Origin of the sequence: Streptomyces sp. NPDC048291 (assembly GCF_043201715.1) — a bacterium.
Classification (GTDB): Bacteria; Actinomycetota; Actinomycetes; order Streptomycetales; family Streptomycetaceae; genus Streptomyces.
In genome coordinates, this window is record NZ_JBICZC010000009.1 from 396,203 (window position 1) to 453,227 (window position 57,025).

A 57,025-nucleotide genomic window follows, 5' to 3' on the forward strand; every position below is an offset into this window, starting at 1 on the left:
CGACCGGCCGATCAAGAAGCTGCCGACCCTGCGCGGCCGCACCGTCGTCAACCTCTTCTTCGAGGACTCGACCCGGACCCGGATCTCCTTCGAGGCCGCCGAGAAGCGCCTCTCCGCCGACGTCATCAACTTCACCGCCAAGGGGTCCAGCGTCTCCAAGGGCGAGTCCCTGAAGGACACCGCCCAGACCCTGGAGGCGATGGGCGTCGACGCCGTCGTCATCCGGCACGGCGCCTCCGGCGCCCCGTACCGGCTCGCCAACTCCGGCTGGATCGACGCGGCCGTCATCAACGCGGGCGACGGCACCCACCAGCACCCCACCCAGGCACTGCTCGACGCCTTCACCATGCGCCGCCGGCTCGTCGGCCGGGACGCCGGGATAGGGCAGGACCTGGCCGGCAAGCGCATCACCCTCGTCGGCGACGTCCTGCACAGCCGGGTCGCCCGCTCCAACGTCGACCTGCTGCACACCCTCGGCGCCGAGGTCACCCTGGTCGCCCCGCCCACCCTGGTGCCGGTCGGCGTCGAGCGCTGGCCCTGCGAGGTGTCGTACGACCTCGACGCCGTCCTGCCCAAGTCCGACGCGGTGATGATGCTGCGCGTGCAGCGCGAGCGCATGAACGCGGCCTTCTTCCCGACCGAGCGCGAGTACTCGCGGCGCTACGGCCTCGACGGCGAGCGCATGGCGAGGATGCCCGAGCACGCCATCGTGATGCACCCCGGCCCGATGGTCCGCGGCATGGAGATCACCGCCGAGGTCGCCGACTCCGAGCGCTGCACCGTAGTCGAGCAGGTCGCAAACGGAGTCTCCATCCGGATGGCCGTTCTGTACCTCCTGCTCGGCGGCAACGAACCCGCCGTCAGCCACGCCCGCACCACCACCGAGGAGAAGTAAGACCCATGAGCAAGATCCTGATCCGTGGTGCGAAGGTGCTCGGCGGTGAGCCGCAGGACGTACTGATCGACGGCGAGACGATCGCCGAGGTGGGCTCCGGTCTGTCCGCCGAGGGCGCCGAGGTCGTCGAGGCGGCCGGCAAGGTGCTGCTGCCGGGCCTCGTCGACCTCCACACCCACCTGCGCGAGCCCGGGCGCGAGGACTCCGAGACCGTGCTGACCGGCACGCGCGCGGCGGCCTCCGGCGGCTACACGGCCGTCTTCGCCATGGCCAACACCTTCCCGGTCGCCGACACCGCCGGCGTCGTCGAGCAGGTCTACCGGCTCGGCCAGGAGCACGGCTACTGCGACGTGCAGCCGATCGGCGCCGTCACCGTCGGCCTGGAGGGCCGGAAGCTCGCCGAGCTGGGCGCCATGCACGAGTCGGCCGCCGGGGTCACCGTCTTCTCCGACGACGGCAAGTGCGTCGACGACGCCGTGATCATGCGCCGCGCCCTGGAGTACGTGAAGGCCTTCGGCGGGGTCGTCGCCCAGCACGCCCAGGAGCCCCGGCTGACCGAGGGCGCCCAGATGAACGAGGGCGTCGTCTCCGCCGAGCTGGGGCTGGGCGGCTGGCCGGCCGTCGCCGAGGAGTCGGTCATCGCGCGCGACGTGCTGCTCGCCGAGCACGTGGGGTCGCGGGTGCACATCTGCCACCTGTCGACCGCCGGGTCCGTCGAGATCGTGCGCTGGGCCAAGTCCCGGGGCATCGACGTCACCGCCGAGGTCACCCCGCACCACCTGCTCCTCACCGACGAGCTGGTGCGGTCGTACAACCCGGTCTACAAGGTCAACCCGCCGCTGCGCACCGAGCGCGACGTGCTGGCCCTGCGCGAGGCCCTCGCCGACGGCACGATCGACATCGTCGCCACCGACCACGCCCCGCACCCGCACGAGGACAAGGACTGCGAGTGGGCCGCCGCCGCCATGGGGATGGTGGGCCTGGAGACCGCGCTGTCGGTGGTCCAGGAGACCATGGTGGACACAGGCCTGCTGACCTGGGCCGGCGTCGCCGACCGCATGTCCTTCAAGCCCGCGCGGATCGGACAGGCCGCCGGTCACGGCCGTCCCGTCTCGGCAGGCGAGCCCGCCAACCTCGCCCTCGTCGACACGGAATACCGTGGCCTGGTGGACCCCGCGGGCTTCGCCTCGCGCAGCCGCAACACCCCGTACGAGGGACGCGAGCTGCCGGGCCGTGTCACCCACACGTGGCTGCGGGGCAAGGCGACGCTCGTGGACGGGAAGCTGACGTGACACCTCTGATCCTGCTGGCCGACGAGAAGAAGTCGGCCACGGTCACCGACTGGTCCGCCCGCATCGGCTGGCTGGTCGGCCTCGCCCTGTTCGTCGCGCTCGTCTACTGGCTGATGCGCGAGGGCTGGAAGTGGCGCGGCACCCTCCAGGGCGACCTCCCGGAGCTGCCCACCGCGCCGGACGACCCCGGCGAGGCGAAACTGACCATGAGAGGCCGCTACCACGGCTCCACCACCGCCGGGCAGTGGCTGGACCGCATCGTGGCCCGCGGCCTCGGCTCCCGCAGCCGGGCCGAGCTCACCCTGACCGACGCGGGCCTGGACGTCGTACGCCCGGGCGCGACCGACTTCTTCATCCCCGCCGCCGCGCTCCGCGAGGCCCTGCTCGGCAAGGGCATCGCGGGCAAGGTCCTCACCGAGGGCGGACTCCTCGTGGTGACCTGGGCGCACGGCGACAAGCTGATCGACTCCGGTTTCCGCTCCGACCACGCGGCCGAGCACACCGAGTGGGTCGACGCCATCAACTCCATGATCAAGACACCCAGCACGGAAGGCGCCGAACGATGACGACCTCCACAAGGGGAACCGGCAAGGTTCCCGCGGTACTCGTCCTGGAGGACGGCCGGATCTTCCGCGGCCGCGCCTACGGGGCCGTGGGGGAGACCTTCGGCGAAGCCGTGTTCTCCACCGGCATGACCGGCTACCAGGAGACCCTGACCGACCCGTCGTACGACCGCCAGATCGTGGTCGCCACCGCCCCGCAGATCGGCAACACGGGGTGGAACGACGAGGACGACGAGTCCAGCCGCATCTGGGTCTCCGGCTACGTCGTGCGCGACCCCGCGCGCGTGCCCTCCAACTGGCGCGCCAAGCGTTCGCTCGACGCGGAACTGGTGGCGCAGGGCGTGGTCGGCATCTCCGGGATCGACACCCGCGCCCTCACCCGCCACCTCCGCGAGCGCGGCTCGATGCGCGCCGGCGTCTTCTCCGGCGAGGCGATGGCCACCGACGCCGAGCTCCTCGCGCGCGTGCAGGACCAGCCGCACATGAAGGGCGCCTCGCTGTACGAGGAGGTCGCCACCAAGGAGGCGTACGTCGTCCCCGCGGTCGGCGAGAAGCGGTTCACCGTCGCCGCGATCGACCTCGGCATCAAGGGCATGACCCCGCAGCGGATGGCCGAGCGCGGCATCGAGGTGCACGTGCTGCCCGCGACCGCCACCGAGGACGACGTGTACGCCGTCTCCCCGGACGGCGTGTTCTTCTCCAACGGCCCCGGCGACCCGGCCACGGCCGACGGCCCGGTGGCCCTGATGTCCGCCGTCCTGGCGCGGAGGACCCCGCTCTTCGGCATCTGCTTCGGCAACCAGATCCTCGGCCGCGCGCTCGGCTTCGGCACCTACAAGCTGAAGTACGGCCACCGGGGCATCAACCAGCCGGTCCAGGACCGTACGACCGGCAAGGTCGAGGTCACCGCGCACAACCACGGCTTCGCCGTCGACGCGCCGCTCGACCAGGTCAGCGAGACGAAGTTCGGCCGCGCCGAGGTCTCGCACGTCTGCCTCAACGACGACGTCGTGGAGGGGCTGCAGCTGCTCGACCAGCCGGCCTTCTCCGTCCAGTACCACCCCGAAGCGGCAGCAGGCCCGCACGACGCCGCCTACCTGTTCGACCGCTTCGTTTCCCTGATGGAGGGCCAGCGTGCCTAAGCGCACCGATATCCAGTCCGTCCTGGTCATCGGCTCCGGCCCGATCGTCATCGGCCAGGCCGCCGAGTTCGACTACTCAGGCACCCAGGCCTGCCGCGTGCTGCGGGCCGAGGGCCTCCGGGTCATCCTGGTCAACTCCAACCCGGCGACGATCATGACCGACCCGGAGATCGCCGACGCCACCTACGTCGAGCCGATCACCCCCGAGTTCGTCGAGAAGATCATCGCCAAGGAGCGCCCGGACGCGCTGCTGCCGACCCTGGGCGGCCAGACGGCCCTCAACACGGCCATCTCGCTCGACGAGAACGGTGTCCTCGCCAAGTACGGCGTCGAACTGATCGGCGCCAACGTCGAGGCCATCAACAAGGGCGAGGACCGCGACCTCTTCAAGGAAGTCGTGGAGGAGGTCCGCCGCAAGATCGGGTACGGCGAGTCCGCCCGGTCCGTCATCTGCCACACCATGGACGAGGTCGTCGCCGGCGTCGAGACGCTCGGCGGCGGCTACCCGGTCGTCGTCCGCCCCTCCTTCACCATGGGCGGCGCCGGCTCCGGCTTCGCGCACGACGAGGAGGAACTGCGCCGCATCGCGGGCCAGGGCCTCACGCTCTCCCCGACCACCGAGGTGCTCCTGGAGGAGTCCATCCTCGGCTGGAAGGAGTACGAGCTGGAGCTGATGCGCGACAAGCACGACAACGTCGTGGTCGTCTGCTCCATCGAGAACTTCGACCCGATGGGCGTGCACACCGGCGACTCCATCACCGTGGCGCCCTCGATGACGCTGACCGACCGCGAGTACCAGATCCTCCGCGACATCGGCATCGCCGTCATCCGCGAGGTCGGCGTCGACACAGGCGGCTGCAACATCCAGTTCGCGGTCAACCCCGAGGACGGTCGCGTGATCGTCATCGAGATGAACCCGCGCGTGTCGCGGTCCTCCGCGCTCGCCTCCAAGGCGACCGGATTCCCGATCGCGAAGATCGCCGCCAAGCTGGCCGTCGGCTACACGCTCGACGAGATCCCCAACGACATCACGCAGGAGACCCCGGCCTCCTTCGAGCCCACGCTCGACTACGTGGTCGTCAAGGCTCCGCGATTCGCGTTCGAGAAGTTCCCGTCCGCCGACTCCACGCTGACCACCACCATGAAGTCGGTCGGCGAGGCGATGGCCATCGGCCGCAACTTCCCGGAGGCCTTCCAGAAGGCGCTGCGCTCGCTGGAGAAGAAGGGCAGCCAGTTCACCTTCGTCGGCGACCCCGGCGACAAGGAAGCGCTGCTGCACGAGGCGGTACGGCCCACCGACGGCCGGATCAACACCGTCATGCAGGCCATCCGCGCGGGCGCCACGCCCGAGGAGGTCTTCGAGTTCACGAAGATCGACCCCTGGTTCGTCGACCAGCTCTTCCTGATCAAGGAGATCGCCGACGAACTGGCCGAGGCGCCGGAGCTGAGCGCCGAGCTGATCGCCGACGCCAAGCGGCACGGCTTCTCCGACCAGCAGATCGCCGAGATCCGCGGCCTGCGCGAGGACGTCGTCCGCGAGGTCCGGCACGCGCTGGGGGTCCGCCCGATCTACAAGACGGTCGACACCTGCGCCGCCGAGTTCGCCGCGAAGACGCCGTACTTCTACTCCTCCTACGACGAGGAGACCGAGGTCGCGCCGCGCGAGAAGCCAGCCGTCATCATCCTGGGCTCCGGGCCCAACCGCATCGGCCAGGGCATCGAGTTCGACTACTCGTGCGTGCACGCGTCCTTCGCGCTGAGCGACGCGGGCTACGAGACGGTGATGGTCAACTGCAACCCGGAGACCGTCTCCACCGACTACGACACCTCCGACCGGCTGTACTTCGAGCCGCTCACGCTGGAGGACGTGCTGGAGATCGTGCACGCCGAGCAGCAGGCCGGTCCGGTCGCGGGCGTGGTCGTGCAGCTGGGCGGCCAGACCCCGCTGGGCCTGTCCCAGGCGCTCAAGGACAACGGCGTGCCGATCGTGGGTACGTCCCCCGAGGCGATCCACGCGGCCGAGGACCGGGGCGCCTTCGGGCGGGTCCTCGCCGAGGCGGGCCTGCCGGCCCCCAAGCACGGCACGGCCACCACCTTCGCCGAGGCCAAGGCCATCGCCGACGAGATCGGCTACCCGGTGCTCGTCCGGCCGTCGTACGTCCTCGGCGGGCGCGGCATGGAGATCGTCTACGACGAGACCCGCCTCGCCTCCTACATCGCCGAGTCGACCGAGATCAGCCCCACCCGGCCGGTCCTCGTCGACCGGTTCCTGGACGACGCGATCGAGATCGACGTCGACGCGCTCTACGACGGCCAGGAGCTCTACCTCGGCGGCGTCATGGAGCACATCGAGGAGGCCGGCATCCACTCCGGCGACTCGGCGTGCGCCCTGCCGCCGATCACCCTGGGCGGCTTCGACATCAAGCGGCTGCGGGCCTCGACCGAGGCCATCGCGCGCGGGGTCGGCGTACGCGGTCTGATCAACATCCAGTTCGCGATGGCCGGGGACATCCTCTACGTCCTCGAAGCCAACCCGCGCGCGTCCCGCACGGTTCCCTTCACCTCGAAGGCGACCGCGGTGCCGCTGGCGAAGGCCGCCGCCCGGATCTCGCTGGGCGCGACCGTCGCCGAACTGCGCGCCGAGGGCCTGCTCCCGGCCCGTGGCGACGGCGGTGAACTGCCGTTCGACGCGCCGATCTCCGTCAAGGAGGCCGTCATGCCGTGGTCGCGGTTCCGCGACATCCACGGGCGGGGCGTGGACACGGTCCTCGGCCCGGAGATGCGCTCCACGGGCGAGGTCATGGGCATCGACTCGGTCTTCGGCACGGCGTACGCCAAGTCGCAGGCCGGGGCGTACGGGCCGCTGCCCACCAAGGGCCGCGCGTTCATCTCCGTCGCCAACCGCGACAAGCGCTCCATGATCTTCCCGGCGCGCGAGCTGGTCGCCCACGGCTTCGAGCTGCTGGCCACCTCCGGCACGGCCGAGGTGCTCAAGCGCAACGGCATCAACGCGACCGTCGTCCGCAAGCAGTCGGAGGGGGTCGGCCCCAACGGCGAGAGGACGATCGTGCAGCTCGTCCACGACGGCGAGGTGGACCTCATCGTCAACACGCCGTACGGGACGGGGGGTCGCCTGGACGGGTACGAGATCCGGACGGCCGCGGTGGCCCGGTCGGTGCCGTGTCTGACGACCGTGCAGGCGCTGGCCGCGGCCGTGCAGGGTATTGACGCGCTGAACCACGGGGACGTGGGGGTGCGGTCGCTTCAGGAGCATGCGGAGCGATTGACTGCGGCGCGGGACTGAAAGGTCGTACTGAGGCTGCGGGCCGGTTGTGGCCGGTCGCGCAGTTCCCCGCGCCCCTGGAGGGGCGCTTGCCCAGCTGTCCGTGAGGGGGGCACCGGAGATCGGTGTCCCCCTTGGCATGAGGACGTCATGTACAAGATCTTTTTCCAGCTCGTCTTCCGGCGGATGGATCCCGAGGCCGCGCACCACCTAGCCTTCCGGTGGATCCGGCTCGCCGCCCGTATCCCCGTGCTGCGCACGTTCGTCGCTGCCGCGCTCGCGCCCCGCTACAAGGAGCTGCGCACCGAGGCCTTCGGGCTGCGGATGCACGGGCCGTTCGGGCTGGCCGCCGGGTTCGACAAGAACGCGGTCGCCGTCGACGGCATGTCGATGCTCGGGTTCGACCATGTCGAGATCGGGACCGTGACCGGGGAGGCGCAGCCGGGCAATCCTCGGAAGCGGCTGTTCCGGCTCGTCGGCGACCGGGCGCTGATCAACCGGATGGGGTTCAACAACGACGGCTCGCTGACCGTCGCCGCGCGGCTGGCGACCCGTGAGGCCGTGTTCAGGACCGTCGTGGGCGTCAACATCGGCAAGACCAAGGTGGTACCGGAGGCCGAGGCCGTCGGCGACTACGTGAAGTCCGCCGAGCGGCTCGCGCCGTACGCCGACTACCTGGTCGTGAACGTGTCGTCGCCGAACACACCGGGGCTGCGCAACCTTCAGGCCACCGAGGCGCTCAGGCCGCTGCTCAGCGCCGTGCGCGAGGCCGCCGACCGCGTGGCGGCCAACCGCCGGGTGCCGCTGCTGGTGAAGATCGCGCCGGACCTCGCCGACGAGGACGTCGACGCCGTCGCCGACCTGGCTGTGGAGCTGGGTCTGGACGGGATCATCGCGACCAACACCACCGTCGCGCGGGAGCGGCTGGGGCTGCGGTCCGACCCCGCCCTGGTGAAGGAGACCGGAGGACTCTCCGGGGCGCCGCTCAAGGCGCGCTCCCTGGAGGTGCTGCGGCGGCTGTACGCGCGCGTGGGCGACCGGATCACCCTGGTGGGCGTCGGCGGCATCGAGAACGCCGAGGACGCCTGGCAGCGGATCCTGGCCGGTGCCACGCTGGTGCAGGGCTACAGCGCCTTCATCTACGAGGGGCCCTTCTGGGCCCGCGCCGTCCACAAGGGCCTCGCGGCACGCCTGCGCACCAGCCCGTACGCCACCCTCGCCGACGCGGTCGGCGCCGACGTGAGGAAGACCGTATGAGCCCGTTGGAGCCCTTCGGCGCGCGGCTGCGCCGCGTCATGGACGAGCGCGGTCCGCTGTGCGTCGGTATCGACCCGCACGCCTCACTGCTCACCGAGTGGGGTCTGAACGACGACGTGGCGGGCCTGGAGCGGTTCAGCCGTACCGTCGTGGAGGCGGTGGCCGACCGGGTCGCCGTGATGAAGCCGCAGAGCGCGTTCTTCGAGCGGTTCGGCTCGCGAGGGATCGCCGTCCTGGAACGGGTGGTGGAGGAGGCGCGGGCGGCCGGGACGCTGGTCGTGATGGACGCCAAGCGCGGCGACATCGGCTCGACCATGGCCGGGTACGCGGAGGCCTTCCTGAGCAAGGACGCCCCGCTGTTCTCGGACGCCCTGACCGTCTCCCCGTACCTCGGCTACGGCTCGCTCAGCCCGGCCGTCGCGCTGGCCCGGGAGACCGGGGCCGGCCTGTTCGTGCTGGCGCTCACCTCCAACCCGGAGGGGCCCGAGGTGCAGCACGCGGTGCGTGCCGACGGGCGCACGGTCGGCGCCACCGTGCTGGCCCATCTGGCCGCCGAGAACGCGGGGGAGGAGCCGCTTGGTTCCTTCGGCGCCGTCGTCGGCGCCACGGTCGGCGACCTGTCGTCGTACGACCTCGACATCAACGGTCCGCTCCTCGCGCCGGGCGTCGGCGCGCAAGGGGCGACTGCGGCCGATCTTCCCGCGGTCTTCGGGGCTTCGGTGCGCAACGTGGTTCCAAACGTGAGCCGAGGTGTTTTGCGTCACGGTCCCGATGTCGGGGCCCTGCGGGCGGCCGCGGACCGGTTCGCGGGCGAGATCCGGGATGTCGTCGCAGGTCGGTGAGGGCTCCGACGGGACTCCGGAGACTGCTCCGGCGAGCACTTCGGCGACCGCCCGATCGTGAATACATCCTCAAATCCGGGGCAATATGTCTGAAATGTCTGGCCTGACGGAGGCTGACCAGGACTTTTCCGCTGTTCTCGCTGACTCCGGCGGACTTGCCCGCTAGTCTCCGAGCAGAGTCAACGGGCAAGCGTGTTGCTCGTAGCTCCCCAGGTGTGGGGCGACTAGGTTCCTCACCGGTCCGTATCCGACAGTTCGACATCCGAGGTGACGTAGGCGTGGCTCTTCCGCCCCTTACCCCTGAACAGCGCGCAGCCGCGCTCGAAAAGGCCGCCGCGGCTCGCCGGGAGCGGGCCGAGGTCAAGAATCGACTCAAGCACTCCGGCGCCTCTCTCCACGAGGTCATCAAGCAGGGCCAGGAAAACGACGTCATCGGCAAGATGAAGGTCTCCGCCCTGCTCGAGTCCCTGCCGGGCGTGGGCAAGGTCCGCGCCAAGCAGATCATGGAGCGACTCGGGATCTCCGAGAGCCGCCGCGTGCGTGGCCTCGGTTCCAACCAGATCGCATCCCTGGAGCGCGAGTTCGGCAGCACCGGCTCCTGATCACGGGGCCGTCCGGGAGGGCCGTCCCGGACGGCCTGCGATTGCTGGAATAATCGCTGCATGGCTGCAACATTCCGGGGGACGACCCCCGAGCCCCCGGACGAACGTCCGCGGCTGACCGTGCTCTCCGGCCCCTCCGGGGTCGGCAAGAGCACGGTCGTCGCCCATATGCGCAAGGAGCACCCCGAGGTCTGGCTCTCGGTGTCGGCTACCACGCGCAAGCCTCGCCCCGGCGAGAAGCACGGCGTCCACTACTTCTTCGTCTCCGACGAGGAGATGGACAAACTGATCGCCAACGGCGAACTCCTGGAGTGGGCCGAATTCGCCGGCAACCGCTACGGCACCCCGCGACAGGCGGTCCTTGAGCACCTGGAGTCCGGTGTCCCGGTCCTCCTGGAGATCGACCTCCAGGGCGCCCGGCAGGTCCGCGAGACCATGCCGGAGGGCCGGCTGGTCTTCCTGGCCCCTCCCTCCTGGGAGGAGCTGGTGCGCAGGCTCACCGGGCGCGGCACCGAGGCGCCCGAGGTGATCGAGCGGCGGCTGGACGCGGCCAAGGTCGAGCTCGCGGCCGAGCCGGAGTTCGACGAAACCCTGGTCAATACCTCTGTCAAGGACGTGGCGCGCGAGCTGCTAGCCTTGATGGACGTTGTGTGATCGTTGCTGATCATTCAGACTGAATCTTTCCCACCCATCGGAAGGCAGAGCGTGTCCTCTTCCATCACCGCGCCCGAGGGCATCATCAACCCTCCGATCGACGAGCTCCTCGAGGCCACCGACTCGAAGTACAGCCTCGTGATCTACGCGGCCAAGCGTGCCCGTCAGATCAACGCGTACTACTCGCAGCTCGGCGAGGGCCTCCTCGAGTACGTCGGTCCGCTCGTCGACACCCACGTCCACGAGAAGCCGCTCTCCATCGCCCTGCGCGAGATCAACGCGGGTCTGCTGACGTCCGAGGCCATCGAGGGCCCGGCGCAGTAGCACTGCGGTGCAACCGCGACTGGTCGCGGTAGTACTTTCGTATTGCGGTTGACTTATCCACAGGCCCGGCAGCCGACTGCCGGGCCTGTGGTGTGTGATGGCGTCATGGATTCGACGAGTGGAGGCCCGGTGGGCAAGCCGAAGGTCGTGCTGGGGGTCAGCGGCGGCATCGCCGCGTACAAGGCCTGTGAGCTGCTGAGGAGGTTCACCGAGTCGGGCCACGACGTCCGGGTCGTGCCCACCGCCTCCGCGCTGCACTTCGTCGGCGCCGCGACCTGGTCCGCCCTCTCCGGCAACCCGGTCTCCACCGAGGTCTGGGACCACGTCGAGGAGGTCCCGCACGTCCGTATCGGCCAGCACGCCGATCTGGTCGTCGTCGCCCCCGCCACCGCCGACATGCTCGCCAAGGCGGCCCACGGCCTCGCCGACGACCTGCTCACCAACACCCTCCTCACCGCCCGCTGCCCGGTCGTCTTCGCCCCGGCGATGCACACGGAGATGTGGGAGCACCCGGCCACCCAGGAGAACGTGGCCACGCTGCGCCGCCGCGGCGCCGTCGTGATCGAGCCGGCGGTCGGCCGCCTCACCGGCGTCGACACCGGAAAGGGCCGCTTCCCCGACCCGGCGGAGATCTTCGAGGCCTGCCGCCGTGTCCTCGCGAGAGGAGCGGCGGAGCCCGACCTGGCCGGCCGCCACGTCGTCGTCTCCGCCGGCGGCACCCGCGAGCCCCTCGACCCGGTCCGCTTCCTCGGCAACCGTTCCTCCGGCAAGCAGGGCTACGCCCTCGCCCGCACGGCCGCCGCCCGGGGAGCCAGGGTGACCCTGGTCGCCGCGAACACCACAGCGCTGCCCGAACCGGCCGGCGTGGACGTCGTCCCGGTCGGTACGGCCGTACAGCTGCGGGAGGCCGTGCTGAAGGCGGCGGCCGACGCCGACGCCGTGGTGATGGCCGCCGCCGTCGCCGACTTCCGCCCCGCGGTCTACGCGGCCGGGAAGATCAAGAAGAAGGACGGCCAGGAACCCGAGCCGATCGTCCTGGTGCGGAATCCGGACATCCTCGCGGAGATCTCGGCCGACCGGGCGCGGTCCGGACAGGTGATCGTCGGCTTCGCCGCGGAGACCGACGACGTCCTCGCCAACGGGCGGACCAAGCTGGCGCGCAAGGGCTGCGACCTGCTGGTGGTGAACGAGGTGGGGGAGCGGAAGACCTTCGGCTCCGAGGAGAACGAGGCCGTGGTGCTCGGCGCCGACGGCAGCGAGACGCCCGTGCCACACGGGCCGAAGGAGGCTCTCGCCGACATCGTGTGGGATCTGGTGGCGGCCCGTCTGCGTTGACTTATTTCAGCCATATGTCAACTTTCCCGGACGCGACATTGCGGTGCGGGGACTCTGGTCAAGGCCGCCGACCATTGGGCAGAATGCCCGTGCCGCAGGTCACAGCACTTCCGAGTGTCGAGACAGGTAGGCCGGCGGCCGAGTGCGACCGATAAACTGTTCTCGGACGGTGCCCGGGTGCAGCCCCCGTGTCGTCCGCCAATGATCAGACAGCAGCCGCTGCAACCCCAGGGAGCGTTGTGTCCCGTCGCCTGTTCACCTCGGAGTCCGTGACCGAGGGTCACCCCGACAAGATCGCTGACCAGATCAGCGACACCATTCTCGACGCGCTTCTGCGCGAGGACCCGACCTCCCGGGTCGCCGTCGAGACGCTGATCACCACCGGCCTGGTGCACGTGGCCGGCGAGGTCACGACCAAGACGTACGCGGACATCGCGACGCTGGTCCGCAACAAGATCCTGGAGATCGGCTACGACTCCTCGAAGAAGGGCTTCGACGGCGCCTCCTGCGGCGTCTCGGTCTCCATCGGCGCGCAGTCCCCGGACATCGCCCAGGGCGTGGACACGGCGTACGAGAACCGGGTCGAGGGCGACGAGGACGAGCTCGACAAGCAGGGCGCCGGCGACCAGGGCCTGATGTTCGGCTACGCCACGGACGAGACGCCGACCCTGATGCCGCTCCCGATCTTCCTGGCGCACCGCCTCTCCAAGCGCCTCTCCGAGGTCCGCAAGAACGGCACCATCCCCTACCTGCGCCCCGACGGCAAGACGCAGGTCACCATCGAGTACGACGGCGACAAGGCCGTCCGCCTCGACACGGTCGTGGTCTCCAGCCAGCACGCCTCCGACATCGACCTGGAGTCGCTGCTCGCCCCCGACATCCGCGAGTTCGTCGTGGAGCCGGAGCTGAAGGCGCTGCTGGACGACGGCATCAAGCTCGACACCGAGAACTACCGCCTGCTGGTCAACCCGACCGGCCGCTTCGAGATCGGCGGCCCGATGGGCGACGCCGGCCTCACCGGCCGCAAGATCATCATCGACACCTACGGCGGCATGGCCCGCCACGGCGGCGGTGCCTTCTCCGGCAAGGACCCGTCCAAGGTCGACCGCTCGGCCGCCTACGCCATGCGCTGGGTCGCCAAGAACGTCGTCGCCGCCGGCCTGGCGGCCCGCTGCGAGGTCCAGGTCGCCTACGCGATCGGCAAGGCCGAGCCGGTGGGTCTCTTCGTCGAGACCTTCGGCACCGCCAAGATCGACCACGAGAAGATCGAGAAGGCGATCGACGAGGTCTTCGACCTGCGTCCGGCCGCGATCATCCGCGACCTCGACCTGCTCCGCCCGATCTACGCCCAGACCGCCGCGTACGGCCACTTCGGCCGCGAGCTTCCCGACTTCACCTGGGAGCGCACGGACCGCGTGGACGCCCTGCGCACGGCCGCGGGCCTGTAACCCCCGGAAACCCGCCGCCGAGGCCCGGCTTCCCCACGGTGGAGCCGGGCCTCGGCGCGTCCGGGGAGACCGGGGGAATCGTCGCGTCCCGGGTGCCGCGGAAATCGGCTGGCCGCCGGGAAGGCGTGATCGGTACGGTGAGGCCCTCCCGGTGCGATGGCCGCGGTTACTTCCGTGGAGTGCGCCCGTGGCGCGCGGTGAAGCTGGTGTTCCGACCGCTGCCGGACTGATCTCGGGAGACCTGGGCCGCCCGTCCGAGTGCGCTCGGGCGGCGTCGGCTGTCAGTGGTGTTTGGTAAGAATGCAAGGGTGAGCAGCGAGAACGGGCAGGGGGGCGGCGGCGCCGGAGGGGCGCCGCCGGAGCAGCTCGCGCTCATCCGGGAGAGCATGCGGGAGGCCAGGGCGCCGCGGGCCAAGCCGCGGACCTGGCGGGGGGCCGCGCTGGCCGAGCGGTTGCCGGTCGCGCGGGTGCTCGTGGACAAGGGCGTGCTCCATCTAGACCGGTACTTCGACTACGCCGTCCCCGCCGAGCTGGACGCCGAGGCGCAGCCGGGGGTGCGGGTCCGGGTCCGGTTCGGGGCCGGGCGGCACCGGGTGCGGGACGGGCGCCGCGAGGGCGGAGGGCTCATCGACGGGTTCCTGGTCGAGCGGCTCGCCGAGTCCGACTACTCGGGACCGCTGGCCGCCCTGGCCCAGGTGGTGTCGCCCGAGCCGGTGCTGAGCGAGGAACTGCTGCGGCTCGCAAGGGCGGTAGCCGACCGGTATGCCGGGAGCCTCGCCGACGTCCTGCAGCTGGCCGTGCCGCCGCGCAGTGCGCGGGCCGAGAAGCGCCCGTCGCCCGAGCCGCTGCCGCCCCCTCCCGTGCCGGGCGCCGGAAGCTGGTCGCGGTACGAGCACGGGCCCGCCTTCGTCGAGTCGCTGGCCTCCGGCGGCGCGCCCCGCGCGGTGTGGAACGCGCTGCCGGGACCCGGGTGGAGCGACGAGATCGCCCGCGCCGTCGCCGCCACGCTCGCCTCGGGACGCGGCGCGCTCGTCGTCGTACCGGACGGGCGGGCCGCCGCGCGGGTCGATGCCGCGCTGACCGAGGTACTGGGCGAAGGGCGGCACGCGCTGCTCACGGCCGACGCCGGGCCCGAGAAGCGGTACGCGCAGTGGCTCGCGGTCAGCCGTGGGTCGGTGCGGGCCGTCGTCGGGACGCGGGCGGCCATGTTCGCGCCCGTGCGGGACCTCGGGCTCGTCGCGATCTGGGACGACGGGGACGACAGCCACAGCGAGCAGCACGCGCCGCAGCCGCATGCGCGGGATGTGCTGCTCCTGCGGGCGGCGCTGGACAAGTGCGCCTTTCTGCTCGGGAGTTGGAGCTGCACGGTGGAGGCCGCGCAGCTCGTGGAGAACGGCTGGGCGCGGCCCCTGGTGGCGGGGCGGGAACAGGTGCGCGGGGCCGCGCCGCTGGTGCGGACGGTCGGGGACGGGGACCTGGCCCGGGACGAGGCCGCACGGGCCGCGCGGCTGCCGACACTCGCCTGGCAGGCCGTCCGGGACGGGCTGCGGCACGGGCCGGTGCTGGTGCAGGTGCCCCGACGGGGGTATGTGCCGCGGATGGCCTGCGCCCAGTGCCGGGCGCCGGCGCGCTGCCGGCACTGCGCCGGTCCGCTGGAGGCGCGGGACGCCGGAGCACTGGAGTGCGGGTGGTGCGGGCGGGCGGAGAGCGACTGGCACTGCCCCGAGTGCGGCGGTTTCCGGCTGCGGGCCCAGGTGGTCGGGGCCCGGCGGACCGCCGAGGAGCTGGGGCGGGCGTTTCCCGCCGTACCCGTACGGACCTCGGGGCGCGAGCAGGTGCTGGACACCGTGCCGGGGACGCCCGCGCTGGTGGTGAGCACTCCGGGTGCGGAGCCGGTGGCCGAGGGCGGCTATGCGGCGGCCCTGCTGCTGGACGGCTGGGCGATGCTCGGCCGGCCCGACCTGCGGGCCGGTGAGGACGCGCTGCGCCGGTGGATCGCGGCCGGGGCGCTGGTGCGGCCGCAGGCGGACGGGGGGACCGTGGTCGTCGTCGCGGAGCCGACGCTGCGCCCCGTGCAGGCGTTGGTGCGGTGGGATCCCGTCGGGCACGCGGTGCGGGAGCTGGCCGAGCGGGCGGAGCTGGGGTTTCCGCCGGTGTCGCGGATGGCGGCGGTGTCGGGGACGGCGGAGGCACTCGCCGAGTTCCTCGGTACGGCCGAACTGCCGTCGGATGCGGAGCTGTTGGGGCCGGTTCCGGTGCCCGTGACACGGGCCGGGGCGCCTCGGCGGGCGGGTGCGCCGCCGCCCGGCGAGCACTGGGAGCGGGCGCTGGTACGGGTACCGCCGGGGAGCGGGGCGGCGCTGGCCGCCGCGCTGAAGTCGGCTCAGGCCGCGCGGATGGCGCGGGGGAGCGGGAGCGGCGGGAGTGGGAACGGGGAGGCGGTTCGGGTGCGGATCGATCCGCCGGACATCGGGTGAGCCCGCAGACGGCTGCCCTCCCGGACGCTTGCCGGGAGGGCAGGAGCGGGCGGGTCGGCCCTTGAGGTCAGCCGTGGTGTCGGCCGGTCCTTGCGGACGTCGGCCGTTGCGTGTGTCAGCGGTTGCGCGTGACAGCCGTTGCCTGGGACCGCTGGTTCGGGTGTCAGCCGTTGTGTGTCAGTCGTGCCGTGTCAGCCGTTGCGCGTCAGCCGTTCCGCGGGCCGGGGAAGGCCGTCGGCCTGGCCTCGTCGCGGAGGGTGGGGCTGCCTGCGGTCGGCTGGGTCGGCATGGAGCGGGCGGCCGGGACCGTGGGTACCGTGGGCAGGCCGCCGCCCACGTTGATCGTGCGGGTGCCCGACGCTTCCGTGGACCGGTCGGGATCGGCGGTGGCCGTGGTCTGGGCCGTGGTGCGGCGGGCGCCGTAACGGCGGTGCACCGCCTGCTTGGTGACTCCGAGCGCGGAGCCCACCGCGTCCCACGAGAAGCCGAGCGAACGGTCGAAGTCCACGGCGGCCGTGACCAGGGTTTCGACACTGTCCCGGAGTTCCTGGGCGAGCCGGACCGTCGGGGCGGGGGCACGTCCGTAGACGACGAAGCCCGTGGACGGGCCGGAGCGGCGCGGGCGGTATACGTTGCCCAACTGGGCGGTGAGCGTGCGTAGTGCGTCCACCTGGCGGCGGACCCGCTCGATGTCCCGCACCAGCAAGTGCAGGCTGGCCCGGGCCTGGGCGTCGTGGGTTGCGTGGTCGGCCATGAACAAGCCTCTCGAACCGGCGTTGAAAGGAATGGGCCGCGTATGCGGCCCGTTGTGGTCAACTCTCTCTTGACCAACGCGTGGGCGCTCCGCTGGTCACGGTGTGGGGGCGTATGGGCATATGCGTACGCCGTGCGGCGGGGGTTGCACCACCGGGGAGCTCTCCCACCCGCGCACCACCCGCCCCGGTCGGCAGAGAGGTCGAGCGACCTGTGGGGGTACTCGCCGTCGGCGGTTTGCGGCTTCGTCGGCTGTTGCCGGTCGCCTCTCCGCACCGCGCTTTCCGGTTGGGAGGGAGGTCGAGCGACCTGTGGGGGTACTCGCCGTCGGCGGTTTGCGGCTTCGTCGGCTGTTGCCGGTCGCCTCTCCGCACCGCGCTTTCCGGTTGGGAGGGAGGACGCGCGGACTGTGGGGTGTTCGCCGTTGGCCGGTTGTGGGCCGCGGGCGGGGGCTGGTTGTTCCGGCATAGACTTGTTTGTTGCCCGTGTTGATGCCGTTCGAGAGGCTCTCAGTCGCCCATGAAGCTTGTCTTCGCCGGTACCCCCGAAGTCGCCGTTCCTGCTCTGGACGCTCTCATCTCGTCCGGACGGCACGAGGTGGCCGCCGTGGTCACGCGGCCCGACGCGCCGGCCGGGCGGGGACGCAGGCTGGTCGCTTCGCCCGTGGCCGAGCGGGCGATGGAGGCCGGGATCGAGGTGCTGAGGCCGCTCAAGCCGCGCGAGCCGGAGTTCCTGGAGCGGCTGAAGGAGATCGGGCCGGACTGCTGCCCGGTGGTGGCCTACGGTGCCCTGCTGCCCCGGGTCGCGCTCGACGTGCCCGTCCACGGCTGGGTCAACCTGCACTTCTCGCTGCTTCCCGCCTGGCGCGGGGCGGCTCCCGTGCAGCACTCCATCATGGCGGGCGACGAGATCACGGGTGCCTCCACCTTCCTCATCGAGGAGGGGCTCGACTCCGGGCCCGTCTACGGGACCGTCACCGAGGAGATCCGGCCCACCGACACCAGCGGTGACCTGCTGACCCGGCTCGCCTTCGCCGGGTCCGGACTGCTCGCCGCGACCATGGACGGCATCGAGGACGGCACGCTCAAGGCCGTACCGCAGCCCGCCGAGGGGATCACCCTCGCGCCGAAGATCACCGTCGAGGACGCGAAAATCGAGTGGTCGACGCCTGCGATGAGGGTCGACCGGGTGGTGCGGGGCTGCACCCCGGCCCCCGGTGCCTGGACCACCTTCCGCGGCGAGCGGCTCAAGCTCATCCACGTCACGCCGGTGCCCGACCGGACCGACCTCGCCCCCGCCGAGGTCGCCGTCGGGAAGAACAGCGTGCACGTCGGGACGGGGTCGTACGCCGTGGAACTGCTCTGGGTACAGGCCCAGGGCAAGAAGCCGATGCGGGCCGCCGACTGGGCACGTGGCGTGCGCATCGGCGCCGGGGAGACCCTCGGCGCCTGAGCCCCTTTCCTGGCCGACTTCCCCACCAGCGGCTTTCCGGCGTACGCGGCGTACGCTGGTAGTCGCCTCATTCCCATACCCGGAGCACCTTTTTCGTGAGCGAGCAGTCCCGGCGGCCGCGCAGGCCCGCCAAGCCATACCGCCGTCCTCAGAAGGACCCCGTCCGCATCCTCGCCTTCGAGGCGCTGCGCGCCGTGGACGAGCGGGACGCGTACGCCAACCTCGTGCTGCCGCCGCTGCTGCGCAAGGCCCGGGAGCAGGGCGACTTCGACGGGCGGGACGCCGCGCTCGCGACCGAGCTGGTGTACGGGACGCTGCGCCGGCAGGGGACGTACGACGCGATCATCGCCGAGTGCGTCGACCGGCCGTTGCGCGAGGTGGACCCGCCGGTGCTGGACGTGCTCAGTCTGGGTGTGCACCAGCTGCTCGGGACCCGGATTCCCAGCCACGCCGCCGTCTCCGCCTCCGTCGAGCTGGCCAGGGTGGTGCTGGGCGACGGGCGGGCCAAGTTCGTCAACGCCGTGCTCCGCAAGGTCGCGCAGGACGATCTCGACGGTTGGATCGCGAAGGTCGCGCCCCCGTACGACCAGGACCCCGAGGACCATCTCGCCGTCGTGCACTCGCACCCCCGGTGGGTCGTCTCCGCGCTCTGGGACTCCCTGGGGGGCGGACGCGCGGGGATCGAGGAACTGCTGGCCGCCGACAACGAGCGGCCCGAGGTGACGCTGGTCGCCCGGCCGGGCCGGGCCACCACCGAGGAACTTCTCGGTGAGGAGGCCGCCGTGGCGGGGCGCTGGTCGCCGTATGCCGTGCGGCTCGCCGAGGGCGGTGAGCCCGGTGCCATCACGGCCGTGCGGGAGGGCCGGGCCGGGGTGCAGGACGAGGGCAGCCAGCTGGTCGCGCTCGCGCTCGCCAACGCGCCGGTCGAGGGGCCGGACGCGAAGTGGCTCGACGGCTGCGCCGGACCCGGCGGCAAGGCCGCGCTGCTCGCCGCGCTCGCCGCCGAGCGGGGCGCGGTGCTGCTCGCCTCCGAGAAGCAGCCGCACCGGGCCGGGCTGGTCGAGAAGGCGCTGCACGGCAACCCGGGGCAGTACCAGGTCATCGCCGCCGACGGCACCCGGCCGCCGTGGCGCGCAGGCACCTTCGACCGGGTCCTGATGGACGTCCCCTGCACGGGCCTGGGCGCGCTGCGGCGCCGCCCGGAGGCACGGTGGCGGCGCCGTCCCGAGGACCTCGACAACTTCGGTCCGCTGCAGCGGGCCTTGTTGCGTACCGCGATCGACTCGGTGCGGGTGGGCGGGGTGGTCGGGTACGCCACGTGTTCCCCGCATCTGGCGGAGACGCGGGCGGTGGTCCAGGACGTGCTGAAGCAGCGGCCGGAGACGGAGCTGGTGGACGCGCGGCCGTTGCTGCCGGGGGTGCCGGAGCTGGGCGACGGGCCGGACGTGCAGCTGTGGCCGCACGTGCACGGCACGGATGCGATGTATCTGGCGCTGATCCGGAGGACTGGCTGAGGCGGGGGGTGGGGACGCTCACCGGCGCTTGCCGGGTGCCGCCGCGCCCACCCGTGCCGCCCCAGCGGCACGACTGCCCGCAGCTGGGTATTCAGGGGCGCGGGGAACTGCGCGACGAGCCCCCACCGGCCCGCGGCCGGCACTCATCCGCACCCACCCCGAACCCCACTCGGCCCACCCCGCCAGGGCATGGCACGCTTGGGGCATGGCCGTGCAGATCAACCCCAGCATCCTGTCCGCCGACTTCGCCCGCCTCGCGGACGAGGCGAAGGCGGTCGAAGGCGCCGACTGGCTCCACGTCGACGTCATGGACAACCACTTCGTCCCGAACCTCACGCTCGGCGTGCCGGTCGTAGAGTCTCTGGCCCGTGCTACGGACACCCCGCTGGACTGCCATCTGATGATCGAGGCCCCCGACCGGTGGGCGCCGCAGTACGTCGAAGCGGGTGCCTCCTCCGTCACCTTCCACGTGGAGGCCGCCGCCGCGCCCGTGCGGCTCGCGCGGGAGATCCGGGCCAAGGGCGCCCGCGCCTCCATGGCGCTCAAGCCCGCCACGCCCATCGAGCCGTACGAGGACCTGCTCCCCGAGCTGGACATGCTGCTGATCATGACGGTGGAGCCGGGATTCGGAGGTCAGGCGTTCCTCGACATCATGCTGCCGAAGATCCGCCGCACCCGGGAGCTGATCAGCAAGCACGGACTGGAGCTGTGGCTCCAGGTCGACGGTGGAGTTTCCGCGTCGACGATCGAACGGTGCGCGGACGCCGGAGCCGACGTTTTTGTGGCAGGTTCGGCGGTGTACGGGGCAAACGACCCGGCAGAGGCGGTACGTGCACTACGCACCCAGGCGGAGACGGCGACGGGCGCGGCGTCGTGGGCGTGCGACCACTGAGGTACGGGAACGTGAACGGCTCCGATCAGGGCTGATCAACTGCGCCGGATCTGCAAGGATGAACGGCGTATCCAGAGTGTGAACAGCAGTGAGGAGATGGCCGTGTCGGGTATGTCGGCGGGCCGGTCAGCCATGCGGATGGGACCCGCAGAGCTGGTGCAGGCGGCGGCCATGGCCCGCCGCTTCTACCTCGAAGGCAAGTCCAAGATCCAGATCGCCGAGGAGTTCGGCGTCAGCCGCTTCAAGGTGGCCCGGGTACTGGAGACTGCCCTCGAAAGGGATCTCGTACGCATCGAGATCCGCGTACCGGCCGAACTGGACGCCGAGCGCTCGGACGCGCTCCGTGCCCGGTACGGCCTGCGGCATGCCGTCGTGGTCGAGTCCCCGGCCGAGGCGGAGGAGACCCCGGACCCGGAGAACCTGGGTGAGGTGGCCGCGGACCTGCTCGGCGAGCTCGTCAACGAGGGGGATGTGCTCGGCCTGGCCTGGGGCCGGTCCACCATCCACATGGCGGCGGCGCTCGACCGGCTGCCGCCCTGCACGGTGGTGCAGCTGACCGGTGTGTACGACGCCGGGACCTCCGAGCGCGGCTCGGTCGAGGCCGTCCGGCGCGCCGCCCAGGTGTCGGGCGGCGACGCCCACCCGATCTACGCGCCGATGCTGCTGCCGGACGCGGCCACCGCGGCGGCGCTGCGCAACCAGACCGGGATCGCCCGGGCCTTCGAGTACTTCGACAAGGTCACGGTCGCCTGCGTCTCCATCGGCTCCTGGGAGCCCGGCATCTCCACGGTGCACGACATGCTCAGCGACGAGGAGCGCGCGCACTACGCCACGCTGGGCGTCGCCGCCGAGATGGCCGCGCACCTCTTCGACGCCGAGGGTCGCCGGGTCGGACGCGACCTGGGGGAGCGCTGCATCACGGTCAAGGCCGACCAGTTGCGCCGTGTCCCGGAGGTCGTCGCGATCGCGGGCGGACAGCGCAAGGCCGCCGCGATCGACGCGGTGCTGCGGTCGGGGCTGGTCACCAGCCTCGTCACCGACACCTCGGCTGCCGACTACCTGATGACGGCGGGCACCACTCCCAAGCCCGCGCTGAACCGCGCGGACCCGGACGGTCCCTGACCGGTGGCACGGCAGCGCCGCGGCAGCTCGGGTGACAACGCTGCCGCGGCGCTTCTGTCTTTCGGATCCGCAGAACCGCTTCGGCCGTCGGGTCCTCAGGGCCGCTTCGGCCGTCCGGTCCTCAGGGCCGCTTCGGAAGTGCCGCGTCGATCAGCACGGCGGCCGCCTCCCGGGCGACCGTGCCCGCCGACGGGTCGCGGTCCATCCGTGCGGACACCCCGCTCCCGTCGTACAGCAGGTGGAGCTGGTGGGCGAGCGCCTCGGGATGCGGGGCGCCGGCGTCCCGGGCGAGGCCGGTGAACAGCGCGCGGATCCAGGAGCGGGCGGTGTCGGAGGCCTCCTCGATGGCGCTGCCGTGCTTGGCCTCCGCGCTCGCCGCCACGAAGGCGCAGCCGTGGTAGCTCTGCTGGGCGAGCAGCTCGGCCTGTGCGTCGAAGACCGCCAGCAGCCGCTCGCGCGGGGTGCCGGCGGCGTCGACAGCGCGCAGCAGCCGCTCGGTCAGCTTGGTGTGCCGGGCGTCGAGGTAGGCGCGGATGAGCTGTTCCTTGCCGCCGAAGGTGTTGTACAGCGACGCCTTGGCGACCCCGGCGTGCTCGATGATCCGGTCGATCCCGACCGTCTGCACGCCCTCGGCGTAGAACAGCTCGTTCGCGGCCGAGAGCAGCCGCTCCCGGGCCGTGGGAGCCGCCTTGGCGCTCAACGTCTTCGTCATGCCACTCACCTTCTCGACTTCTCGCCTTCTCGACTCTACGGCTGACCAGACCGGTCTACTCAGTGGTCGGGACGGCGGTCACCGGGACGCGTCCGCGTGCTCGGCGTGGACGGCCGGGGTACCGCCGGAGGCCACCAGCACACCCGGCGCGCTCTGCGGCTTGCCGCGCAGCAGCAGGGCGGCGAGGGCCAGCAGGGCCAGGGCGATGACCACCGCGCCGTACTCCTCGGAGGTCGGGACCAGCCCGCCGCCGTGCACCACCAGCACACCGGCGAGCACGGAGGGGACCCCCATGCCGAGGTAGGAGACGACGAAGAGCAGGGACAGCACGCCCGAGCTCTCGTGCGGCCTGGTCAGCGGCATCACGGTGCGGATGCCGCCCTGGAAACCGCTGCCGAAGCCGAGGCCGGCCACGGCCGTGCCGACGAAGAACAGCACCGCGGTGCCGCGGTCCACGGCCACCAGGGTGAGTGCCACCCCGGCGACCAGCGCGGCGATGCCGGTGTACGTCACGGTGGTCGCCGAGGCGCCGCGCAGGGCGAGGACCGAGCTTGCCGCCACGAACGCCAGGACGAAGAGGCCGAGGCCGCCCCAGACGGCGGAGGTGGAGCCGACCAGGGTGCGGACCAGGGCCGGGCCGAGGGAGCCGTAGAACCCGGCCAGTGCCCAGACGGCGAACATGACCGGGGCCGTCGCCAGGACGGCGCCGCGGACGGTGCGCGGGAGCCTGATCTCGGGCACCAGGCTGGCCAGTGCGCCCGGCTTGCGGGTGACGGTCTCGTCGATCAGGGCGATGGCGACGGCCTGGGCCGCGAACACGACGAGCAGGCCGAGGTAGATCGTGTGGGTCGGGGCGGGCAGGTACTGCACGACGAATCCGCTGACCAGGGCGCCCGTCGCGGTGCCCAGACCGGGTACGAAGGCGTTCGCGAGCGTGCCGCGGGAGCGGTTGATGTCCATCATCCCGGCACCGATCGCGCCGAGCGCGGCGCCGGTGGACAGGCCCTGCACGACGCGGGCGGCGAGCAGTTCGCCGACGCCCCCGGCGGTGGAGAAGAGCAGCATCGCGGCGGCCTGGGCGGCGATCGCGGTGATCAGGACCGGGCGGCGGCCGACGTGGTCGGACAGCTTGCCGAGGACCAGCAGGCCGGAGAGGACGGCGATGGCGTAGACGCCGAAGACGACCGTGGTGGTGATCGGGGTGAATCCCCATTCGGCCTGGTAGGTCGCGTAGAGCGGGGTGGGCGCGCTGGAGGCGGCCAGGAAGGAGACGACGACGGAGGCGAGCACGTAGAACGCCGCGCGCGGCGGGATCGGCCTGCGTGCTGCCGTCGTGTGCGCGGCGCGCACAGTGCGCTCGGTTCGCTCGTGCGGTGCGAGGTGGTTCATCGGAGATCCTTCGCGAGGGCGTGGGCCGAAGAGCGTCGGTTCGGGGACCGTGGTGAGTAGACCGGTCTGTCTAACTGACCTGGTCAACATCATAGACAGGTCTGTCTATTCCGTTTGGCGAAGGAAATTTCCTGGAGAGTTTCCGGGCGATGGACCGGTGCGCCCCTGACGGTCTCGGTACCGCTGTTTGGAGCGTCTTCGTCCGATGGACGCCGTCAACCCCGAGTATGTGTACGACAGGCCGTGTGCCGATCGCATCGGGAGGACGCGTTGACCACTGAACCCCAGGCCGTGCCGGGAACCGAACCGCAGCCGGTGCTCGGTCCGTTGACCAGCGCCGCGATCTTCCTGGTGCTCACCGTCCGCCCCGGCGGCGAGGGCACGGCGCGGGAGGTGCTGGGGGATGTCCGGGCACTGCAGCGCAGTTTCGGGTTCGGGTCGCCGGACGCCGCGCTGAGCTGTGTGGTGGGGGTCGGCTCGGCTGCCTGGGACCGTCTGTTCGACCATGCGCGCCCGGCGGGACTGCACCCCTTCCGGCCGCTGGAGGGATCCCGGCACACCGCGGTCGCCACCCCCGGCGACCTCCTCCTGCACATCAGGGCCACCCGGTTCGACCTGTGCTTCGGGCTCGCCGCCGAGATCATGCACCGGCTGCGCGACGTGGTGACCGTCGAGGACGAGGTGCCGGGCTTCAGGTACCTGGACGCGCGCGACCTGCTGGGCTTCGTCGACGGCACCGAGAACCCGGTCGGCGCCGCCGCCCGCAGGGCCGTCCTGATCGGCGCCGAGGACCCCGGCCATGCCGGCGGCAGCTACGTGGTCGTGCAGAAGTACCTCCACGACCTCGACGCCTGGAACGCGCTGCCCGTCGAGACGCAGGAGCGGATCATCGGCCGGACGAAGGCCGCCAACGTCGAACTGGACGAGCCGGCCTCCCACAAGGGCCTGAACACGGTCACCGGACCGGACGGCGAGGAGCAGAAGATCCTGCGGGACAACATGCCCTTCGGCACTCCCGGCGGCGGCGAGTTCGGCACCTACTTCATCGGGTACGCCCGGACGCCCGACGTCATCGAGCAGATGCTGCGCAACATGTTCCTCGGCACCGGGGACGCCACCCACGACCGGATCCTCGACTTCTCCACCGCGGTCACCGGCACCCTCTTCTTCGTGCCCTCCGACGACTTCCTGGACGACCTGCCCGCGCTCCCCGGCACCACGACCCCGCTTGGAAGCCGCTGAGATGGCGACGAGCCCGCATCTGGTCACGCTCGACCTCGACGGGGTCGCCGACAAGGCCGGCCTGATGGACCGGATCGCCGCCGCCCTGGAGCTGCCCGGCTGGTTCGGGCGCAACTGGGACGCCCTGACCGACAGCCTCCGCGACCCCTCGGTGTGGCCGCCGGAGGCCGTCGACCGCGGGCTCCTGATCGTCGTCACCGGCTGGCAGGGATACGCGCGGAGCAGACCGGACGAGTGGGAGACCGCCCGGCAGGTGTTCGCCGACGCGTCCGCCGACGAGCCCGCGCTGACCGTCGCCCTTGCCCTCCGCTGACCTCACCGCAGCCCCTGTAGTTTCGTCCAAGCGGGCTCTGACCTGCCTGGACGTTCGTCCCGGGCATGGCGCGCCGGTCGGCATGGGAGAATGAAGTACGTGCTTTTCCCTCTGGCCGGCCGGTCCGGGGGTCACCTCTGATCGACTGGGATGTGCGGCACGTGCGATTCCTCAATGACCTCCAGCCCGCGTACGACCTGACGTACGACGACGTCTTCATGGTGCCGAGCCGCTCCGCGGTCGGTTCGCGTCAGGGCGTGGACCTCGGCTCGCCGGACGGCACGGGCACCACCATCCCGCTGGTCGTCGCCAACATGACGGCGATCGCGGGCCGCCGGATGGCCGAGACGGTGGCCCGGCGGGGCGGACTCGTCGTGATCCCGCAGGACATTCCGATCGACGTGGTCACCGATGTCATCACCTGGGTCAAGAGCCGCCACCTGGTCCTCGACACCCCGATCGTGCTGGCCCCGCACCAGACCGTCGCCGACGCGCTGGCCCTGCTGCCGAAGCGGGCGCACAACGCCGGTGTCGTCGTCGACGAGGACGGCCGCCCCGTCGGCGTCGTCACCGACCGGGACCTCACCGGCGTCGACCGGTTCACCCAGCTCGCCGAGGTCATGTCCCGCGACCTGCTGCTCCTCGACGCGGACATCGACCCCCGCGAGGCCTTCAACAAGCTGGACGGTGCCAACCGCCGCTACGCCCCGGCGGTCGACCGGGACGGCAAGCTCGCCGGCATCCTCACCCGCAAGGGCGCCCTGCGCGCCACCCTGTACAGCCCGGCGACCGACGCGCACGGCCGGCTGCGCGTCGCCGCCGCCGTCGGCATCAACGGCGACTTCGCGGACAAGGCCAAGCAGCTGCTCGACGCGGGCGTCGACACGCTCGTCATCGACACGGCGCACGGCCACCAGGAGTCGATGATCAACGCGATCAGGCTGGTCCGAGGCCTCGACCCGCAGGTCCCGATCGCGGCCGGCAACATCGTCTCCGCCGAGGGCGTCAAGGACCTCGTCGACGCGGGCGCGGACATCATCAAGGTCGGCGTGGGCCCCGGCGCCATGTGCACCACCCGCATGATGACCGGCGTCGGCCGGCCGCAGTTCTCGGCGGTCCTGGAGTGCGCCGCCGAGGCGCGGAAGTACGGCAAGCACGTGTGGGCCGACGGCGGTGTCCGGCACCCCCGTGACGTCGCCATGGCGCTGGCCGCCGGGGCGTCCAACGTGATGGTCGGCTCCTGGTTCGCGGGCACCTACGAGTCCCCGGGCGACCTCCAGCAGGACGCCGACGGGCGGCTGTACAAGGAGTCGTTCGGCATGGCCTCCGCGCGGGCGGTGCGCAACCGCACGTCCGAGGAGTCGGCCTACGACCGGGCCCGCAAGGCGCTCTTCGAGGAGGGCATCTCCACCTCCCGGATGTTCCTCGACCCGGCCCGGCCGGGGGTGGAGGACCTGATCGACTCGATCATCGCGGGGGTCCGCTCGTCCTGCACGTACGCCGGCGCGGGGTCGCTGGAGGAGTTCGCCGAGAAGGCGATCGTCGGGATCCAGAGCGCGGCTGGGTACGCGGAGGGCAAGCCGCTGCACGCGAGCTGGAGCTAGGCGCGTCCAGCCGGGCGCCGGTCCCGGGTTCGGGTCCGTGTTCTACTTCGTGTACGGCTGTCGCCGGTCCCGTCCTGCACCACCTGAAAGCTGAACGACCCCTTGCTGAACGATCTCGACGAACGCATCGTGCACGCCCTCGCCGAGGACGCCCGCCGCTCCTACGCGGACATCGGGCAACTGGTCGGCCTGTCCGCGCCCGCCGTCAAACGGCGGGTGGACCGGCTGCGCGCCACCGGAGCGATCACCGGATTCACCGTACGGGTCGACCCGGCGGCCCTCGGCTGGGAGACCGAGGGGTTCGTCGAGATCTACTGCCGGCGCAACACGTCCCCGGAGACCATCCAGCGGGGCCTGGAGCGCTACCAGGAGGTGGTGGCCGCGTCGACGGTCACCGGTGAGGCCGACGCGGTCGTGCAGGTCTTCGCCTCCGACATGCGGCACTTCGAGAGGGTGCTGGAGCGGATCGCGGGGGAGCCGTTCGTGGAGCGCACCAAGTCGGTGCTGGTGCTGTCGCCGCTGCTGCGCCGTTTCTCTTCCGGCGCGCCGGGGTGAGAGCGGCGGAGGGCTCGGGGGGTGCGGTCGTACGCCGGGTGCGGGTGGTCCGTGGCTGATCGCGCAGTTCCCCGCGCCCCTTCAGGGCGCGGTTCGGCCGCCGGCCCAGGGGCGCGGGGAACTGCGCGAACGACCCCCACCGGCCCGCACCCGCCGCCCTACTCCGCGGTCTTCCTCGCCAACGCGTTGTTCCCGATGGAGTTGTGCACACTGAAGCTCACCGCGTCCGACCGGTAGCGGTCGTCGGACCACTCCACCGGCCGCCCCTCCCGCGTCGTCGTCACGCGCCGCACCCGCAGCAGCGGGCTCGTCCGGCGGATGCCGAGCAGTTCGGCGTCCTGCGCCCCCGCCGCCACCGCGTCGATGACGTGCTCGCCGTATGCGAAGACCAACCCCTTGTCCTCGTAAAGGCGTTGCGTGACCGACGGGCAGTCGGGCTCTATCGCCTCGACTGCCGGGGAAATCCAGTCCGCGTAGACCGTGCGCTCCAGCAACACCGGCTCGCCGTCCAGTCCGCGGACCCGCAGCACATGCAACACGGGCGTACCGACGGCCAGTTGGAGGCGTACGGCGTCCTCCTGGGTGGCCGACCGGTACTCCTGGGACACCACGTGTCCCGTCGCCTCGCGGCCCATCGCCCTCGCCCACTGCGCGAAGCTGCGCAGCTCCGCGAAGCTCTGGCTGCGGCGGCTGGCCAGGACCACCCGGCGGGCGCCCTGGCGGGAACCGATCAGCCCCTCGGCGGTGAGCGCGGCGACCGCCTGGCGGACCGTGCCGCGGGAGACCCCGTACTCCGCGGCGAGCTCCGTCTCCGAGGGCAGTCGACTGCCGACGGTGTACTCCTCGCGGTCGATGGCCTGCCGCAGCTCGTCGGCGATCTCCTCGTGTCGCGCCGTCATGCTTCCCCTCTGAGTCGGCAGCTGTGCACAGCGTGATCAGCCTAATCGACGCTCCCGGGTGATTCGTGTCAGCCCGCGACCGACCAGGAGTGTGCAGGGAATTAGGGGCCAGGGTTTTTCCGCAGTTCACAGTCCCGACATCCGCAGCGGGCGTACTGTGAGCCAACTTGTTCAGACAAGTTCGCCCGGCGCCGCCCACAGCGCCACCCACCCTCGTGCGTACTCCCTGGAGAGACCGTGACCGTGTCCCTGCCGAGAACCGCCCTCCTCGGCGGCTCCCTCGCCGCCGTAGCCGCGCTTGCCCTGAGCGCCTGCGGCGCCGCCCCCGACAACGCGTCGTCCACCACCTCCGACGGCAAGAACGCCGCCACCGCCACCTCCGCCGCCGACCTCGGCGGCATGGACAAGCTGGTCGCCGCCGCCAAGAAGGAGGGCACGCTGCACATCATCGCGGTGCCCCGCGACTGGGCGAACTACGGCGCCATCATCGACGGCTTCAAGAAGAAGTACGGCATCAAGATCGAGGACGAGAGCCCCGACGGCTCCAGCCAGGACGAGATCAACGCCGTGACCTCGCGCAAGGGCCAGGACCGGGCGCCGGACGTCCTCGACCTCGGCTCCTCGTTCGCGCTGAGCGCCGCCCAGCAGGGGCTGCTCGCGCCCTACAAGGTGACCTCGTACGACGACATCGCCACCGGGCAGAAGGACCCGCAGGCCCGCTGGTACAACGACTACGGCGGCTACATCTCCATCGGCTGCGACGCGAAGCGGGTCAAGACCTGCCCGACCACCTTCGCCGACCTGCTCAAGCCGCAGTACAAGGGCCAGGTCGCCCTCAACGGCAACCCGACCAAGTCCGGTTCCGCGTTCGGCGGCGTGTACGCGGCGGCGCTCGCCAACAAGGGCTCCTTCGACGACATCCAGCCCGGCCTCGACTTCTTCGCCAAGCTGAAGAAGAACGGCAACTACACGCCGGTCGAGTCCACCCCGGCCACCGTCGAGAAGGGCGAGACGCCCATCTCCATCGACTGGGACTACCTGAACGCCGGTTACGCCGACGAGTTCAAGTCCAAGGGCGTCGACTGGAAGGTCAGCATCCCGACCGACGGCCAGTACGCGCAGTTCTACTCCCAGGCCATCAACAAGGACGCCCCGCACCCGGCGGCCGCCCGCCTGTGGCAGGAGTACCTGTACAGCACCGAAGGCCAGAACCTGTGGCTCAAGGGGTACGCGCGTCCGGTCCTGATGTCCTCGATGGAGAAGGCCGGCACGCTGGACAAGACCGCCGCCGCCAAGCTGCCCGCGGTCACCGGCACGCCCACCTTCCCGACCGAGGCCCAGCAGGACAAGGCCAAGACCGTCCTCTCGACCGGCTGGTCGAAGGCCGTCTCCGGATGACGGCCACGCTCACGCGGGCCGACGTGGCGTCCGCCGCTTCCCAGAAGCGGCGGCGCCGCGCCCCCGGCTGGCTCGCCGTCGTCCCGCTCCTCGCCTTCACGGCCGTCGCCTTCGGGCTGCCGGCCGTCGCCATGCTGAACGGCGCCTTCACGGTCAAGGACCCGGCCAGCGGGGTGAGTTCGTACACCGCGAGCAACCTCGGCAACTCGCTGCAGGGGCCGTACCTCACCGCCCTCGTGGGCAGCGTGAAACTGTCCGCGCTCTCCGCCCTCATCGCCGCCGTCCTCGGGCTGCCGCTCGCGCAGGCCGTTGTCAGCTCGCGCTCCCGGGCGCTGCGCGAGGCCGTGCTCACCGCATCCGGTGTGCTCGCCAACTTCGGCGGCGTGCCGCTGGCGTTCGCGTTCGTCGCGACCCTCGGCAACGCCGGTGTGCTCACCGTGCACCTGCACCTCACGGACCACGGCTGGGACCTGTACAGCTTCTGGGGTCTCGTCCTGGTCTACCTGTACTTCCTGATCCCGCTGATGGTCCTCACCATCACCCCGGCCCTGGACGGACTGCGCACCCAGTGGCGCGAGGCCGCGCTCAACAACGGTGCCACCGGCGTGCAGTACTGGCGGTTCGTGGCCCTGCCCGTGCTCGCGCCCTCGCTGCTCGGCGGGCTCGTACTGCTCTTCGGCAGCGCCTTCGCCGCCTACGCCACCGCCGCCGCGATGGTCGGCAGCGCGGTCCCGCTGGTCACCCTGCAGATCGCCGACGCCCTCTCCGGCAACGTCCTGGTCGGCCAGGAGAACGTGGCCCTCGCCCTCAGCCTGGACATGGTGCTGGTGGCGGGCGTGGTGATGGCCGTGTACCTGCCCCTGCAACGACGGAGCGCCCGATGGCTCGACGCCTGACCCCCTGGCGCTGGGCCGTCCTCGGCCTCGCCGCCCTCTACTTCCTGGTCCCGCTGGGCGCCTCCGTCGTCTTCACGGTCGACGTGCCCGGCCAGGGCGTCACCTTCGACGCCTACAGCCAGATCCTGTCCGCCGACGGGTTCACCTCCAGCCTGCTGCTCTCCCTTGAGCTGGCCGTCGCCACCATCGCCGTCGTGCTGCTGCTGATGGTGCCGGCCGTGGTCGCGCTGCGGCTGAGCGCGCCCCGGCTGCGCCCGGTGGTCGAGATCGTCTGCTCGCTGCCGCTGGTGGTGCCGCCGATCGCGTTCGTCGCCGGCATCGTGACCGTGCTCAAGTGGGGTCCGGACTATCTGTCCAAGACCCCGCTGTTCGAGACGTTCGTCGCCGTCCAGAACCCGACCTTCCCGGTCGTCCTGGTCCTCGCCTACGTCGTGATGGCGCTGCCCTTCGTCTACCGGGCACTGGACGCCGGGCTGCGCGCGATCGACGTGCGCACCCTGGTCGAGGCCGCCCGCAGCTGCGGCGCCAACTGGCCGCAGGCGCTCGTCCGGGCCGTGCTGCCCAACCTGCGCGGGGCGCTGCTGAACGCCTCCTTCCTCACCCTGGCCCTCGTGCTCGGCGAGTTCACCGTCGCCCGGTTGCTGGGCTACCAGCCCTTCGCCGTGTGGATCTACAACGTCGGCGGCTCCCAGGCCCAGATGTCCGTCGCCGTATCCGTGCTCAGTCTCCTGGTGACCTGGGCCCTGCTCCTCGCGCTCGCCGGTGCCGGCGGCCGTGACCGAACCGCTTCCTCCCGGGGATGACACACCATGACCACCGCCACCCTTGAGAAGGCCGCGACCGTCGAATTCCGGTCGCTGCGGCGCGAGTTCGGCGCCACCGTCGCCCTCGACGGACTCGATCTGACCGTGCGGCCGGGGGAGTTCCTGGCCCTGCTCGGCCCGTCCGGCTGCGGCAAGACCACCGCGCTGCGCATGCTCGCCGGCTTCGAACACCCCGACTCCGGCGCCGTTCTGGTGGACGGCGAGGACGTCACCCACGTCCCGGCCCACCGCCGTGACGCCGGGATGGTCTTCCAGTCGTACAGCCTCTTCCCGCATCTGAACGCCGTCGACAACGTGGCCTTCGGGCTGCGGATGCGCAAGGTGCGCACGAGTGAACGGCGCGCCCGTGCGGCCGAGTTGCTGGACCTGGTCGGGCTCGGCGACAAGGCGGAGCGGTTCCCGCACCAGCTCTCCGGCGGCCAGCAGCAGCGCATCGCCCTCGCCCGCGCGCTCGCCCTGCGGCCCCGCGTGCTCCTCCTCGACGAGCCGCTGTCGGCCCTCGACGCCAAGGTCCGGCTGTCGCTCCGCGAGGAGATCCGCCGGCTCCAGCAGGAACTCGGGATCACCACCCTCTTCGTGACGCACGATCAGGAGGAGGCGCTGTCCATCGCCGACCGGGTCGCCGTGATGCGCGCCGGGCAGCTCGAACAGTGCGCCGAACCCGCCGAGTTGTACGGCCGTCCGGCCACCGCCTTCGTCGCCGAGTTCGTCGGCACGATGAGCCGGATCCCGGGGACGGTCGCGGACGGCACCGTCGAGGTGCTCGGACAGCGGCTGCCGGTCGACGGACAGGCGCCGGGCGCGGGCGAGGCCGACGTGCTCGTGCGGCCCGAGGCGGTCCAGGTGCGCGGCGACGGCGCCGGTACGGCCACCGTCGTCGCCACCGCCTTCCTGGGCGCGGTCGTCCGGGTCACCGTACGGCTCGCCGACGGCACCGAGGCCAAGGCCGACCTGCCCGCCCACGACGCCGCCGCCCTGGGCGCCGGATCCGCCGTGACCGTGTCCCTGCCCGAGCGGCCGGTGCTCGTGGCACCGCGCGTCCAGAAGTAACGCTTCCCGAAGTCCCGCCCCCCCACGTGAGGAATGACAACAACGTGACCCCCCACCCACGACTCCCGCTCCAGGCCGTCCTGTTCGACATGGACGGCACGCTCGTCGACACCGAGCGACTGTGGTGGGAGGCGGTGGAACAGGTCGCCGGGCGGCCGCTCACCGAGGCCGACGAGCCGGAGGTGCTCGGCCGGCCGGTGGAGCACACCGCCGGCTGGCTCGCCGCCGGCACGGGCCGGCCGGCCGCGGAGCTCGCGGCCGTACTGCACCGGGAGTTCGCGGACCGCGTCCGCACCGGCATCGTGCCCCGCCCCGGCGCCCTCGACCTGCTGGACGCGCTGGCCGCGGCCGGCGTCCCCACCGCCCTGGTCACCGCGTCCCCACGCGCGGTCGCCGACCTCGTCCTCGACGCCCTCGGACCCGGCCGGTTCGCCGCCTCCGTCACCGCCGACGACACCGACCGCACCAAGCCCGCCCCCGACCCGTACCTGGCCGCCTGCCACGCCCTCGGCGTCGACCCGGCCCGCTGCGTCGCCGTGGAGGACACCGAGACCGGGGTCGCCTCCGCCGAGGCCGCCGGCTGTGCCGTCCTGGCCGTGCCCTCGCTCGCCCCGATCGGCGGCGCGCCCGGCCGGACCGTCCGTGACACGCTGGTCGGGGTCACCCCGAAGGAGCTGAGCGAGATGGCCGTACCGGAACTGCGGGTGATGTCCTGGAACCTGTGGCTCGGCGGCAGCCCGGTCGACGACCACCGGGCCAAGCAGCTCAAGGCGGTCCTGGACGCGGGCGCGGACGTCGTCGGCCTCCAGGAGACCGCCGGGACCGGCGCCCGGGAACTCGCCGAGGTCCTCGGCTGGCACCACCACACCGCGGGCGAGAACCTCGGGATCATCAGCCGGTACCCGATCACCGCCCGCCTCGGCGACCCGGACGTCGGCTTCTACGGCGCCGCCGGGGTGCGGATCGCCGTCCGCCCCGGCCGCGAGGTCGAGATCTGGACCGCGCACCTGCACTACACGCCGTACGGGCCCTACGAGTTCCACTTCGACGGGCTCGGGGCGGACGAGTTGATCGCCCACGAGGGCGTGCGGCTCGGGCAGATGAGGGAGGCGCTGCGGCGGATCGGGGACACCGACGTGCCCGTGGTGCTGGTCGGCGACTTCAACTGCCCGTCCCACCTGGACTGGCCGGCGGTCGAGTGGCCGGTGACGAAGGCCGCGGAGGAGGCCGGGTTCCGCGACTCCTACCGCGAGGCGCACCCGGACCCGGCCGACGCGCCCGGCCACACCTGGTCGCCGATCCATCCCGTCCACGAGGACGGCAGCGGGCGGCCCGAACCCCAGGACCGGATCGACTACGTGCTGCACAGGGGGCTGCGCGTGCTCGACTCCCGGACCCGGGTCACCGGCACCCCGGCGCCCTGGCCCGAAGTGGCGGGCAACGACTGGCCGTCCGACCACGCGGCCGTCGTCACCACGTTCGCCGTCGAGCCTTAACCGGGGGTTACCCGCGGCAACCATTGCGGCCGGGGTGGCGATCCCGTAAGTTGTGCGGGCCTCCCCCCTACTCACTGGTAACACCGGTAGGTAACCCATGCGCTGGCCCGGCCGACCCACCACCGTCCGCACCCGGATCGTGGCGCTCGCGCTCGCCCCGGTCGTCGCACTGACGGCCCTGTGGAGCTTCGCCATGGTGTCCGTCACCGGCGAACTGCGCGCGCTGATCCGGCTCCAGGGGGTGTACGACGACTTCGGCACCCCCGTCGACACCGCCGTCGGGCAGATCCAGCTCGAACGGCGGCTGTCGGCGGCCTACCTGGGCGCTCGCCTGGACACGGCGACTGCCGCCGACCTGCTCGCCCAGCAGCGGCGCACCGACCGGGCCGTGGCCGCGATGCGGGACGCGGTCCGGGACGGCGACCGCGGGCGCCTCGGCGACCGGCAGCGGGAGGCGCTCGACGCGATGGTCACCGCCACCGGCGGGCTGGAGAAGCTGCGCGGGCAGGTGCTGTCCCGGAAGATCTCCTGGGACCGCGCCGTCACCGGCTACAGCGCCCTGGTGGAGCCCGGCTTCGACGTCGAGTCCGCCCTCACCGCCCTCCAGGCCGGACAGCTGGCCCGGGAGTCCCAGGTCGTCGTCGAGCTGGTGCGGGTAAGGGAGTTCGTCTCCCGCGAGGACGCCCTGGTCGCCGGGGCACGGGCCGCCGGACGGCTCACCGGCGCGCAGTACCGCACCCTCACCGCGACCATCGAGGACCGGCGGGTCTTCCAGCGGACCTACGTCCCCGACCTGCCGTCGGACTCGCGGGCCCTGTTCGAGACGTTCCAGCGCGGCGCGCTGTACCGGTCGCTGGTGAGCGGCGAGGACGCGCTGCTGCGGGCGGGCCCGGACCGGGCCGGTGCGGCCGTCGCCGCGGACACCTGGCGGTCGACCACCGACCGGGCCGTCAAGCAGTACATGCTGCTGTGCACGCACTCCGCCGAGAACTCCGGTGCCCGCGGACGTGCCTTCGCCTACCGGGAGTTGGCCAAGGCGGCCGTCGTCGGCGCGGCCGGGCTCGCGGCGGTGGGCCTGTCGCTCTGGTTCGCGGTGCGCGGGGCGCGCCGCATCTCGCGCCGCCTGGAGCTCCTGCGGGACGCGGCCGACCTGCTGACCGCGCGCCAACTGCCCGCCCTCATGGAGCGGTTGAGCGCAGGTGAGGACGTGGACGCGGTCACCGAGGCGCCGCCGCTGGCCGCCGGGGAGGCCGGCGACGACGAGATCGGGGACGTCGGCCGCTCGTTCAACCGGGCCCGGCTGGCCGCCGTCGAGGCCGCGATCAAGCAGGCCACCCTGCGGCGGGGCCTGTTCGCGGTCCTCCTCAACATCGCCCGCCGCAACCAGGCGCTCGTCCACCGCCAGCTGAAACTCGTCGACACACTGGAACGGCGCACCGACGACCCGGCCGTCCTGGGCGAGCTGTTCCGCATCGACCACCTCACCACCCGGATGCGCCGGCACGCGGAGAGCCTGATCATCCTCTCCGGCGCGACCCCCGGACGGCGCTGGCGGCGGCCCGTGCCGGTCGCCGACGTGGTGTCCTCGGCGGTCGGCGAGATCGAGGACTACCCGCGGGTCGTGGTGCCGCCGATGCCCGGGGTGGGCGTGGCCGCGGACGCCGTCGCCGACGTCGTGCACCTGCTCGCCGAGCTCCTGGAGAACGCCACGGTGTTCTCGCCGCCGCACACCCAGGTGACCCTGCGCACCGGCCGGGTCGGCCACGGCTTCACCCTGGAGATCGACGACCGGGGCCTCGGCCTCGACGCGGACCAGCTCTCCGCGGCCCGCCGCACCCTCACCGACCCCGACGCCTTCGACCCCACCCGCCACGACCGCCTCGGCCTCTACGTCGTGGGCCGCCTGGCCGCCCGGCACGGCATCGAGGTGACCCTGCGCGCGTCGCCGTACGGGGGGACCACGGCGGTGGTCCTGCTGCCTGCGGCGGTGCTGGCCGAGGCGGAGCCGGCGGACGGCCGAGGGGACGGCGAGCGAGGCGGAGGGGACGGCGAGCGAGGCGGACGGTCGTCGTCCGTGGCGGAACGAGGGCGGTCGTCGGCGGCGGAGGAACCGGGGCACCGGCCCGCGTCGGCGGTCGGTGTGCTGTCGCCGTCCGTGCCGGACCGTCCGGGCCGCCGGACCGATACCTCCGCCCCGGGCACGGAGCCGCCGCCCCCGGCCCTGCCCACCCGCACCCGCCAGGCCTCCCTCGCCCCGGAGCTGCGCACGGAGCAGGCCCTGGGCGAGGCGCGGGACCTGGACGCCGACGAGATGCGGGCGGTCTTCGGAGCCTTCCAGCGCGGCCTGGACCGGGGGCGCAGAGGACTGCCGAGCGGCCCCGAGGAGCCGAACCACACCGAGGAAGGGACCCGTGCCGACGATGACCAGTGACGACCAGCCCCAGCCGCCCGAGCCGGCCACCGCCTCGGCAGCCGGTGCCGGCTCACGGCCCCCCGCCGGCCAGGAGCCCGCCGCCCGGCCCGGCAGCGACCTCGGCTGGCTGCTCGACGACCTCGTCGCCCGGACCGACCACGTCCGGCAGGCCGTGCTGCTCACCGCCGACGGGCTGCCGCTCAGCCACTCCGAGGGGATGCGGCGACGGGACATCGAGCACCTCGCGGCCGTCTGCTCCGGCTTCCACAGCCTGGCCCGCTCCGCGGGGGACCGGTTCGGCGCCGGGGAGGTGCGGCAGACCATGGTGATGCTCGACGACGCCTACCTCTTCGTCACCCCGGCCGGGCACGGCAGCCGCCTCGCCGTGCTCAGCGACGTCCGCACCGACGTGGGCCAGCTCGCACACGAGATGGCCCTGCTCGTCCGCCGCCTCGGCCGGCACCTCGACGCCACCGCCCGTTCGGCCCCCTGACCCTCCGGTGAGCGACGAGCACTGGTACGAGGACGAGACCGGCTCCCTGGTCCGCCCCTACACCGTGACCCGGGGCCGCACCGAGCCCTCCGGCAAGCACACCATCGACCTGATGTCCCAGGTCACGGCCGTGGACCTGGGAGCGGACGCGGGCCGTCCCGGGGTCGACCACGCCCGTGCCGCGCTGCTCGACCTGGTGCGCCGCGGCGCCCGCCCCGTCGTCGAACTCGCCGCGGACGCCGACCTGCCGCTCACCGTCGTACGCGTGCTGCTCGCCGACCTCGCCGAGGCCGGTCTGGTGGGCATCGGAGAGCCGCGCCGGGTGGAGCCGACGGGTCCCGCCGCCGACCCCGAGCTGCTGAAGGTGATCGTGGAGCGGCTGCGGGAGCTGTGACCCCGCGCAACGAATCGCCGCCGGAGCCCCGTCCGACGCAACGAACCGCGCGGCCACGCGCAACGGCTCCGCCTTGTCCGGTCCGGCCCGCCGACCGTACGGTCTAACTGACCCCCAGACCTCCTTCCGTACCCGGTGAGGACCCGCATGCGCACCGCCCTGCTCCAGAGCTCCGGCCGACCCGGCTCCACCGTCGAGAACCTCAAGGTGCTCGACGAGGCCGCCGGCCGGGCCGCCGCCGCGGGCGCCGCGCTGCTCGTCGCCCCGGAGATGTTCCTCACCGGCTACGCGATCGGCGACGACGTCGCCCGCCTCGCGGAGCCGGCCGACGGCGACAGCGCGGACGCGATCGCCGAGCTGGCCCACCGGCACGGCCTCGCGATCACCTACGGCTACCCGGAGCGCGACGGCGACCGCGTCCACAACTCCGCCCAGCTGATCTCCGCCGACGGCACCCGGCTCGCGAACTACCGAAAGTCCCACCTCTTCGGCGGCTTCGAGCGGGACCACTTCACCCCGGGCGACCAGCCGGTCGTCCAGGCGCAGCTGAACGGCCTCACCGTCGGGATCATGATCTGCTACGACGTGGAGTTCCCTGAGCTGGTCCGCGCCCACGCCCTGGCCGGCACCGACCTGCTGCTGGTCCCGACGGCGAACATGCACCCGTTCGAGATCGTCGCCGAGTCCCTGGTCCCGGTGCGGGCCTGGGAGAACCAGATGTACGTCGCCTACGCCAACCGCGTCGGCCAGGAAGGCGAGTTCGAGTTCTTCGGGCTCTCCGCGCTGGCCGGACCCGACGGAGTCGCCCGCGCCCGCGCCGGCCGCGTCGAGGAACTCGTCCTCGCCGATCTCGACCCCGCCCTCCTCGCCGCCTCCCGCGAGGCGAACCCGTACCTGAAGGACCGCCGCCCCGGCCTCTACGGGTCCCTGGCCTGACGACCTCCTCCGCTCCTCTTCACCCTTTTCGCGTTTCGCAAGGAGTCCGTACCCCATGACGTCCACGGTGCCCAACGCCGTCGAGCACGCCGACGCGCAGCAACCGCCGATCACCATGTTCGGCCCGGACTTCCCCTACGCCTACGACGACTTCCTCGCCCACCCGGCGGGCCTCGGCCAGATCCCGGCGACCGAGCACGGCACCGAGGTCGCCGTCATCGGCGGCGGCCTGTCCGGCATCGTGGCCGCCTACGAGCTGATGAAGATGGGCCTGAAGCCGGTCGTCTACGAGGCGGACAGGATCGGCGGCCGGCTGCGGACCGTCGGCTTCGAGGGCTGCGACCCCTCGCTGACCGCCGAGATGGGCGCGATGCGCTTCCCGCCCTCCTCCACCGCCCTCCAGCACTACATCGACCTGGTGGAGCTGGAGACCCGGCCCTTCCCCAACCCCCTCGCGGAGGTGACCCCTTCGACCGTCGTCGACCTCAAGGGCGAGTCGCACTACGCCGAGACGGTCGACGACCTCCCGCAGGTCTACCGGGACGTCGCCGCCGCCTGGAACAAGTGCCTCGACGAAGGCGCCGACTTCTCCGACATGAACCGCGCGATGCGCGAGCGGGACGTGCCGCGCATCCGCGAGATCTGGGCGAAGCTCGTCGAGAAGCTCGACAACCAGACCTTCTACGGCTTCCTCTGCGACTCCGAGTCGTTCAAGTCCTTCCGGCACCGCGAGATCTTCGGCCAGGTCGGCTTCGGGACCGGCGGCTGGGACACCGACTTCCCCAACTCCATCCTGGAGATCCTGCGGGTCGTCTACACCGAGGCCGACGACCACCACCGCGGCATCGTCGGCGGCTCCCAGCAACTGCCGCTCAGGCTCTGGGAGCGCGAGCCGGAGAAGATCGTGCACTGGGCGTACGGGACGTCGCTCGCCAAACTGCACGAGAACGGCGAGCCCCGGCCGGCCGTGACCCGGCTGCACCGCACCACCGGCAACCGGATCACGGTGACGGACGCGAACGGCGACATCCGCACCTACCAGGCGGCGATCTTCACCGCCCAGTCCTGGATGCTGCTCTCCAAGATCGCCTGCGACGACTCGCTCTTCCCGATCGACCACTGGACCGCGATCGAGCGCACCCACTACATGGAGTCCTCGAAGCTGTTCGTGCCGGTGGACCGGCCGTTCTGGCTGGACAAGGACGAGGAGACCGGCCGGGACGTCATGTCGATGACCCTCACCGACCGCATGACCCGCGGCACCTACCTCCTCGACGACGGCCCCGACAAGCCCGCCGTCATCTGCCTCTCCTACACCTGGTGCGACGACAGCCTGAAGTGGCTGCCGCTGTCCGCGCACGAGCGGATGGAGGTCATGCTGAAGTCGCTCGGCGAGATCTACCCGAAGGTCGACATCAGGAAGCACGTCATCGGCAACCCGGTGACCGTGTCCTGGGAGAACGAGCCCTACTTCATGGGTGCGTTCAAGGCCAACCTGCCCGGCCACTACCGCTACCAGCGGCGCCTGTTCACCCACTTCATGCAGGACCGGCTGCCCGCCGACAAGCGGGGCATCTTCCTCGCCGGCGACGACATCTCCTGGACGGCGGGCTGGGCCGAGGGCGCCGTCCAGACCGCGCTGAACGCGGTCTGGGGCGTCATGCACCACTTCGGCGGAGCGACCGACACGACCAACCCCGGCCCCGGCGACGTCTACGACGACATCGCACCGGTCGAGCTCCCCGAGGACTGACCTCAGCGCCCCGTGAGGGGCGCTGGGGGTCCCCCGGCCGAAGGCTGGGGGAGGAACTGCGCGACCGGCCACGACGGCGCCGCAGCCGACCGACGACAGGGGGGGGCTCAGATCCCGGCGGCCCGCGCCTTCTCGTACACCTCGGCGCCGACCTCCTTGAGCTCCTGGGCGTCGCGCGGGGTCGCTTCGAGGTCGATCAGGATCTCCTCCAGGCCGACCGCCGCGTGCGCCACGAGGTCCTCGACGATCTGGTCGGCGTTGCCCTGGAAGGGCTGCCGGTCGGAGCCGTCGTACGCCTTCGGCGTGTACGTGGCGTTGATCCGCAGGACCGTCTGGAGCGGTTCCGTCCGGCCGCGTTCGGCGGCCAGGTCCTGCACGCCCCGCCACTGCGCCGCGAGCTGCTCGGCGCCCATGCCCACCGGCAGCCAGCCGTCGGCGCGGTCGACCAGCCGGGTCAGGGCCTTCTTGTTGGACGCCGCCAGCAGGATCGGGATCGGCCGGGCCGGCTTGGGGCCGACCACGGCGGAGGCGATCTTCGTGAGCTCGCCGTCGTAACGCACCGGGTCCGGGCCCCACACCGCCCGGCACACGTCGATGAGTTCGTCGAGCACCTTGCCGCGCTCCGCGAACGGCCGGATTCCGGCGGCCGCGTACTCGTCGAGGGACCAGCCCGTGCCGAACCCCGCCAGCACCCGGCCGCCGCTCGCCGCGTCCAGCGTGGCGAGGGACCTGGCCAGTTGGAAGGGGTTGTGCAGCGGTGCCACCAGGACACTGCTGCCCAGCCGCACCCGCTCGGTGGCCGCGGCGGCCAGGGCCAGCGTGACCAGGGGCTCGGCCACGCTCCGGTACTCGTCGGGCCAGGGGAGGCCCGGGACGTTGTAGAGGCCCTGGGTCGCGGGCTCCGGGAACAGGGCCCGCTCGAAGACCCAGAGGCTGTCGTAGCCGATCTGTTCGGCGGCGCGTGCCACGTCGGGAACGTCGGTGCCGAGGGAGTACTGCCGCATCTGGGGGAGGCCGAAGCCGAGCCGCGTGGTCATGCCGGTGCTCCTTTGCAGTCGAGTGCCTGCCGTCAACGTAGGGCGGGGGTCCGGGGATTCCGGTGAGGACTCACGGCCGATCGGAACCGGCCAGCTCAGTCGCGCAGCGGGGTGAGCAGCATCCGGCCCGCGAGGCCCACGGCCGCGTCCAGCCGTTCGGTGAACTCCTCGGCCAGATCCCCGAATCCGCGCAGCGCCCACAGTGCCCGTGCCGCCGCCCAGGTCGCGTCCCGGGCCCGCTCCAGGCTCCAGGAACCGAGCAGATGGGTCAGCGGGTCGGCGATCTGGAGCAGGTCGGGCCCCGGCATCAGATCCTCGCGGATGCGTTCCTCCAGCGAGACGAGCAGGTCGCCCACGCGGTCGAACTCGTCCTCCAGGTCGGCCGGTCCGCAGCGCAGCGTGTGGCAGGCGTCGACCACGGCCAGCGCCAGGTCGTGGCCGATGTGGGCGTTGATGCCGGCCAGGGCGAACTGCACCGGGCGGATCCCGGGATGGCGCCGGAAGCGGAACAACGGCCGCCAGCAGGCCGGGGGTCGGCGGCCCGCCTCGTCCGTGTCCACGGCGGTCAGGTAGTGCTCGGCGAACCGCACGTCGAGGGTGGCCGCGGCCCCGGGATTCGCGAACCGGCCCGCGTCCAGGCGCCGTTCGACCTCCTCGGTGACGGCGAGGTAGACCCGGTTGAAGACCGCGATCCCGTCCCGCTCGGGAAGGGCCGCGTCCAGGGCGCGCATCCGGGCGACGACGGTGCCGACCGGAGCGGTGAGGTGGGGCGACTGCGCCATGGGGGAAGGGTCCCAGCTCCGCCCCGGCCCGCGTGCCGACGGGCCCGGCGCTTCCCCGGAACGGGGGAACGGAACAGCCGCGGCGGGAGGGGCGGGACGGCGTGCCTAGGGCCGGGTGTCGTCGTAGGAGCTGGTGCCCTCGTCGAGGAGCGGTTCGGCTCCCTTGAGGTGGGCCGGGGCCAGGGCGCGCAGGACGTGGTAGCCGACGATGACCACCAGGGTGCCGAGGGCGATACCGCTGAGCGAGAAGGTGTCGGAGAACTTCATGCTGACGTTGCCGACCCCGATGATGATGCCGGCCGCCGCCGGGACCAGGTTCAGCGGATTGCGCAGGTCGACCCCGGCGTGCAGCCAGATCTGGGCGCCGAGCAGGCCGATCATGCCGTAGAGGATGACCGTGATGCCGCCGAGGACCCCGCCCGGGATCGCGGCCACGATCGCGCCGAACTTGGGGCAGACGCCGAAGAGCAGCGCGAAGCAGGCGGCGGCCCAGTAGGCGGCGGTGGAGTAGACGCGGGTCGCGGCCATCACGCCGATGTTCTCGGAGTAGGTGGTGTTGGGCGGCCCGCCCACGGCGGTGGAGAGCATCGAGGCGACGCCGTCGGCCGAGATCGCCGTGCCCAGCTTGTCGTCGAGCGGGTCGCCGGTCATCTCGCCGACCGCCTTGACGTGCCCGGTGTTCTCGGCGACCAGGGCGATGACGACGGGCAGGGCGACGAGGATCGCCGACCACTGGAAGGACGGCCCGTGGAAGGACGGCAGCCCGATCCAGTCGGCCTTGCCGACACCGGAGAGGTCCAGGCGCCAGTGGTCGGTGACCTTGCCGCCCGGGCCCACGGAGTGGATCCGGCCGAAGATCCGGTCCTGGGCCCAGGAGAGGGCGTACCCGAAGAGCAGGCCCAGGAAGATCGCGATGCGGGACCAGAAACCACGCAGACAGACGACGGCCAGAGCGGTGAACGCCATCACCAGCAGGGCGGTCCACTGGTCCTGCGGCCAGTAGGTGGAGGCGGTGACCGGCGCGAGGTTGAAGCCGATCAGCATCACGACCGCGCCGGTGACGATCGGCGGCATCGCGGCGTGGATGATCCGGGCGCCGAAGCGCTGGACGGCGAGCCCGATCAGGAAGAGCACGGCGCCGACCACGAAGACCGCGCCGGTCACGGTGGCGCTGGTGCCGCCCTGTGCGCGGATGACGGCGGCCACCCCGACGAAGGACAGCGAACAGCCCAGGTAGCTGGGCACCCTTCCACGCGTCGCCAGCAGGAAGATCACGGTCGCGACGCCGGACATCATGATCGCGAGATTCGGGTTCAGACCCATCAGCACCGGGGCGACGAAGGACGCGCCGAACATCGCGACCACGTGCTGGGCGCCGAGCCCGACCGTCCGCGGCCAGGAGAGCCGTTCGTCGGGGCGTACCACCGCGCCGGGCGCGGGCGTGCGTCCGTCGCCGTGCAGTTTCCAGCGCACGCCGAGATCCATGGTGGGCTTCGCTTTCCTTGTACGTGAATACGGTCCGAACCATTGTCACGGCTACCACGCGGTTCTACGCTCGCACGGTCCTACTCATGAACCGAGTTCATATATCTGATTTCAGGTTGATCGGAGCAGATCGGAGCACTCGATGAGTGGAAGATCCCGCGCGGCCGTACTGCTGACGACCCTGGTGGCGTTCGGAGCGGTCCTCGTCCCCTCCGCGCACGCCACGAGCAGGGCCCCGGACACCGCCGTCCTCGACGGCGCCCGCCTCCAGCACACCAGGGCCGAACTGCGCGACGGCGACCCGCGGCTGCGGCACGCGCTGCGCGACCTGACCACCCGCGCCGACGCCTGGCTGGACCAGGGCCCCTGGACCGTCGTCGACAAGCCCAAGCCCGCCCCGGGCGGCGACGTCCACGACTACCTCAGCCAGGCCCCCTACTGGTGGCCCACCACCACGCCCACCGCAGACAACCCCTGGGGCTGCCCCTACGTCCAGCGCGACGGGCAGCGCAATCCCGAGGTCGACAGCGGCACCGACCGCCAGGACGTCGAGAAGGTCTTCGACTCGACGTACGACCTCTCGCTGGCCTGGTACTACACCGGGAAGCGGGAGTACGCCCAGAAGGCCGGGCAGGTCCTGCGCACCTGGTTCCTCGACCCGGCGACCCGGATGAACCCGAACCTGAACCACGCCCAGTTCATCCCGTGCAAGTACGACGGCCGGTCCATCGGCATCATCGACTTCTCCCAGTCGTACACGAGCGTGGTCGACGCGCTGGCGATCCTCGGCACCGGAGCCCCCGGCTGGAGCGCCGGTGACCGGGCCGGGATGCGGAGCTGGAACACCGACTTCCTCGGCTGGCTGAAGGACAGCGCCTTCGGCAAGGAGGAGGGGGCCGCCGCCAACAACCACGGCACCTTCTACGACATGCAGCTCGCCGCCCTCGCCTACGCGACCGGCGACAAGGCGCTGGCCAGGAAGACCGTGCTGGACGCGGCGGCGAAGCGGATAGACCCGCAGGTCGCGGGGGACGGCAGCCAGCCGCAGGAACTGGCCCGCACCAGGAGCTGGCACTACTCGACCTTCGACCTGGTCGCCTACACCCGGCTCGCGGCCATCGGCCGGCACGTCGGCGTGAACCTGTGGAGCTACCGGGGGCCGGACGGGCAGAGCCTGTTCAAGGCCGTGGACTACCTGCTGCCGGCCGCGACCGGGGCGGCCGCCTGGTCCCACCCCGAGCTGGAGTTCCACCGGTACGCGGCGAGCGACGTCGTGCACGCGGCGGCCGACGCGGGCGACAAGGCGGCCCGGCAGGCGGTGCGGCGGCTGGAGACGCCGCCGGGCGGCGACCTCTGGGCCCTGCGCCCGGCCGCCGAGCAGCTGGACTCGATCGCGGGCTGAGCAGCCCCTCGGCCGGCCCCTCCCAGGCCGGGGCTCCTGAGCGTCCGCTTAGGATGGAGTGTCCCCACCGCTTCGTCCAGTGCTCAGGAGCCCCACCCGTGACCGCCGAAGCCCTGCCCGCGCCCGCCCTCTCCTACGGCCGGCTGCTGCCGGTCAGCGTCCACTTCGACGACCTCGACGCGCTCGGGATGCTGCACAACGCCCGCTACCCGCTGCTGGTCGAGCGCGCCTGGACCGAACTGTGGCAGGAGCACGGCATCCGCTTCGACGGCGACTGGGCCACCGCCGGCGACGCCTGCAACGTGGTCAAGGAGCTGCTGATCAGCTACGAGGCGCCGGTCACCAGGTCGGGCGGCTACGCCGTCCACCTCTGGCTGGAACGTCTCGGCACCACCGGCCTGACCTACGGCTTCCGCTTCTGCTCGCCGGACGGCGCGACCACCTACGCGCGAGGCACCCGGGTGCTCGTCCGGCTGGACGCGGCCACCCTGCGCCCCGCGCCGTGGAGCGAGCCGTTCAGGACCGCGGGCCGGGAACTGCTGCGGCCTCGGGGCTGACCTCCGCACGAGCGCCCCGCGCCCCGGCGCGCAGCACGCCCGCGAACACCACAAGACCCAGGGCCAGCGCCGTGACCACGCAGAACGACACCACCAGACTGGTCGCCTGGGCGATGCCGCCGATCAGGCTCGGCGCGATCAGGCCCGAGGTGTAGGTGATCGTCGCCACGCCCGCGATGGCCTGACTCGGGTTCGGCCCGGCGTGCCCGGCCGCCGCGAAGCAGAGCGGTACGACGACCGCGATGCCGAGGCCCATCAGCGCGAACCCGGTCATCGCCACCGCAGGCTGCCCGGCCAGGACCACCAGCAGCCCGCCGAACGCGGCCAGCACACCCCCGGCGCGCACGGTACGGACCGCGCCGAAGCGGTTCACCACCGCGTCCCCGCTGATCCGGGCCACCGCCATGGCCAGCATGAATCCGGTGGTGGTGGCCGCCGCGAGCCCCGCCGAACTGTCCATCCGGTCCCGCAGGAACACCGCCGACCAGTCCAGGCTCGCCCCCTCCGCGAACACCGCGCAGAAGCCCACCGTGCCGATGAGCAGCGCCGACCGGGGCGGCAGCGTGAACCGCGGCGGCGGCTCCTCGTCCTCGCCGGGCCTGACGTCCAGGACGAAGCCGGCCGCCAGCACGCCCAGCACGGTGAGAACGACCGAGGCCAGCGCGAAGTGCACGCGCGCGTCCGTGCCCAGATGCGCGGCGAGGGTGCCCGCCGCCGAGCCGATCAGGGTGCCCGCGCTCCACATGCCGTGCAGCCCCGACATGATCGACCGGTCGAGCACCCGCTCGATCTCCACGCCGAGCGCGTTCATCACCACGTCCGCCATGCCGGCGCTCGCGCCGTACACGAACATGGCCAGACACAGCAGGTACAGGTTGGTGGCGAGTGACGGCAGGATCAGCGACAGCGTCCACATCGCGATCAGCCCGCGCAGCGCCGTACGGCTGCCGAAGCGGTGGCTGATCCGGCCGGCCAGCGGCATCGAGCACGAGGCGCCGAACGCCGTGAAGGCGAGCGCGAAGCCCAACTGCCCGGCGCTGAGCGAGGCATGGTCCTGGACCCACGGCACCCGGGTCGCGAACGAGCCGGTGACGGCACCGTGCACGGTGAACACGGCCGCCACGGCGTACCGCGCGCGCTTCACCCCGTGCCGCTCGTTGCCCACGTCTTTCATGGTCCTGCCCCTCCCGGGTGGGTGCCGCCCCGCCGGCCTCGCTGCCCGCCGTAAACTATCAGGGACCCTGCCTGATAGATAGGGTCTTTTGTGGCCGTCCTGGGCCATCGGATCTGGGAGGATGCCCGTCATGCCCGCATCACCGAGCACCGCCCGGGCCATCAACGACCGGCTCGCGCTGGACCTGCTCCAGCGGGAAGGCCCGCTGACGGCAGGGCAGTTGAAGCAGCTGACCGGACTGTCCCGGCCGACCGTCGCCGACCTCGTCGAACGGCTCGCCGCGTCCGGACTGATCACGGTGGTCGGCGAGTCGGGCGAGCAGCGCCGGGGTCCGAACGCCCGGCTGTACGGCATCGTCGCCGACCGCGCGTACCTGGCCGCCCTCGACGTACGCACCGAGAGCGTCTCCGTGCTCGTCTCCGACCTGGTGGGACGGGTGCTGGCGGAAGGGTCGGTGCCGGTCGCCCCGGAGGAGGGGGAGGCGGCGGCCGTCGAGCAGGCGGTGGAGCTGGTGGAGCGCGCGGCCAAGGAGGCGGGGGCGTCCGGGGGCGGGGGGCTGCTGCACACCGTGGGCATCGGGGCGCCCGGGCTCGTCGACCCGGCCACCGGCGAACTCCGCGACTCGGCCGGCCTGCCCGTCTGGCACCGCAGGCTCGTCGCGGCCCTCCAGGAACGGTTCCCGCAGGCCCGGGTCGGCGTCGAGAACGAGACCAACCTGGCCGCCCTCGCCGAACAGCGGGAGGGTGCCGCCCAGGACCGCGACACCTTCGTCCTGCTCTGGCTGGGCAACAGCTGCGGCGCCGCCGTCGTCCTCGACGGCAGCCTGCGCCGGGGCGCCTCCGGCGGCACGGGCGAGATCGGCTTCCTCCCGGTGCCGGGCACGACAGGCCTGCCGACGGCGACGGACTGCTCGGGGGGCTACCACTCCCTGGTGGGAGCGGCGGCGATCGTGGAACTGGCGCGGGAGTGCGGGGTGGGGCCGGGGGACCTGTCCGCCGACCGTGTGGTCAAGGAGGCGGTAGGCCTGTCGGCGGGCGGCGCCCCGGTCGCGCCCCATAGGGGCGCGGGGAACCGCGCGACCAGCCGCGACGGCGCCGCGGACGACGACCGGCCGTCCCCGGCACACGCCCGTTTCCTGGACACCCTCGCCGACCGCATCGCCGTAGGCGTCGCCGCCGTCGTCGCCGTCCTGGACCCCGGCTGCGTGGTCCTCGGCGGCGAGATCGGCCCCGCCGGCGGAGCGGCACTCGCCACCCGGGTCGAGGCGCGGCTCCGCCGCATGTCCCCGCTGGCCACCGAGGTGCGCGCCGGCGCACTCGGCGGCGCGGCCGTCCTGCGCGGCGCCCTGCTCACCGCCCGCGAGCGCGCCCAGGACGAACTCTTCGCGGCACCGGACCGCTGACCCGGCACCGCGGGCCCGAACGGGCAGCCCGGACTGGGCGGGCCCGGCGACGGGCAAGGGCCGTCGTCACCGCCACCGGGTCCGTCCGCACCCTAAAAGGACTAGACCAGTGGGGTCAATAGATATGAATCAGAGTCAAGAGTCCTGGTCCGGGCGCCAGTTGCGCACACGCCGGTCCGGCTGGGAAGTCCAGTGGCACGTGCTGTGAGGCACCCCACATGGTTCCCCTGCATGGACCGCGATCGGGCGTGGCACACTGGCCGTGTACCAGAAGCAGCGCACTCCGGGGTCGGTGAAAGTCCGAACCGGCGGTTACAGTCCGCGACCCGTCCGCTTCCAGCGGCCGGTTGACCAGGTGAAATTCCTGGACCGACGGTTAAAGTCCGGATGGGAGGCAGTGCGCGGCGGGCGAGCATGTACGTGTGCGCGCCGCCGTATCTGGTCTCGTCCCTCGTGGGCGGGGCCTTTTCGGCGTCGCCCTCGGTGTGATCGTCCGTTCATTCTGTCGTCCGTCGACAGGCCCCGGAGTCCGTGCCCCGTTGAGGCAGGAGGACCCGGGAAGTGTTCACCGGAATCGTCGAAGAGCTGGGTGAGGTCACCGCCGTCGAGAACCTCGGCGACGCGTCCCGTTTCCGGCTCCGTGGCCCCGTAGTGACCGAGGGCGCGCAGCACGGCGACTCCATCGCCGTGAACGGCGTCTGTCTGACCGTCGTGGAGCACGAGGGCGACGAGTTCACCGCCGACGTCATGGCGGAGACCCTCAAGCGTTCCTCCCTCGGTGCCCTGGACGTCGGCTCCCGCGTCAACCTGGAGCGCCCCACCGCGGTCGGCTCCCGCCTCGGCGGCCACATCGTGCAGGGCCATGTCGACGGCACCGGCCAGGTCCTGGCCCGCACCCCCTCCGAGCACTGGGAGATCGTCAAGGTCTCCCTCCCGGCCGACCTCGCCCGCTACGTCGTCGAGAAGGGCTCGATCACGGTCGACGGCATCAGCCTCACCGTCGTCGAGGCCGGCCCCGACTACTTCACGGTCAGCCTGATCCCCACCACCCTCGACCTCACCACCCTCGGCCGCAAGCAGCCCGGCGACCCGGTCAACCTGGAGGTCGACGTCGTCGCCAAGTACGTGGAGCGCCTGCTCGCGAACACGCAGGGAGCGGACCGGTGAACTGGCTGAACTCCGAGGCCTTCGCCATGTTCGGCCAGCACATCCTCTGGTCGGACATGATCGGCAACATCCTCGGCCTGGCCGCACTCGCCCTCGGCTGGCGCCGCAACCTGTGGAGCTGGCCGGTCCAGTTCGCCTCCGGCCTGATCCTCTTCGGTGCCTTCTTCGGCCACCTCACCGGCAGCGCAGGCAAGCAGGTCGTCGTCATGGTGGTCGCCCTGTACGGCTGGTGGCAGTGGAACCGCAACAGGGGCCGGGCCGAGGACGGCGGTGACGGCCACATCGCGCCCCGCTTCGCCACCTGGCAGGAGCGCGGTGCGATGGTCGCCGCCGCGGCCGTCGGCACGGTCGCCGTCGCCCTGCTCTTCAAGGCCTACCCGTCCCTGTCCTGGGACCCCTGGCCGGACGCCTACATCTTCGTCGGCACCGTCGTCGCCATGTACGCCCAGGCGCGCGGCATGGTCGAGTTCTGGATCGCCTGGCTCCTGGTCGACGCGGTCGGCGTCCCCCTCAACTTCACCAACGGCTACGCCTTCTCCGGCTTCGTCTACGTCATCTACGGCGCGCTCGTCCTGTGGGGCCTGCGCGACTGGTGGCTGCGCTCCCGCCAGGGCACGCGGCCCGCTCTGGAAGGAGCACCCGCATGACCGCGGCACCGATCCTGTACAGCGCCGAGGGCGTCGAGGACCTCACGCTCGACCCGGTCGAACAGGCCATCGCCGACATCGCGGCCGGCCGCCCGATCGTGGTCGTCGACGACGAGGACCGCGAGAACGAGGGCGACCTCGTCATCGCCGCCGAGAAGATCACCCCCGAGATCGTCGCCTTCATGATGAGCGAGTGCCGCGGCCTGATCTGCGCCCCGATGGAGGGCGAGGAGCTGGACCGGCTCGAACTGCCGCAGATGGTCGGCGACAACACCGAGTCCATGAAGACCGCGTTCACCGTCTCCGTGGACGCCTCCGCCGCGCACGGCGTCACCACCGGCATCTCGGCCGCCGACCGCGCCACCACGCTCCGGCTGCTGGCGAGCGGCGCCGCCGAACCGGCGGACCTCGTCCGCCCCGGCCACATCTTCCCGCTGCGCGCCCGCTCCGGTGGCGTCCTGGTCCGCAACGGCCACACCGAGGCCGCCGTCGACCTCGCCCGTCTCGCGGGCCTGCGCCCGGCCGGCGCCATCGTGGAGATCGCCGGCGAGGACGGCCGGATGCTCCGGCTCCCCGAGCTGATCCCGTTCGCCCGCAAGCACGGTCTGACGATCATCTCCATCGCGGACCTGGTCGCCCACCGCCGGGCCGCCGAACCCACCGTGCGCCGCGAGGCCGAGGTCAACCTGCCCACCAAGCACGGGGCCTTCACCGCCTACGGCTACCGCTCCACCACCGACGGCGTCGAGCACGTCGCCCTCGTCCACGGCGAGATCGGCGACGGCGAGGACGTCGTGGTCCGCGTCCACTCCGAGTGCCTCACCGGGGACGTCTTCGGCTCCGCCCGCTGCGACTGCGGCCCCCAGCTCGACGCCGCCCTGGACCGCATCCAGGACGAGGGCCGGGGCGTCGTCGTCTACCTGCGCGGCCACGAGGGCCGGGGCATCGGCCTGCTGTCCAAGCTGCGCGCCTACGAACTCCAGGAACGCGGCCGGGACACCCTCGACGCCAACCTCGAACTCGGCCTGCCCGCCGACGCCCGCGACTACGGCGCCGGCGCCCAGATCCTGGCCGACCTTGGGGTGCACAGCGTCCGCCTGATGACCAACAACCCCGACAAGAGCGACGCGCTGCTGAGCCACGGCCTCAAGATCAGCGGACGCGAGCCGATGCCCGTGCAGGCGGGCGAGCACAACCTCCGGTACCTGCGCACCAAGCGGGACCGGATGGGCCACGACCTGCCCTGGCTGGACACGCCCCCGGCGATGTCCACCTGCGGCAACCAGTAGACCGTGGCCGACAGCGGCCACCAGCACAGAAACAGCACTGAGGAGAGACGTGAGCGGCAAGGGTGCACCTGAACTGTCCGTACGCAATGTCAGCGACCTGCGGGTCGCCGTCATCGCGTCCCAGTGGCACGAGAAGGTGATGGACGGACTGGTGGACGGCGCCCTGCGCGCCCTGCGCGACCTGGGGATCGACGAGCCGACCCTGCTCCGGGTCCCCGGCAGCTGGGAGCTCCCGGTCACCGCCAAGGTCCTCGCCGGGCGCGGCTACGACGCGATCGTCGCCCTCGGCGTCGTCATCCGCGGCGGCACCCCGCACTTCGAGTACGTGTGCCAGGGCGTCACCCAGGGCCTCACCCAGGTCTCCGTGGAGACCGGCGTCCCGGTCGGCTTCGGCGTCCTCACCTGCGACGACGAGCAGCAGGCCCTGGACCGCGCCGGTCTCGCGGGCTCCAACGAGGACAAGGGCCACGAGGCGGTGACGGCGGCGGTGGCGACGGCGGCCACCCTCCGCTCAGTATCTGAACCCTGGCACTGAGCGACGCGGCGATTGGCGTAGTCTGGCGCTCACCATGTCCAACAAGACTTTCGAGGAGCTCTTCACCGAGCTCCAGCACAAGGCCGCCCACGGCGACCCCGCCACCTCCCGCACCGCCGAGCTGGTAGGCAAGGGGGTCCATGCCATCGGCAAGAAGGTCGTCGAAGAGGCCGCCGAGGTCTGGATGGCCGCCGAGTACGAGGGCAAGGAAGCGGCCGCCGAGGAGATCTCGCAGCTGCTCTACCACGTCCAGGTGATGATGGTCGCCCGCGGAATCTCGCTGGACGACGTCTACGCCCACCTGTAGAACTTTTTCCGACAAACCCGCTGTTTCAGGCATTCAAGCAAAGGAAGCCGACCTCATGCTGCGCATCGCCGTCCCCAACAAGGGTTCCCTCTCAGGCCCTGCGGCGGACATGCTGCATGAGGCCGGCTACCGGCAGCGCCGGGAGTCCAAGGAACTCCGCATCGTCGACCCGGTCAACGACGTCGAGTTCTTCTACCTCCGCCCCCGCGACATCGCGATCTACGTCTCCTCCGGCCGCCTCGACATCGGCATCACCGGCCGCGACCTGCTGGTGGACTCCGGCGCCAACGCCGAGGAGATCCTGCCGCTCGGCTTCGCCCGCTCCACCTTCCGCTTCGCCTCCAAGCCCGGCGAGGCGACCGGCCTGGCCGACCTGAAGGGCAAGACGGTCGCCACCTCCTACGAGGGCATCGTCGCCAAGCACCTCTCCGACAGCGGTGTCGACGCCTCCGTCGTGCACCTGGACGGCGCCGTCGAGACCGCCATCGAGCTGGGCGTCGCCGAGGTCATCGCCGACGTCGTCGAGACCGGCACCAGCCTGCGCAACGCCGGCCTGGAGGTCTTCGGCGAGCCGATCATGAAGTCCGAGGCGATCGTGGTCCGCCGCACCGGCGCCGACGCCGAGGAGCCCAAGGTCCAGCAGTTCCTGCGCCGCCTCCAGGGCGTCCTGGTCGCCCGGACGTACGTGATGATGGACTACGACTGCCGGGTCGAGCAGCTGGAGAAGGCCGTCGCCCTCACCCCCGGCCTGGAGTCGCCGACCGTCTCCCCGCTGCACAACGAGGGCTGGGTCGCCGTCCGCGCCATGGTCCCCACCAAGGACGCCCAGCGGATCATGGACGACCTGTACGACATCGGCGCCCGCGCCATCCTGACCACGGCCATCCACGCCTGCCGCCTCTGAGACACGCACGAGAGATGTCCGAGATCCCTTCCCTTCCCGTCACCTTCCGGCCGGGCCTCACCCGAGTGATCCTGCTCACCGCGGGTGTCGCGATCTTCGCCACCATCTCCGCGGTCGCCCTGCTCCTCGAGCAGCTCGGCCCGGGGGAGAAGCTCAGCTTCGTCGTCACCGGCGCGCTGGTCTTCTGGGTGCTGGCCCAGCTGGCCCGGGTGAAGGTGGTCGCCGACGAGTCCGGGGTCACCGTCGTCAACATCGCCGGCAAACGGCGCCTGGCGTGGGCGGAGATCGTCCAGGTGAACCTCCGCCCGGGTGACCCGTGGGTGTTCCTCAACCTCAGCGACGGCACCAGCCTGCCCGCGCTCGGCATCCAGCCGGGCATCGCCAAGCGGCACGCCATCGCCGACGCCACGGCCCTGCGCGCCCTCGTCGAGGCCCACACGGTCCGCGACCCGGAACAGCATCAGGGCTGAAATCACGCAACTTCGGGGGCGTCTCCGGGCCGTCGCCCCTGCCGCACCGGGCCCTGTCTTGATTAATCTGTTGGCGGAGGCTTTTCACGTCCCGCCTCCGCCCCTGTAGCGCGCCCCGCGCACAGGGGTTCCTGCTAACCGAGGAGTGACCCTCTCCGGCGATGGACGGATCGTCCTGTAGTACCTGCGCCGCCCCCTCCCGACATACCACGGACCGCCTTCTCGCGGTCCGCGAGGCTTCGGAGGCGGCGGCATCATGACCACCCCTCTGCTGCTCCTGGCAGCCGCGTTCCTGCTCATCCTCGCCAACGGCTTCTTCGTCGCCGCCGAGTTCGGCCTGGTGACCGTGGAGCGGCCCGAGGCCGAGAAGGCCGCCGCCGACGGCGACAAGCGCGCCCGTACGGTAGTCGAATCGCTGAAGGAGCTCTCCTTCCAGCTCTCCGGCACCCAGCTCGGCATCACCATCACCTCCCTCGTCGTCGGCATGCTCGCCGAACCGGCGCTGGCCGAGCTGCTGCGCGGCCCGCTCACCGCGGTCGGACTGCCCGACGGCGCGGTCTCCGGTATCGCCGTCGTGGTGGGCATGCTGCTCGCCTCGGCGATCCAGATGGTGATCGGCGAACTCGTACCCAAGAACTGGGCGGTCTCCAAGCCCCTCCAGGTCGCGCGGGTCGTGGCCGGCCCGCAGGCCCGCTTCTCCCGCCTGTTCCGCCCGGTCATCGCCGCGCTGAACACGGTCGCCAACCGGCTCGTCCGCGCCCTCGGCGTCGAGCCCACCGAGGAGCTGGCCTCCGCCCGCACCCCCGGCGAGCTGGTCTCCCTGGCCCGGCACTCGGCCCAGGCCGGCGCGCTGGAACAGGACACGGCCGACCTGTTCGTGCGCACCCTGTCCCTGGGCGAGCTGACCGCCCAGCACGTCATGACCCCCCGGGTGAAGGTCAGCGCCCTCCAGGACACGGCGACCACCGAGGACGTCGTCAACCTCACCCGGGCCACCGGCCTCTCCCGCTTCCCCGTCTACCGGGAGAAGATCGACGAGATCGTCGGCATGGCCCACCTCAAGGACGCGCTGGCGATCCCGGTCCACGACCGGCTGCGCACCCCGGTCGGCCGCATAGCCCGCAAGGCGCTCCTGGTCCCCGAGACCCTCCCGGTCCAGCCCCTCCTCGCCCGGCTCCGCTCCGAGCAGCCGATCGCGGTCGTCGTCGACGAGTACGGCGGTACGGCGGGCGTGGTCACCCTGGAGGACATCGTCGAGGAGCTCGTCGGCGAGGTCCGCGACGAGCACGACAGCCCGGACGCGCCGGAACTCGCCGCCGCTCCGGCCCAGGACGGCAAGCCCGCCTGGGACGTCGACGGCAGCGTCCGCGTCGACATCCTCCAGCGGATAGGCCTCGACGTGCCCGAGGGCCCCTACGAGACGGTCGCCGGCCTGGTCGCCGACCTGCTCGGCCGGATCCCGGCCCCCGGCGACCGCGCCGAGCTGCCCGGCTGGCGGCTGTCCGTCCGCCGGGTCGGCCACTACCGCGCGGAACGGGTCCGCCTGGTCCGCACCGCCCCCGCCGTCGCGGAGGCCGCCCGATGAGCGTCCTCCAACTGGTCTTCGCCGGCCTGCTGGTCCTGGCCAACGGCTTCTTCGTCGGCGCCGAGTTCGCCCTCGTCTCCGTCCGCCGCAGCCAGATCGAACCCCTGGGCACCGCCCGGGCCCGCCAGGTCCTCTACGGCCTGGAACGCCTGCCGCAGATGATGGCCGCCGCCCAGTTCGGCATCACCGTCTGCTCGCTGACGCTGGGCGCGGTGGCCGAACCGACGGTGGCCCACCTGCTGGAACCGCTGTTCGAGGCGGTACACCTGCCGGAAGACGTGATCCACCCCCTGGGCTATGTGATCGCGCTGGCCGGAGTGGTCTTCTTTCACCTGGTCATCGGCGAGATGGTGCCGAAGAACCTGGCGATGGCGGCGCCCGAGAAGGCGGCGCTGTGGCTGAGCCCCGGCCTGGTCGCCTTCGCCCGCGTCTGCCGGCCGATCACGGTCGCCCTCGGCGCCTGCGCCCAAGGCATCCTGAAGCTGTTCCGGGTCGAGCCGAAGGACGAGGTCGAGGCCGTCGTCACCAGCGAGCAGCTCAACCGGCTCCTGGAGGACTCCGGCCAGGCGGGCCTGCTCGACCCCGAGGAGCAGGAGCGGCTGGAGGACGCGCTGGAACTGGGCTCCCGCCCGGTGACGGATGTACTGCTGCGCCGCGAGTCCCTGATCACCGTCCCGCCGTCGGTCACCCCCGGACAGATCGTCGAGCTCACCGCCCGCACCGGCTACTCCCGCTTCCCGGTGGCGGCCGAGTCCGGCGCCTTCATGGGCTACGTGCACGTGAAGGACGTCCTCGACCTGGAGGACTCGGACCGGGCGGTACCGCAGCAGATATGGCGGCCGATGACGACGCTGCGGGCAGAGCTGCCGCTCGACGACGCGCTGACGGTGATGCGCCGGGCGGCGACCCACCTCGCGCAGGTCGCCGACGCGAACGGCCGGGTGCTTGGCCTGGCGGCCCTGGAAGACGTCCTTGAGCTGCTGGTCGGCGAGGTGACGGACCCGGCGCACCGGAAACAGCCGACGCCGGCCAGGACGCCGGAGCCTCGCTCCAGCGGGGAGCCCGAGGAGGTCATGGCGGGCTGAGGTGGTGGGGGAGCTGCGAGCCGGTGGGGGCCGGTCGCGCAGTTCCCCGCGCCCCTTTCGGGGCGCTGCAGTCGCGTCAGCTACCTAGCTGCGGGCAGGCGTGCCGCAGGGCGGCACGGGTGGGCGCAGCGGCACCCGGCCAGCGCCGGCAAGAGTCCCCACCCCCCGGCCCCACCCCGCCCGCACCTACATCCCGGCCGCCGGATCATGCGGTCCCCGCCCCGACAGCACCTCTCCGTACGCCTGCATCAGGTCCGGCAACCGCAGCGTCGCCAGGTCGTCCCGCGACAGCACCCCCGGATACGCCGACAACCGCAGATCCCGGTACGCACAGCTCTTCTCGTACAGCGTCCGCAGGAACCGCCCGTTGCCCAGCTCGTCGATCCACCCCTGGTCCACCACGTGCCCGGCGATCGACCGCAGCTCCTCCAGGGCCTCCTCGTCCCACGCGTCCCCGTTCTCGGCGGCCAGCACCTCGCCGATGGAGGTCAGTTCGAGGGGACGGTAGGAGGGAAAGTCGACGCGCGTGGTGAAGCGGGAGGAGAGCCCGGGGTTCGCGGCCAGCAGGCGGTCCATGCCCTCCGGGTAGCCGGCCAGGATCACCACCAGGTGGTCGCGGTTGTCCTCGGCCCGCTTCAGCAGCACCTGCAGCGCCTCGTCGCCGTACGCGTCCCCCTTGCCGTAACCGGAGTTGGAGAGCGAGTAGGCCTCGTCGACGAAGAGCACGCCGCCGATCGCGGAGTCGATGAGTTCGTTCGCCTTCACGGCGGTCTGGCCCAGGTACTCGCCGACCAGGTCGGCCCGCTGCGCCTCCACGAGATGGTCCCCGCCGAGCAGGCCCAGCGCGTAGAAGACCCGTCCGAGGATGCGCGCGACGGTGGTCTTCCCGGTGCCGGACGGCCCGGAGAAGACGAAGTGGCGTTTCGGCGGCTGCACCGGCAGCCCCTGCCCGGCCCGCAACCTGGCCATGTTCAGCTGCGCGG

General features: G+C 71.9%; 52 protein-coding genes and 1 riboswitch (2 of these 53 cut by a window edge). Of the genes, 43 read left to right on the forward strand and 9 right to left on the reverse strand.

Annotated elements, in window-relative coordinates; all coding sequences use genetic code 11:
• The 13 genes from ACGF5O_RS25905 to ACGF5O_RS25965 form a co-directional block, all read left to right on the forward strand.
• Positions 1-895, forward strand: the 3' portion of a protein-coding gene (locus ACGF5O_RS25905; protein WP_393812236.1) for an aspartate carbamoyltransferase catalytic subunit. The gene continues 89 nt to the left of window position 1, outside the view; the window shows 895 of its 984 coding nt (coding positions 90-984); its start codon lies beyond the left edge, outside the window; its stop codon occupies positions 893-895.
• 5 nt (positions 896-900) lie between these two features.
• Positions 901-2,187 (forward strand): dihydroorotase, encoded by a 1,287-nt coding sequence (locus ACGF5O_RS25910; RefSeq protein WP_393812237.1) that lies wholly within the window; start codon positions 901-903, stop codon positions 2,185-2,187.
• A complete protein-coding gene (locus tag ACGF5O_RS25915; RefSeq protein WP_393812238.1) occupies positions 2,184-2,753 on the forward strand; it encodes a hypothetical protein in 570 nt (189 codons plus the stop codon). Before ACGF5O_RS25910 ends, ACGF5O_RS25915 begins: the two co-directional genes overlap by 4 nt.
• A complete protein-coding gene (carA, locus tag ACGF5O_RS25920) occupies positions 2,750-3,892 on the forward strand; it encodes a glutamine-hydrolyzing carbamoyl-phosphate synthase small subunit (protein WP_393812239.1) in 1,143 nt (380 codons plus the stop codon). Before ACGF5O_RS25915 ends, carA begins: the two co-directional genes overlap by 4 nt.
• A complete protein-coding gene (carB, locus tag ACGF5O_RS25925; protein WP_393812240.1) occupies positions 3,885-7,196 on the forward strand; it encodes a carbamoyl-phosphate synthase large subunit in 3,312 nt (1,103 codons plus the stop codon). Before carA ends, carB begins: the two co-directional genes overlap by 8 nt.
• Positions 7,197-7,325: 129 nt before the next feature.
• Positions 7,326-8,432, forward strand: a complete 1,107-nt coding sequence (locus ACGF5O_RS25930) for a quinone-dependent dihydroorotate dehydrogenase (protein WP_393812241.1) — start codon at positions 7,326-7,328, stop codon at positions 8,430-8,432.
• Positions 8,429-9,274, forward strand: coding sequence for an orotidine-5'-phosphate decarboxylase (gene pyrF / locus ACGF5O_RS25935; RefSeq protein WP_393812242.1), 846 nt, complete (start codon positions 8,429-8,431; stop codon positions 9,272-9,274). Before ACGF5O_RS25930 ends, pyrF begins: the two co-directional genes overlap by 4 nt.
• 278 nt (positions 9,275-9,552) lie before the next feature.
• A complete protein-coding gene (locus ACGF5O_RS25940) occupies positions 9,553-9,876 on the forward strand; it encodes an integration host factor (protein ID WP_003977346.1) in 324 nt (107 codons plus the stop codon).
• 60 nt (positions 9,877-9,936) lie between these two features.
• The gene (gmk, locus tag ACGF5O_RS25945; RefSeq protein ID WP_393812243.1) at positions 9,937-10,530 is read left to right on the forward strand and encodes a guanylate kinase; all 594 of its coding nucleotides are present in this window, start codon (positions 9,937-9,939) and stop codon (positions 10,528-10,530) included.
• A gap of 51 nt (positions 10,531-10,581) precedes the next feature.
• Positions 10,582-10,854, forward strand: coding sequence for a DNA-directed RNA polymerase subunit omega (gene rpoZ, locus ACGF5O_RS25950; protein WP_005319902.1), 273 nt, complete (start codon positions 10,582-10,584; stop codon positions 10,852-10,854).
• A 105-nt stretch (positions 10,855-10,959) separates the two neighbouring features.
• Positions 10,960-12,189: a bifunctional phosphopantothenoylcysteine decarboxylase/phosphopantothenate--cysteine ligase CoaBC gene (gene coaBC / locus ACGF5O_RS25955; RefSeq protein WP_393812244.1), complete on the forward strand. Its 1,230-nt coding sequence runs from the start codon at positions 10,960-10,962 to the stop codon at positions 12,187-12,189.
• 239 nt (positions 12,190-12,428) lie between these two features.
• Positions 12,429-13,637, forward strand: a complete 1,209-nt coding sequence (metK, locus tag ACGF5O_RS25960) for a methionine adenosyltransferase (protein ID WP_393812245.1) — start codon at positions 12,429-12,431, stop codon at positions 13,635-13,637.
• A 308-nt stretch (positions 13,638-13,945) separates the two neighbouring features.
• Positions 13,946-16,114 (forward strand): primosomal protein N', encoded by a 2,169-nt coding sequence (locus ACGF5O_RS25965; RefSeq protein ID WP_393812246.1) that lies wholly within the window; start codon positions 13,946-13,948, stop codon positions 16,112-16,114.
• A gap of 205 nt (positions 16,115-16,319) precedes the next feature.
• On the opposite strand, the gene ACGF5O_RS25970 is transcribed toward ACGF5O_RS25965, so the two are convergent.
• A complete protein-coding gene (locus ACGF5O_RS25970; RefSeq protein ID WP_393812247.1) occupies positions 16,320-16,868 on the reverse strand; it encodes a hypothetical protein in 549 nt (182 codons plus the stop codon).
• A 518-nt stretch (positions 16,869-17,386) separates the two neighbouring features.
• Here ACGF5O_RS25970 and fmt point away from each other — a divergent pair.
• From fmt to ACGF5O_RS25990, 4 genes are all read left to right on the forward strand, one after another.
• Positions 17,387-18,319 carry a methionyl-tRNA formyltransferase gene (gene fmt / locus ACGF5O_RS25975; protein WP_393812248.1) on the forward strand — a complete coding sequence of 311 codons (933 nt, stop codon included), beginning with the start codon at positions 17,387-17,389 and terminating at the stop codon, positions 18,317-18,319.
• A 95-nt stretch (positions 18,320-18,414) separates the two neighbouring features.
• Positions 18,415-19,833 (forward strand): RsmB/NOP family class I SAM-dependent RNA methyltransferase, encoded by a 1,419-nt coding sequence (locus ACGF5O_RS25980; protein ID WP_393812249.1) that lies wholly within the window; start codon positions 18,415-18,417, stop codon positions 19,831-19,833.
• 205 nt (positions 19,834-20,038) lie between these two features.
• On the forward strand, positions 20,039-20,725 hold the full coding sequence (rpe, locus tag ACGF5O_RS25985; protein WP_393812250.1) for a ribulose-phosphate 3-epimerase: 687 nt from the start codon (positions 20,039-20,041) through the stop codon (positions 20,723-20,725).
• Positions 20,726-20,803: 78 nt separating this feature from the next.
• Positions 20,804-21,847 (forward strand): sugar-binding transcriptional regulator, encoded by a 1,044-nt coding sequence (locus ACGF5O_RS25990; protein ID WP_393812251.1) that lies wholly within the window; start codon positions 20,804-20,806, stop codon positions 21,845-21,847.
• Positions 21,848-21,968: 121 nt separating this feature from the next.
• Here the strand turns inward: ACGF5O_RS25990 and ACGF5O_RS25995 are convergent, their stop codons facing one another.
• Together ACGF5O_RS25995 and ACGF5O_RS26000 are read right to left on the reverse strand one after the other, a co-directional pair.
• The gene (locus tag ACGF5O_RS25995; protein ID WP_393812252.1) at positions 21,969-22,559 is read right to left on the reverse strand and encodes a TetR/AcrR family transcriptional regulator; all 591 of its coding nucleotides are present in this window, start codon (positions 22,557-22,559) and stop codon (positions 21,969-21,971) included.
• Between the two features lie 78 nt (positions 22,560-22,637).
• Entirely contained in the window at positions 22,638-23,948 is a 1,311-nt protein-coding gene (locus ACGF5O_RS26000) for an MFS transporter (RefSeq protein WP_393812253.1), read from the reverse strand.
• Between the two features lie 270 nt (positions 23,949-24,218).
• Between ACGF5O_RS26000 and ACGF5O_RS26005 the strand changes: the two genes are divergently transcribed.
• From ACGF5O_RS26005 to ACGF5O_RS26020, 4 genes are all read left to right on the forward strand, one after another.
• Entirely contained in the window at positions 24,219-25,190 is a 972-nt protein-coding gene (locus ACGF5O_RS26005) for a Dyp-type peroxidase (RefSeq protein WP_393812254.1), read from the forward strand.
• A 1-nt stretch (position 25,191) separates the two neighbouring features.
• Entirely contained in the window at positions 25,192-25,503 is a 312-nt protein-coding gene (locus tag ACGF5O_RS26010; RefSeq protein WP_393812255.1) for a barstar family protein, read from the forward strand.
• 161 nt (positions 25,504-25,664) lie between these two features.
• Positions 25,665-27,107: a GuaB1 family IMP dehydrogenase-related protein gene (locus tag ACGF5O_RS26015; RefSeq protein WP_393812256.1), complete on the forward strand. Its 1,443-nt coding sequence runs from the start codon at positions 25,665-25,667 to the stop codon at positions 27,105-27,107.
• A 102-nt stretch (positions 27,108-27,209) separates the two neighbouring features.
• On the forward strand, positions 27,210-27,662 hold the full coding sequence (locus ACGF5O_RS26020) for an Lrp/AsnC family transcriptional regulator (protein ID WP_046726552.1): 453 nt from the start codon (positions 27,210-27,212) through the stop codon (positions 27,660-27,662).
• A gap of 158 nt (positions 27,663-27,820) precedes the next feature.
• On the opposite strand, the gene ACGF5O_RS26025 is transcribed toward ACGF5O_RS26020, so the two are convergent.
• Positions 27,821-28,561, reverse strand: a complete 741-nt coding sequence (locus tag ACGF5O_RS26025; RefSeq protein WP_393812257.1) for a GntR family transcriptional regulator — start codon at positions 28,559-28,561, stop codon at positions 27,821-27,823.
• Between the two features lie 237 nt (positions 28,562-28,798).
• Here ACGF5O_RS26025 and ACGF5O_RS26030 point away from each other — a divergent pair, with 237 nt between their 5' ends.
• The 10 genes from ACGF5O_RS26030 (at position 28,799) to ACGF5O_RS26075 (ending at position 40,214) form a co-directional block, all read left to right on the forward strand.
• Entirely contained in the window at positions 28,799-29,959 is a 1,161-nt protein-coding gene (locus ACGF5O_RS26030) for an ABC transporter substrate-binding protein (RefSeq protein WP_393812258.1), read from the forward strand.
• A complete protein-coding gene (locus ACGF5O_RS26035; protein WP_393812259.1) occupies positions 29,956-30,855 on the forward strand; it encodes an ABC transporter permease in 900 nt (299 codons plus the stop codon). Before ACGF5O_RS26030 ends, ACGF5O_RS26035 begins: the two co-directional genes overlap by 4 nt.
• Positions 30,840-31,658, forward strand: a complete 819-nt coding sequence (locus ACGF5O_RS26040) for an ABC transporter permease (RefSeq protein WP_393812260.1) — start codon at positions 30,840-30,842, stop codon at positions 31,656-31,658. Before ACGF5O_RS26035 ends, ACGF5O_RS26040 begins: the two co-directional genes overlap by 16 nt.
• 6 nt (positions 31,659-31,664) lie before the next feature.
• Entirely contained in the window at positions 31,665-32,729 is a 1,065-nt protein-coding gene (locus tag ACGF5O_RS26045) for an ABC transporter ATP-binding protein (protein ID WP_393812261.1), read from the forward strand.
• 44 nt (positions 32,730-32,773) lie between these two features.
• The gene (locus tag ACGF5O_RS26050; protein WP_393812262.1) at positions 32,774-34,225 is read left to right on the forward strand and encodes an HAD-IA family hydrolase; all 1,452 of its coding nucleotides are present in this window, start codon (positions 32,774-32,776) and stop codon (positions 34,223-34,225) included.
• Between the two features lie 97 nt (positions 34,226-34,322).
• Positions 34,323-36,656 (forward strand): nitrate- and nitrite sensing domain-containing protein, encoded by a 2,334-nt coding sequence (locus ACGF5O_RS26055; RefSeq protein ID WP_393812263.1) that lies wholly within the window; start codon positions 34,323-34,325, stop codon positions 36,654-36,656.
• The gene (locus ACGF5O_RS26060; protein WP_393812264.1) at positions 36,646-37,131 is read left to right on the forward strand and encodes a roadblock/LC7 domain-containing protein; all 486 of its coding nucleotides are present in this window, start codon (positions 36,646-36,648) and stop codon (positions 37,129-37,131) included. Before ACGF5O_RS26055 ends, ACGF5O_RS26060 begins: the two co-directional genes overlap by 11 nt.
• A 7-nt stretch (positions 37,132-37,138) precedes the next feature.
• Positions 37,139-37,525: a DUF742 domain-containing protein gene (locus tag ACGF5O_RS26065; protein ID WP_393812265.1), complete on the forward strand. Its 387-nt coding sequence runs from the start codon at positions 37,139-37,141 to the stop codon at positions 37,523-37,525.
• 147 nt (positions 37,526-37,672) lie between these two features.
• Complete coding sequence (locus ACGF5O_RS26070; protein ID WP_393812266.1) at positions 37,673-38,461, forward strand: carbon-nitrogen hydrolase family protein; 789 nt, start codon at positions 37,673-37,675, stop codon at positions 38,459-38,461.
• Between the two features lie 55 nt (positions 38,462-38,516).
• Positions 38,517-40,214, forward strand: a complete 1,698-nt coding sequence (locus ACGF5O_RS26075; protein ID WP_393812267.1) for a flavin monoamine oxidase family protein — start codon at positions 38,517-38,519, stop codon at positions 40,212-40,214.
• A 107-nt stretch (positions 40,215-40,321) separates the two neighbouring features.
• On the opposite strand, the gene ACGF5O_RS26080 is transcribed toward ACGF5O_RS26075, so the two are convergent.
• The 3 genes from ACGF5O_RS26080 to ACGF5O_RS26090 all read right to left on the reverse strand — a co-directional run bounded on the left by ACGF5O_RS26080 (position 40,322) and on the right by ACGF5O_RS26090 (position 43,518).
• Positions 40,322-41,251: an LLM class F420-dependent oxidoreductase gene (locus ACGF5O_RS26080; protein ID WP_393812268.1), complete on the reverse strand. Its 930-nt coding sequence runs from the start codon at positions 41,249-41,251 to the stop codon at positions 40,322-40,324.
• A gap of 95 nt (positions 41,252-41,346) precedes the next feature.
• Positions 41,347-42,033 carry a DUF5995 family protein gene (locus ACGF5O_RS26085; protein WP_393812269.1) on the reverse strand — a complete coding sequence of 229 codons (687 nt, stop codon included), beginning with the start codon at positions 42,031-42,033 and terminating at the stop codon, positions 41,347-41,349.
• Positions 42,034-42,138: 105 nt separating this feature from the next.
• Complete coding sequence (locus tag ACGF5O_RS26090) at positions 42,139-43,518, reverse strand: uracil-xanthine permease family protein (RefSeq protein WP_393812270.1); 1,380 nt, start codon at positions 43,516-43,518, stop codon at positions 42,139-42,141.
• 142 nt (positions 43,519-43,660) lie between these two features.
• Here ACGF5O_RS26090 and ACGF5O_RS26095 point away from each other — a divergent pair, with 142 nt between their 5' ends.
• Positions 43,661-44,920: an alginate lyase family protein gene (locus ACGF5O_RS26095; RefSeq protein ID WP_393812271.1), complete on the forward strand. Its 1,260-nt coding sequence runs from the start codon at positions 43,661-43,663 to the stop codon at positions 44,918-44,920.
• Between the two features lie 98 nt (positions 44,921-45,018).
• The gene (locus tag ACGF5O_RS26100; RefSeq protein ID WP_393812272.1) at positions 45,019-45,477 is read left to right on the forward strand and encodes an acyl-CoA thioesterase; all 459 of its coding nucleotides are present in this window, start codon (positions 45,019-45,021) and stop codon (positions 45,475-45,477) included.
• On the opposite strand, the gene ACGF5O_RS26105 is transcribed toward ACGF5O_RS26100, so the two are convergent.
• Positions 45,437-46,651, reverse strand: a complete 1,215-nt coding sequence (locus tag ACGF5O_RS26105) for an MFS transporter (RefSeq protein WP_393812273.1) — start codon at positions 46,649-46,651, stop codon at positions 45,437-45,439. The genes ACGF5O_RS26100 and ACGF5O_RS26105 overlap by 41 nt on opposite strands.
• A gap of 130 nt (positions 46,652-46,781) precedes the next feature.
• On the opposite strand from ACGF5O_RS26105, the gene ACGF5O_RS26110 reads away from it, so the two are divergent.
• The 10 genes from ACGF5O_RS26110 to ACGF5O_RS26155 all read left to right on the forward strand — a co-directional run bounded on the left by ACGF5O_RS26110 (position 46,782) and on the right by ACGF5O_RS26155 (position 56,042).
• Positions 46,782-48,053, forward strand: coding sequence for an ROK family transcriptional regulator (locus ACGF5O_RS26110; protein WP_393812274.1), 1,272 nt, complete (start codon positions 46,782-46,784; stop codon positions 48,051-48,053).
• 274 nt (positions 48,054-48,327) lie between these two features.
• Positions 48,328-48,458, forward strand: a riboswitch (FMN riboswitch).
• Between the two features lie 156 nt (positions 48,459-48,614).
• Positions 48,615-49,220 (forward strand): riboflavin synthase, encoded by a 606-nt coding sequence (locus ACGF5O_RS26115; RefSeq protein WP_393812275.1) that lies wholly within the window; start codon positions 48,615-48,617, stop codon positions 49,218-49,220.
• Positions 49,217-49,867 (forward strand): nicotinamide riboside transporter PnuC, encoded by a 651-nt coding sequence (gene pnuC / locus ACGF5O_RS26120; protein ID WP_362584942.1) that lies wholly within the window; start codon positions 49,217-49,219, stop codon positions 49,865-49,867. The genes ACGF5O_RS26115 and pnuC overlap by 4 nt, the downstream gene beginning before the upstream one ends.
• Complete coding sequence (locus tag ACGF5O_RS26125; protein ID WP_393812276.1) at positions 49,864-51,156, forward strand: bifunctional 3,4-dihydroxy-2-butanone-4-phosphate synthase/GTP cyclohydrolase II; 1,293 nt, start codon at positions 49,864-49,866, stop codon at positions 51,154-51,156. The genes pnuC and ACGF5O_RS26125 overlap by 4 nt, the downstream gene beginning before the upstream one ends.
• Positions 51,157-51,205: 49 nt before the next feature.
• Positions 51,206-51,691 carry a 6,7-dimethyl-8-ribityllumazine synthase gene (gene ribH / locus ACGF5O_RS26130; RefSeq protein ID WP_393812277.1) on the forward strand — a complete coding sequence of 162 codons (486 nt, stop codon included), beginning with the start codon at positions 51,206-51,208 and terminating at the stop codon, positions 51,689-51,691.
• A gap of 34 nt (positions 51,692-51,725) precedes the next feature.
• Entirely contained in the window at positions 51,726-51,998 is a 273-nt protein-coding gene (locus ACGF5O_RS26135; protein ID WP_030946750.1) for a phosphoribosyl-ATP diphosphatase, read from the forward strand.
• A 55-nt stretch (positions 51,999-52,053) separates the two neighbouring features.
• Positions 52,054-52,902, forward strand: coding sequence for an ATP phosphoribosyltransferase (gene hisG, locus ACGF5O_RS26140; protein WP_393812278.1), 849 nt, complete (start codon positions 52,054-52,056; stop codon positions 52,900-52,902).
• A gap of 14 nt (positions 52,903-52,916) precedes the next feature.
• Positions 52,917-53,372, forward strand: coding sequence for a PH domain-containing protein (locus ACGF5O_RS26145; protein ID WP_393812279.1), 456 nt, complete (start codon positions 52,917-52,919; stop codon positions 53,370-53,372).
• 256 nt (positions 53,373-53,628) lie between these two features.
• On the forward strand, positions 53,629-54,957 hold the full coding sequence (locus ACGF5O_RS26150; protein WP_393812280.1) for a hemolysin family protein: 1,329 nt from the start codon (positions 53,629-53,631) through the stop codon (positions 54,955-54,957).
• Positions 54,954-56,042, forward strand: coding sequence for a hemolysin family protein (locus tag ACGF5O_RS26155; RefSeq protein ID WP_393812281.1), 1,089 nt, complete (start codon positions 54,954-54,956; stop codon positions 56,040-56,042). Before ACGF5O_RS26150 ends, ACGF5O_RS26155 begins: the two co-directional genes overlap by 4 nt.
• A gap of 186 nt (positions 56,043-56,228) precedes the next feature.
• Here the strand turns inward: ACGF5O_RS26155 and ACGF5O_RS26160 are convergent, their stop codons facing one another.
• Positions 56,229-57,025, reverse strand: partial view of an AAA family ATPase gene (locus ACGF5O_RS26160; protein WP_393812282.1) — the 3' end only. Its footprint extends 1,066 nt past the window's final position; only the last 797 of its 1,863 coding nucleotides appear in the window; the start codon falls outside the window, past its right edge; its stop codon occupies positions 56,229-56,231.

What these genes read in the sequence shown, in the direction of transcription:
- ACGF5O_RS25910 (WP_393812237.1), top strand. Translation starts at nt 901, where the DNA reads ATGAGCAAGATCCTGATCCGTGGTGCGAAGGTGCTCGGCGGTGAGCCG.
- carA (WP_393812239.1), top strand. Translation starts at nt 2,750, where the DNA reads ATGACGACCTCCACAAGGGGAACCGGCAAGGTTCCCGCGGTACTCGTC.
- ACGF5O_RS25930 (WP_393812241.1), top strand. Translation starts at nt 7,326, where the DNA reads ATGTACAAGATCTTTTTCCAGCTCGTCTTCCGGCGGATGGATCCCGAG.
- pyrF (WP_393812242.1), top strand. Translation starts at nt 8,429, where the DNA reads ATGAGCCCGTTGGAGCCCTTCGGCGCGCGGCTGCGCCGCGTCATGGAC.
- gmk (WP_393812243.1), top strand. Translation starts at nt 9,937, where the DNA reads ATGGCTGCAACATTCCGGGGGACGACCCCCGAGCCCCCGGACGAACGT.
- coaBC (WP_393812244.1), top strand. Translation starts at nt 10,960, where the DNA reads ATGGATTCGACGAGTGGAGGCCCGGTGGGCAAGCCGAAGGTCGTGCTG.
- ACGF5O_RS25970 (WP_393812247.1), bottom strand. Translation starts at nt 16,868, where the DNA reads ATGGCCGACCACGCAACCCACGACGCCCAGGCCCGGGCCAGCCTGCAC.
- fmt (WP_393812248.1), top strand. Translation starts at nt 17,387, where the DNA reads ATGAAGCTTGTCTTCGCCGGTACCCCCGAAGTCGCCGTTCCTGCTCTG.
- rpe (WP_393812250.1), top strand. Translation starts at nt 20,039, where the DNA reads ATGGCCGTGCAGATCAACCCCAGCATCCTGTCCGCCGACTTCGCCCGC.
- ACGF5O_RS25995 (WP_393812252.1), bottom strand. Translation starts at nt 22,559, where the DNA reads ATGACGAAGACGTTGAGCGCCAAGGCGGCTCCCACGGCCCGGGAGCGG.
- ACGF5O_RS26000 (WP_393812253.1), bottom strand. Translation starts at nt 23,948, where the DNA reads ATGAACCACCTCGCACCGCACGAGCGAACCGAGCGCACTGTGCGCGCC.
- ACGF5O_RS26010 (WP_393812255.1), top strand. Translation starts at nt 25,192, where the DNA reads ATGGCGACGAGCCCGCATCTGGTCACGCTCGACCTCGACGGGGTCGCC.
- ACGF5O_RS26025 (WP_393812257.1), bottom strand. Translation starts at nt 28,561, where the DNA reads ATGACGGCGCGACACGAGGAGATCGCCGACGAGCTGCGGCAGGCCATC.
- ACGF5O_RS26035 (WP_393812259.1), top strand. Translation starts at nt 29,956, where the DNA reads ATGACGGCCACGCTCACGCGGGCCGACGTGGCGTCCGCCGCTTCCCAG.
- ACGF5O_RS26040 (WP_393812260.1), top strand. Translation starts at nt 30,840, where the DNA reads ATGGCTCGACGCCTGACCCCCTGGCGCTGGGCCGTCCTCGGCCTCGCC.
- ACGF5O_RS26045 (WP_393812261.1), top strand. Translation starts at nt 31,665, where the DNA reads ATGACCACCGCCACCCTTGAGAAGGCCGCGACCGTCGAATTCCGGTCG.
- ACGF5O_RS26055 (WP_393812263.1), top strand. Translation starts at nt 34,323, where the DNA reads ATGCGCTGGCCCGGCCGACCCACCACCGTCCGCACCCGGATCGTGGCG.
- ACGF5O_RS26060 (WP_393812264.1), top strand. Translation starts at nt 36,646, where the DNA reads ATGACCAGTGACGACCAGCCCCAGCCGCCCGAGCCGGCCACCGCCTCG.
- ACGF5O_RS26070 (WP_393812266.1), top strand. Translation starts at nt 37,673, where the DNA reads ATGCGCACCGCCCTGCTCCAGAGCTCCGGCCGACCCGGCTCCACCGTC.
- ACGF5O_RS26075 (WP_393812267.1), top strand. Translation starts at nt 38,517, where the DNA reads ATGACGTCCACGGTGCCCAACGCCGTCGAGCACGCCGACGCGCAGCAA.
- ACGF5O_RS26080 (WP_393812268.1), bottom strand. Translation starts at nt 41,251, where the DNA reads ATGACCACGCGGCTCGGCTTCGGCCTCCCCCAGATGCGGCAGTACTCC.
- ACGF5O_RS26085 (WP_393812269.1), bottom strand. Translation starts at nt 42,033, where the DNA reads ATGGCGCAGTCGCCCCACCTCACCGCTCCGGTCGGCACCGTCGTCGCC.
- ACGF5O_RS26090 (WP_393812270.1), bottom strand. Translation starts at nt 43,518, where the DNA reads ATGGATCTCGGCGTGCGCTGGAAACTGCACGGCGACGGACGCACGCCC.
- ACGF5O_RS26095 (WP_393812271.1), top strand. Translation starts at nt 43,661, where the DNA reads ATGAGTGGAAGATCCCGCGCGGCCGTACTGCTGACGACCCTGGTGGCG.
- ACGF5O_RS26105 (WP_393812273.1), bottom strand. Translation starts at nt 46,651, where the DNA reads ATGAAAGACGTGGGCAACGAGCGGCACGGGGTGAAGCGCGCGCGGTAC.
- ACGF5O_RS26110 (WP_393812274.1), top strand. Translation starts at nt 46,782, where the DNA reads ATGCCCGCATCACCGAGCACCGCCCGGGCCATCAACGACCGGCTCGCG.
- ACGF5O_RS26125 (WP_393812276.1), top strand. Translation starts at nt 49,864, where the DNA reads ATGACCGCGGCACCGATCCTGTACAGCGCCGAGGGCGTCGAGGACCTC.
- ACGF5O_RS26135 (WP_030946750.1), top strand. Translation starts at nt 51,726, where the DNA reads ATGTCCAACAAGACTTTCGAGGAGCTCTTCACCGAGCTCCAGCACAAG.
- hisG (WP_393812278.1), top strand. Translation starts at nt 52,054, where the DNA reads ATGCTGCGCATCGCCGTCCCCAACAAGGGTTCCCTCTCAGGCCCTGCG.
- ACGF5O_RS26145 (WP_393812279.1), top strand. Translation starts at nt 52,917, where the DNA reads ATGTCCGAGATCCCTTCCCTTCCCGTCACCTTCCGGCCGGGCCTCACC.
- ACGF5O_RS26150 (WP_393812280.1), top strand. Translation starts at nt 53,629, where the DNA reads ATGACCACCCCTCTGCTGCTCCTGGCAGCCGCGTTCCTGCTCATCCTC.
- ACGF5O_RS26155 (WP_393812281.1), top strand. Translation starts at nt 54,954, where the DNA reads ATGAGCGTCCTCCAACTGGTCTTCGCCGGCCTGCTGGTCCTGGCCAAC.